Annotated in this window: 33 protein-coding genes and 1 pseudogene (1 of these 34 running past the window's edge); 18 read left to right on the plus strand and 16 right to left on the minus strand. The window is 49.9% G+C overall.

Features of this window, described 5'->3' with window-relative positions:
• Window positions 1-1,313 (minus strand): IS4 family transposase (locus tag RIC19_RS00005; RefSeq protein WP_350175534.1); only part of this gene is annotated, 1,313 nt, incomplete at its 3' end.
• A 95-nt stretch (window positions 1,314-1,408) separates the two neighbouring features.
• A pseudogene (locus RIC19_RS00010) lies at window positions 1,409-1,681 on the minus strand (hypothetical protein); the annotation flags it as partial.
• Window positions 1,682-2,176: 495 nt separating this feature from the next.
• Here RIC19_RS00010 and RIC19_RS00015 point away from each other — a divergent pair.
• Window positions 2,177-2,728 (plus strand): hypothetical protein, encoded by a 552-nt coding sequence (locus tag RIC19_RS00015; protein ID WP_350175536.1) that lies wholly within the window; start codon window positions 2,177-2,179, stop codon window positions 2,726-2,728.
• Window positions 2,729-2,972: 244 nt separating this feature from the next.
• On the opposite strand, the gene RIC19_RS00020 is transcribed toward RIC19_RS00015, so the two are convergent.
• Together RIC19_RS00020 and RIC19_RS00025 are read right to left on the minus strand one after the other, a co-directional pair.
• Window positions 2,973-3,734, minus strand: a complete 762-nt coding sequence (locus RIC19_RS00020; protein WP_350175538.1) for a LytR/AlgR family response regulator transcription factor — start codon at window positions 3,732-3,734, stop codon at window positions 2,973-2,975.
• Window positions 3,727-6,792 (minus strand): sensor histidine kinase, encoded by a 3,066-nt coding sequence (locus RIC19_RS00025; RefSeq protein ID WP_350175540.1) that lies wholly within the window; start codon window positions 6,790-6,792, stop codon window positions 3,727-3,729. The genes RIC19_RS00020 and RIC19_RS00025 overlap by 8 nt, the downstream gene beginning before the upstream one ends.
• Window positions 6,793-7,089: 297 nt before the next feature.
• On the opposite strand from RIC19_RS00025, the gene RIC19_RS00030 reads away from it, so the two are divergent.
• The 6 genes from RIC19_RS00030 to RIC19_RS00055 all read left to right on the plus strand — a co-directional run bounded on the left by RIC19_RS00030 (window position 7,090) and on the right by RIC19_RS00055 (window position 20,842).
• A complete protein-coding gene (locus RIC19_RS00030; protein ID WP_350175542.1) occupies window positions 7,090-7,641 on the plus strand; it encodes a hypothetical protein in 552 nt (183 codons plus the stop codon).
• A gap of 268 nt (window positions 7,642-7,909) precedes the next feature.
• Window positions 7,910-10,252, plus strand: coding sequence for a LamG-like jellyroll fold domain-containing protein (locus RIC19_RS00035; RefSeq protein WP_350175544.1), 2,343 nt, complete (start codon window positions 7,910-7,912; stop codon window positions 10,250-10,252).
• Window positions 10,253-10,273: 21 nt separating this feature from the next.
• Window positions 10,274-16,777 (plus strand): HYR domain-containing protein, encoded by a 6,504-nt coding sequence (locus RIC19_RS00040; RefSeq protein ID WP_350175546.1) that lies wholly within the window; start codon window positions 10,274-10,276, stop codon window positions 16,775-16,777.
• 117 nt (window positions 16,778-16,894) lie between these two features.
• On the plus strand, window positions 16,895-17,386 hold the full coding sequence (locus RIC19_RS00045; protein WP_350175548.1) for a hypothetical protein: 492 nt from the start codon (window positions 16,895-16,897) through the stop codon (window positions 17,384-17,386).
• A gap of 9 nt (window positions 17,387-17,395) precedes the next feature.
• The gene (locus RIC19_RS00050; protein ID WP_350175550.1) at window positions 17,396-17,992 is read left to right on the plus strand and encodes a hypothetical protein; all 597 of its coding nucleotides are present in this window, start codon (window positions 17,396-17,398) and stop codon (window positions 17,990-17,992) included.
• 168 nt (window positions 17,993-18,160) lie between these two features.
• Window positions 18,161-20,842 carry a T9SS type A sorting domain-containing protein gene (locus RIC19_RS00055; protein WP_350175552.1) on the plus strand — a complete coding sequence of 894 codons (2,682 nt, stop codon included), beginning with the start codon at window positions 18,161-18,163 and terminating at the stop codon, window positions 20,840-20,842.
• Between the two features lie 90 nt (window positions 20,843-20,932).
• On the opposite strand, the gene RIC19_RS00060 is transcribed toward RIC19_RS00055, so the two are convergent.
• Window positions 20,933-21,835: a histone deacetylase family protein gene (locus RIC19_RS00060; protein WP_350175554.1), complete on the minus strand. Its 903-nt coding sequence runs from the start codon at window positions 21,833-21,835 to the stop codon at window positions 20,933-20,935.
• A gap of 145 nt (window positions 21,836-21,980) precedes the next feature.
• Here RIC19_RS00060 and lysS point away from each other — a divergent pair, with 145 nt between their 5' ends.
• Window positions 21,981-23,525 carry a lysine--tRNA ligase gene (lysS, locus tag RIC19_RS00065; protein ID WP_350175556.1) on the plus strand — a complete coding sequence of 515 codons (1,545 nt, stop codon included), beginning with the start codon at window positions 21,981-21,983 and terminating at the stop codon, window positions 23,523-23,525.
• 54 nt (window positions 23,526-23,579) lie between these two features.
• On the opposite strand, the gene RIC19_RS00070 is transcribed toward lysS, so the two are convergent.
• Window positions 23,580-24,971 carry a hypothetical protein gene (locus tag RIC19_RS00070; protein WP_350175558.1) on the minus strand — a complete coding sequence of 464 codons (1,392 nt, stop codon included), beginning with the start codon at window positions 24,969-24,971 and terminating at the stop codon, window positions 23,580-23,582.
• 159 nt (window positions 24,972-25,130) lie between these two features.
• Here RIC19_RS00070 and RIC19_RS00075 point away from each other — a divergent pair, with 159 nt between their 5' ends.
• Complete coding sequence (locus tag RIC19_RS00075; protein ID WP_350175560.1) at window positions 25,131-28,013, plus strand: DUF7619 domain-containing protein; 2,883 nt, start codon at window positions 25,131-25,133, stop codon at window positions 28,011-28,013.
• Window positions 28,014-28,392: 379 nt separating this feature from the next.
• A complete protein-coding gene (locus RIC19_RS00080) occupies window positions 28,393-29,040 on the plus strand; it encodes a hypothetical protein (RefSeq protein ID WP_350175562.1) in 648 nt (215 codons plus the stop codon).
• Window positions 29,041-29,045: 5 nt separating this feature from the next.
• On the opposite strand, the gene RIC19_RS00085 is transcribed toward RIC19_RS00080, so the two are convergent.
• A complete protein-coding gene (locus RIC19_RS00085; RefSeq protein WP_350175564.1) occupies window positions 29,046-29,465 on the minus strand; it encodes a hypothetical protein in 420 nt (139 codons plus the stop codon).
• An 88-nt stretch (window positions 29,466-29,553) separates the two neighbouring features.
• Here RIC19_RS00085 and RIC19_RS00090 point away from each other — a divergent pair, with 88 nt between their 5' ends.
• Window positions 29,554-29,679: a hypothetical protein gene (locus RIC19_RS00090; protein WP_350175566.1), complete on the plus strand. Its 126-nt coding sequence runs from the start codon at window positions 29,554-29,556 to the stop codon at window positions 29,677-29,679.
• 440 nt (window positions 29,680-30,119) lie between these two features.
• Complete coding sequence (locus RIC19_RS00095) at window positions 30,120-34,247, plus strand: T9SS type A sorting domain-containing protein (protein WP_350175568.1); 4,128 nt, start codon at window positions 30,120-30,122, stop codon at window positions 34,245-34,247.
• A 208-nt stretch (window positions 34,248-34,455) separates the two neighbouring features.
• Here the strand turns inward: RIC19_RS00095 and RIC19_RS00100 are convergent, their stop codons facing one another.
• Complete coding sequence (locus RIC19_RS00100) at window positions 34,456-35,589, minus strand: hypothetical protein (RefSeq protein ID WP_350175570.1); 1,134 nt, start codon at window positions 35,587-35,589, stop codon at window positions 34,456-34,458.
• Between the two features lie 91 nt (window positions 35,590-35,680).
• Here RIC19_RS00100 and RIC19_RS00105 point away from each other — a divergent pair, with 91 nt between their 5' ends.
• Together RIC19_RS00105 and RIC19_RS00110 are read left to right on the plus strand one after the other, a co-directional pair.
• Window positions 35,681-36,286 carry an RNA polymerase sigma factor gene (locus RIC19_RS00105; RefSeq protein ID WP_350175572.1) on the plus strand — a complete coding sequence of 202 codons (606 nt, stop codon included), beginning with the start codon at window positions 35,681-35,683 and terminating at the stop codon, window positions 36,284-36,286.
• On the plus strand, window positions 36,273-37,280 hold the full coding sequence (locus tag RIC19_RS00110) for an anti-sigma factor family protein (RefSeq protein WP_350175574.1): 1,008 nt from the start codon (window positions 36,273-36,275) through the stop codon (window positions 37,278-37,280). The genes RIC19_RS00105 and RIC19_RS00110 overlap by 14 nt, the downstream gene beginning before the upstream one ends.
• A 3-nt stretch (window positions 37,281-37,283) precedes the next feature.
• On the opposite strand, the gene RIC19_RS00115 is transcribed toward RIC19_RS00110, so the two are convergent.
• From RIC19_RS00115 to RIC19_RS00130, 4 genes are all read right to left on the minus strand, one after another.
• Window positions 37,284-40,151 carry a CHAT domain-containing protein gene (locus RIC19_RS00115; RefSeq protein ID WP_350175576.1) on the minus strand — a complete coding sequence of 956 codons (2,868 nt, stop codon included), beginning with the start codon at window positions 40,149-40,151 and terminating at the stop codon, window positions 37,284-37,286.
• A 512-nt stretch (window positions 40,152-40,663) separates the two neighbouring features.
• A complete protein-coding gene (locus tag RIC19_RS00120; protein ID WP_350175578.1) occupies window positions 40,664-45,970 on the minus strand; it encodes a PKD domain-containing protein in 5,307 nt (1,768 codons plus the stop codon).
• Window positions 45,971-46,241: 271 nt separating this feature from the next.
• Complete coding sequence (locus RIC19_RS00125; RefSeq protein WP_350175580.1) at window positions 46,242-46,595, minus strand: hypothetical protein; 354 nt, start codon at window positions 46,593-46,595, stop codon at window positions 46,242-46,244.
• A gap of 88 nt (window positions 46,596-46,683) precedes the next feature.
• Window positions 46,684-47,496 carry a LamG domain-containing protein gene (locus RIC19_RS00130; protein ID WP_350175582.1) on the minus strand — a complete coding sequence of 271 codons (813 nt, stop codon included), beginning with the start codon at window positions 47,494-47,496 and terminating at the stop codon, window positions 46,684-46,686.
• Window positions 47,497-47,802: 306 nt separating this feature from the next.
• Here RIC19_RS00130 and RIC19_RS00135 point away from each other — a divergent pair, with 306 nt between their 5' ends.
• The gene (locus tag RIC19_RS00135; RefSeq protein ID WP_350175584.1) at window positions 47,803-48,330 is read left to right on the plus strand and encodes a biotin transporter BioY; all 528 of its coding nucleotides are present in this window, start codon (window positions 47,803-47,805) and stop codon (window positions 48,328-48,330) included.
• A gap of 53 nt (window positions 48,331-48,383) precedes the next feature.
• Window positions 48,384-49,676, plus strand: coding sequence for a carboxypeptidase-like regulatory domain-containing protein (locus RIC19_RS00140; protein WP_350175586.1), 1,293 nt, complete (start codon window positions 48,384-48,386; stop codon window positions 49,674-49,676).
• 3 nt (window positions 49,677-49,679) lie between these two features.
• Here RIC19_RS00140 and RIC19_RS00145 read toward each other — a convergent pair whose 3' ends face one another.
• Together RIC19_RS00145 and RIC19_RS00150 are read right to left on the minus strand one after the other, a co-directional pair.
• Window positions 49,680-50,402: an outer membrane beta-barrel protein gene (locus RIC19_RS00145; protein ID WP_350175588.1), complete on the minus strand. Its 723-nt coding sequence runs from the start codon at window positions 50,400-50,402 to the stop codon at window positions 49,680-49,682.
• Between the two features lie 151 nt (window positions 50,403-50,553).
• Window positions 50,554-52,263: a T9SS type A sorting domain-containing protein gene (locus tag RIC19_RS00150; RefSeq protein ID WP_350175590.1), complete on the minus strand. Its 1,710-nt coding sequence runs from the start codon at window positions 52,261-52,263 to the stop codon at window positions 50,554-50,556.
• 167 nt (window positions 52,264-52,430) lie between these two features.
• Here RIC19_RS00150 and RIC19_RS00155 point away from each other — a divergent pair, with 167 nt between their 5' ends.
• Both RIC19_RS00155 and RIC19_RS00160 read left to right on the plus strand, forming a co-directional pair.
• Complete coding sequence (locus tag RIC19_RS00155) at window positions 52,431-55,016, plus strand: alpha-amylase family glycosyl hydrolase (protein WP_350175592.1); 2,586 nt, start codon at window positions 52,431-52,433, stop codon at window positions 55,014-55,016.
• 91 nt (window positions 55,017-55,107) lie between these two features.
• A complete protein-coding gene (locus RIC19_RS00160; RefSeq protein ID WP_350175594.1) occupies window positions 55,108-56,127 on the plus strand; it encodes a WG repeat-containing protein in 1,020 nt (339 codons plus the stop codon).
• A 60-nt stretch (window positions 56,128-56,187) separates the two neighbouring features.
• Here RIC19_RS00160 and RIC19_RS00165 read toward each other — a convergent pair whose 3' ends face one another.
• Complete coding sequence (locus RIC19_RS00165) at window positions 56,188-56,838, minus strand: phosphatidylserine decarboxylase family protein (protein ID WP_350175596.1); 651 nt, start codon at window positions 56,836-56,838, stop codon at window positions 56,188-56,190.
• A 77-nt stretch (window positions 56,839-56,915) separates the two neighbouring features.
• Window positions 56,916-57,671: the 3' portion of a phosphatidate cytidylyltransferase gene (locus RIC19_RS00170; RefSeq protein WP_350175598.1), read on the minus strand. 81 nt of this gene lie beyond the right edge of the window; 756 of the gene's 837 nt are visible here — the last part of the coding sequence; its start codon lies beyond the right edge, outside the window; it ends in the stop codon at window positions 56,916-56,918.

The following is a 57,671-nucleotide window of genomic DNA, read 5'->3' on the forward strand; positions in this document are numbered from 1 at the left end:
TTTTTTAATTTGGAGATTAAATCGCCATGATTCTTCCTTCGCCTGACTTCATAGGCGCAGTTCCGCTCAATATGTGCGACCCATATATCTTCGGTTAATTGCTGCAGGTTTTGCAAAGGGTTTGCTGCCAAGTAGTTGACCCACTTCATGAAACTTAGGGCTTTACTTGCTTTTTGCTGTATTGCTTGGAATGCCGGGTAGACAAAAAGGACCAAGTAAGTAAGCATCAAAAAGATCATGGCCCTTGCCCGGGCAGGTTTGATATGCCCCAAACCTGCAAACATATGCTGTAGCTTCAGCCCTGACTTCCAAGCTTTGAAGATGATTTCGATACGCCACCGCAGCTGATAGATGACAAAGGCCTGCGCGATACTGATTTTCTCTGGCTCCGCGTTAGTGACCAAAAATTGCCACTGCAGCATATCTAGGTAGTGGCTATTATGATTGGCCGATTTGTGGCGGTCCTTCAGGGCCTTGCGGCGGCGTTTTTGGTACTGGCCCTGAGGCACCTGCCGCACAAGCAGGCGGACGGGCACTCGCTCTTTTTTGCCGACCTCGACAGCCAGCTCGAACTGGGCAGCCCCTGCCTTTTTCTTTGCCTTGCAGTATTCTAGCAGGCCGAAAGGCACTTCTTGGCCGGGCAGATAAACATGGGCTGATGGCTTGAGGCGCGAGAGGAAGTAGGCACCTTTGCTGCTGATCGCCTTTAAAGCCCGGAGGACAAAATACCCCAGGTCGCGGACCAGCAGGTCCCCCTGCTCCAGTTTGTCGACGATACGCAGAGCGTCCCCTTGGTCGTTTTTCCGGAAGTTGGCCAGCAGGATGTCTACAGGCTTATCATTGAGCAGGTCCATCGTCAGCTGTATTTTGCCCGTAGCCTTCTTTTCCCCGTTATTGGAGTGGGGCCCGGGAAAATCCAATTCGCAGCCCTTCGGCAAAGACAGGCTACTGCTGTCTTGCAGGAATATGTTGTTGAACTCTAAGCCCAGCCGGCTTATGCGGGACATTGCCGAGCTTGCCTTGGCAGCCATGGCCTTGGCGAGCAGTCCCCTGCAGAAATCGGCGTGGCGATCTGCCGAAAGGCGCTTATTGAGCCCTTCCTTGCTTACGCTCACGCCAGTAAGGCACATTAATGCGTTCGCCCATTTAGACAATGAAATTTGCTGTCTGCCGACACAGGCAAAAAATGATGCTACAAAGTATAGAGGTGTTATTTTTTGGGCCTTTGATTTGACAAAGCCCGTCTCTTTTGCAAGAGTGTCCAGGCAGATTCCCGATAAGTTTTTTATAACTTGCTTTAGATTTATATTCATAAGTCTTGACTGTCTAAGTGTAAGTTGTGGTAAACCCAAACTTAGGCAGTCTTTTTCATATATGAAAAATTTCGGTTGACGCCTATGCGCTTATTGCCGGGTACAATCGGGCCGAAGGGCAATTGGAATAAGGAGTGAATGGTCTGTCCGCCTGCATTAATGGCGGCTACTCCAGTAGGAGCGACAACGGCCAGGCGCTTCGGTGGTTTGGCTTTCAGCGCTCGCAGAAAGGTTGTTTTGCCAGTGCCTGCTTTTCCGGTAAGGAAAATACACTTATGGGTATGGCATATGAATTCATGAGCGAGCTCCAGCTCGGGGTTGTGTCCCGCCTTCGTAGAACTACGGCGGGCGGAGTGTGATTTTGTCATGGTTTTCAGGGGTTGGTGATACAGAGAATCTTTAATAGTGTGTTGGGCCTTCAGTAACCAGTCTGTCCCGCTCCCTGGAACGGGACGAAGAATAGCCAAAAAAATGCTAGGTTTCGACTAGAAGACCAAAGTTCCAACACGCCCTAAACACCAACAATAATAATGATTTTGTTTTTAATTTCAAATTTTTAAAACTAAAATTATTTTTTTTTGGGAGCGGCGGGGCTTCAGGTGTTGCTATCGGAATTACGTTTTTACCCGTTCGACGGCATTTGTCAACAATACATCGCACAAGCGTTCAGCCTTGATCTCAGCCTCAATATTTTTTCGGGTTTTTTTATTCAAAACCGACCCGTTACCTGATACTTTACAGGCCGGCAGGTAGGGCAGAGTAGTGGTTTATGGATCAGTATTTTGGCATTTTTCTGATGGCTGAGGGTAAGATTTGCCTGTGCAGTGCGATAGAAGGGAAATTACTAATTAAACCCTTTGACGATGAAAACTACTATGCAGGTTCGCGAGATGCAAGAAACCCCTAATCAAATGCTTCATTTCACGCGACGGCTATTTTTTATACTGAGTTTAGTCGCTTTTGGTTTTGCCCCCTGCTTCAGTCAGCAAAATTCGGATACCATTGCCATCCAGAAAACGTTTGGCGGGTATCAGTTTTACCAAGATGGCAAAGCCCTTACCCTGAGTAAGTTGTCGTATACGCTGAAATCCAATTCGCAAGCCTATCAGGAACTTCAAGCTGCCAAAACCTCCTATGCGGCAGCTGTGGTGGTTTCCTGCGCGGGCGGCTTTTTGGTCGGCTGGCCCATAGGTACTGCGTTCGGTGAAGGCGAGCCTAATTGGACGTTGGCCGGTATTGGTGCCGGTATGATTGCCATTTCCTTCCCCATCAATAAAGGGTTCAAAAAACGGGCAAAGCAAGCGGTCGATATTTATAACAACGGGCAATTGCCTGATAAATCTCCTGAAAAGAAACCCGGCAAACTCAACGTGTCGCTCAATGGCAATGGGGCTGGGCTGATTTTCCGGTTTTAGAGCTTGTTGGGAATTTGCTTTTGGAGCGAACGCAGCCAAATTTTGTTCTGATCGAGACGAGAGGAGGGAGCATTAAAGATTGAGGTTCAGAGAGGTTAAGGTCGAGCGCATACTGGGTTTGCCAGAGAGAGTAATAGCTTGCTATTCCTGCCATGAAGCCATCGTACAGGCGCTCAACCTTGACTCCAACCTCAACCTTGCCCGGGCTCACTAGATTACCTGTTATTTGATACTTGGCAAAGTCTTATTCCTCTTTTCCGCGCTCCACCACACTGGCCAGAAAAGCATCGCGCTTCCGCCGTGAGATGGGCACCTCCGAGCCATCTTCCATCACCACTGTACCCTCTTTGATATAGCGTGCGATCAAACCGACATTGATCAGGTGGGACTTATGCGTGAGGTAGAAGTCAAAGTCTTCCAGCATGTCCTTGAACACCCCGATATTGTAAGAACTGACGATGCAGCTGCCGTCTGTCAGATGGATGCGGGTATACTTTTGCCAACCCTCGCAGCGTACGATCTGGCCGACCTTAATGAAATCATAGGTATTGGCACCCGGTATGGCGATTTTAGTCTCCTGCTCGCCAATATGGTTGAGGTTGTGGCGGAGCACATGGTACATCCTGAGCTTTTCGCGGTTTTGGATGCGGTTTTCTGCTTTGTGGACAGCAGCGATCAGATCCTCTGTATTCACAGGTTTGAGCAGGTAGTCGACTGCGCTGACTTTAATCGCATTGAGCACATACTCGTTATATCCGGTGACAAAGACCACTTCAAAGTTTATATCCTCGAACTGGTCGAGGAACTCAAAGCCGCTGCCGCCGGGCATGGCAATGTCTAAAAAGACGATATCTGGTTGAAAACAGCTTGCCTGTTGGTAACCTTCCTGTATGTTGCCAGCTACTTCTATGGCGGAAATAGACGGGCAGTATTTTTCCAATTTGACCTTTAGTACCTGCCGTAGCTTGGGTTCGTCATCGATGATCAGCGCTTTCCGTTTATTCATGGTCCAGGGGTTTAGTTTGTATAGTCACAAGCGTGCCGGGATATTCGGTATTGTGCGGGAATGCCTCCTCTACTTCAATGCGGATGTCTGCAATACCGGAAGTGCGCAAGGTCTCCATTTTCTCCTGCACGATCTTCATGCCTCGGGAACGGTGCCCCTTACGGCGTTTGCTTTTGGCCTGCTCCCGACCGATGCCGTTGTCCTCAATCCTGCATATCAGGGTATCCCCCTGCGCATTGAATTGGATACGGATTAGACCCCGTTTGTCCCGCCGTTCGCTCAGCCCGTGGTTGATGGCGTTTTCCACAAAGGGCTGCAACAGCATAGAGGGGATCAGGTACTCGCTGGGGTCTAAACCTTCTTCCAGCTCTATCTCTACCTCGAACAAATCCTCAAAGCGCATTTTTTCCAAAGCGGTATAGTCGCGCAGCAGCGCTATTTCCTGCTCCAGCGGTATCATCTTCTCCCGGGCGCTGTCCAGGTACTTGCGCATCAGGCGGGCGAACATAGTGAGGTAGTTATCAGCCGAATCGACATCCTGGGTCTGTATAAAGTATTGAATAGCCCCCAGTGCATTGAAGATGAAGTGCGGATTCATTTGCGCTTTGAGCGCGTCCAGCTCCAGATTGGCGATGCGTTTTTCCAGAGTGCGCTTTGCTTCTTGCTTACGCCGCTCCCTGCGAATGCGCTGTAGGGCTAGCAGGCCCACGACTCCTGCAAAAGTCAGAAGGCATAGTATCCGAAACCACCATTCCTGCCAGAAGGCTTTGGCAATGTGAATGGTCACTGGCTCATGCAGGACTTCAGTACCGTATATGTCTTTGGCTTTGAGATAGAAGGTGTAGTCTCCGGGCGAAAGCTCCAGGTAGTTGACTTGCCGTTCCCTGCTTTCCTCCCATTCGGTCTCTAAAGGCTCCAGACGGGTACAGTAGCGGATATTGCCATCACTGGCGTAGGAGCGCAGGCTGTAATCAAAGGAAAGGTCGTTTTGCAGATGGCTCAGACCGTCCAGGTCACTAACGGGGACGGGCTGCCCCTTTACGCTAACAGCTGTAAGCTGCAGCAGGGCATCGGGAACTTCCGATGAGGTTTCAAAGAAGCGCTTAAGCTCATGAAGGCCCTGGGCGGAAGCAATATAGAGCATGGAATCCCCTTTAGCGAGCACATCTTCGATTTCATTGGTGGGCAGGCCGTGGCGGACAGTATACTGAGTGTAATCCTTCGGAGCCTCAAAAGGGACAGCCAGTACGCCATCGTTGCAGGCGACCAGCACGCCGCGCTCTCCATCGGCTTTGATTTGGCGGACCATCTTGACAGCGGCGATACGTGCCAAATTTTTTGAGCCGAGATCATAGTAAAATAGCCCCTCACTTTCTGTTCCGATCCATAGCTTCCCGGGCGTGCCGAAGAGGGCGGAGATGCCACGCAGACTTTCTCCTTCGGATAAAACCGGCTTCAAGACACCAGCAACCAGCCGCTCCAGCCCATTCACGCTGCTCACGTACAGCTGCCGGGCGTGCGGGTTGTAGTAAACCTTTTGTATGCTTATGCTTGATATATTAAGCATAGCCGCACGAATGTCACGCCCAGAGGGCATAAGCTGCATTTTGGTCAGATAGCCCGACCTCAAGCCGTAGAGCGCATTCTCCTCAGCGTGGAAAGCCAGGTCCTGGTCCCCCGCTTTCAAATAATAGGCATAATTACTGTCGTTTATCAACGTAAAGTAGTCTTCAGCGTCAATCGTCCGCAGCTTTCCGGCCTGTTCCTGTAATAAAAAATTGCGGGAAGAGGAGGATATATATACACCCTGAGGGGTAGGCACCACAGAACGAAACCGTCTGGATTTTTGGGCAGGCGTCAGAGATCGTACCGTATCTTTAGTAATCTGGTAAACGCCGGTATTTGCGGTTATGCCTATGATTTGGCCTTGCCGGGTGCGCAATAATGCTTCCAGGTGCTGGTCACCACCCTTTGGCAACTGCCGTTTGTGCACCCCCTTATTGGCTTGGGGGATCAGGAAAAGCCCTCCGTCCCGGCTCCCAATCCAGATATTGCCGCGGCTGTCGCTGTAGGTCCGGTGCAGGAAGTAGCGCTCTGAAAGCGTACGGTTCTGTACTTTTTCCAGTAAATGACCTTCAAAGTCAAAGCAGAGGGCACCGTCATCGGTTGAGATCCACAGCCGGTCTTGTAGCATCGAGACACTCAAATGCGCTTTGGGGTGGATGCCGTAATCCACTGGGTCAATATAGCGGTAGGTAAAGGCAAGGGGAGCTATCCAGAATACTCCGCTCTTATGTCCCCGGATTAGAAATTGTTCCTTGCCTGGTATTTGGCATACCTGGATAGCTCTATTATCCACTCTGGGTTCTAGCTTTAACGCTCCCCATAGCCCGGAAGGCCGCTTAACTATAAAGGTACTGGCATCTATGTTGTAATAATACGGATGCCCAGGTATCCTCCGGATACCACTACTCCGATACCATTGTCGCTGCCCCTTGTTGCCGAGTGTGTAGAAGTAGGTTGCAGTACCATAGACAAACTGCTCGGTCAGTTGTTCCGGTTGTTCTGTTTGCTCGAATAATCCAGCGTACTGTTTGACGAACGAAGGATCATATTCGTGATAGTTAGCCCTTATGAGTCGATCCCTATAAGCGTAGTAACCCGATTTGCAGCCATAGTAGGCAGCCCCGTTAAAAACTCCCATATACACACACCCTTCCTCGTGGACGGTAACAATACTGTCCTGATACACATAAGCCGGTCGATTGTAAATGGAAAACAACCATATTCTCCCATCCGGCCCTTTTTCCGCAAAGGGGATATCATTGCCCGGCAGCCCATCTTCCAAGGTGAAGTGCTCAAAGCCGTAGCCGTCAAATTTAGCCAGCCCGTTCTCCGTGTACGCCCAGATGTAGCCGTCATCATCCTCCACCACCCCGTAGACATAATTGGTCGGCAGGCCATCCTCGGTGGTATACTGAATGTAGCTGGCGTCCTGTGCCCGGCAGAGCAGGTGCAGGAGCAGGCAGAGTCCGATATGTAGCCAATGGGGTTTCACACCTACAATAATAAGGTTTTAATCGGCTTTTTGCAGGGTTTTCGGAGCATCGGTGGATTTGGGGGAAGGAACGGCGAGGGAGTTTACCATTGATCCAATGGTGTTGACCGATGGTCTTAGGGGTGTTGTGATGGTGTTCCTTCGCCCTTAAGTTTGTACTAATGCCTTGGTTCCGGTGCGACTTAAACCGATAATGCTACCTGGTCAGGTCTATACTTTAAAATTTTTACCCCTTCGAAGGTAAGATTCTCCCGTACCATGCGATAGAAGGGAAATTACTAATTAAACCCTTTGACGATGAAAAGTACTATGCAGGTTCGCGAGATGCAGGAAACCCCTAATCAAATGCTTCATTTCACGCGACGGCTATTTTTTATACTGAGTTTAGTCGCTTTTGGTTTTGCCCCCTGCTTCAGTCAGGAGCAGGTGGATACGATCAGCATGCAGAAGTTGTTTAGCGGGTACGCCTTTTCTCAAAATGGAGAAAGGCTTAACACAAATCAAGTATCCGATGTCTTAACCTCGAACCCGGAAGCCTATGAAAAATATGAGGACGCTTGTTCCCTGGGTTTAGCAGCCGGACTTCTCAGTTCTGCCGGCGGCTTCCTGATCGGCTGGCCGATTGGAACAGCTATTGGCGGAGGAGAACCCAACTGGAACCTGGCACTGATCGGGACGGGCTTGGTTGCTGTTTCCCTGCCACTGAGCAGGGGGTCAAATAAACGGGCTGTGCAGGCTATCGACATCTTTAACAACCAACCACTGCCAAACTCCCCTGCGGATACAAAGCTAAACAAGCTTAGTATGTCTGTACAAGGGAATGGAGCTGGTTTTATTCTTCGGTTTTAGAGCTTGTTGGGATTCTGCTTTTGAAGCGAACGTAGCCAAATTTTGTTCTGATCGAGACATGATACATTCAAGAATGGGATTAAAGGAGCCCATTCTTCAATCACATAGCCTGAGCTACGTGACTGAAGAGTAACGAAGAGCGGGACGAAATTTGGCAAGAGCAGCCCAAAGGGTGAAATCCCAACACGCTCTAAAGCAGGAGTATTTCTTCCGCAGAGCACCAGTAATCATTAGATAGAATATTTCAACCTCAAAAAACCAAAACCCTATGTTAATCAAGAAATGGAATCCCATTTTCATTGCCCTTGCTATGCTCTTTGTGCAGCAGGTGAGCGGGCAGAATTACGCCCTCAGCTTAGCGCAAAACCAGGAAGACTTCGTCTTTTTGGATGTCAGTACCACCCCTTTGACGGGTAACGCCACTACTTTCACCGTAGAGTGTTGGTTCAACAACCAGAATACAGTTATCAATCAGTTCCGGCGGCTATACAGCTTCGGCGGTACCAACTCTCGTATAGAAGTGGGGGTGCTGGGAGGGCAATTGGTTTACTTTTTCCTGGGCTCTGGCGGCAACACCGGCGTAAACATTGTAACAGCCGTTTCCCCTAACACCTGGTACCACTTGGCTGTGGTGAAAAACGGCGACCAATTTGATTTCTACCTCGATTGCGCACAGGTAGGCACTGCTTCCACTACAGGTATTACGTTTAGTAATGACTACCTCCGGTTAGGGCGCTGGCCAGGCGGGGCAGCGGCAAATGCAGACTGGCACGGCTTGGTTGATGACTTCCGGCTTTGGCAAACTGCACTCTCCGCTTCGGATATTTGTGCCCGGCAGAACTGCCCGCTTTCCTGCAATGAGGCGGGGCTGGTAGCTTATTGGGACTTTAATGACCCAGCGGTCGTACCAGGAGGCGGCAACTCAAGCATCACACAAATCTTGGACTGTTCCCCAAATGCCAATCATGGTACGCCATTCAACTTAATCCAAACCGGACCAGTCAGCAACTGGGTCAACTCCACCGCCCCCCTCGTCTACCCCGCCCTGCACGATTTAGGCTTGGAAATCCGGGACTACCCCTACCGCAGTAACCTGCTTACCAGCATCTGCAACGGCGATCCCGCCCACTTCTGCCTCGACGACAACGGCCAGACACCCGGCCCGTACAGCAACGTCAGTGTACAGTGGGAATTTTTAGACGTCGGAGGACCGGGCTGGCAGCCAGTTACGTCCCCTTCCTTTATCGACTTTTGCTTCCCCGTAGCGCCGGGCGAACTCACCCTGCCCTGCAGCAGCAGCCCTGATGGCTTCGTCGACCGAAAGTACCGGGCGGTAAGCACCGTGACTGGCCCTACCGGCGAGCAATGCGAATACCTCAGTGCGGAATATGACCTGCAGATTTGCTGCCCCATCAGCCCTGCTACCGTGAGCCTTTCTCCTTCCGGCCCCTACTGCGAGGGCGAAACAGAGACCTTTACCGCTACCCTCAACTCCCCGGACCCTTTCGTACAGACTCCGGGGCTTAATGTTACGATCGACTGGTACTACGTTGACCCCATCGCAGGCACACGCACGCTCATTGGCAGTGGGAGCCTTAGCGTTACGCATACGGTCACCTTTCCGCAGGTGGCGGGGGTGACAGATTTCTGCTTTGAAGTCGAGGTCACGAACTGTAACAACAAAATGGGAACCTTCTCCGCTTGCATCCCGGTAGATCCCGAGCCGGTCTGCGGCACGATAGCCGGCTGCCCACTGGGAGCGCCCATGAACCTGACCCTTGTTGACCCCAACCCGGCTCACCTCATCTATGAGATTTGCCCGGGTAATGATGCGATCATCTGTCAGGATGCCCAATTTGACGATTGTATCCCGCAGTGGCAGTACACCTTCACAGACCCAAACATAGCGACCCCTTCTGACTGGGTCAATATGGGGCTGAGCAATACCACCCAAAATACGAATATCCTACCCAGCCACCTCTGGCCCGCCGGGCAAACGTCCATCTACTACCGCATACAGTGCAATCCGCTATCTAATCCTTCCGGATGCGAGCCCTGCTTCAGCAACATCGTGGAGGTGACCCTGATACAGGCGCCGGCACCGCCCACTGTCACAGGCCCCACGCAGGTTTGTGTAGAGAATCTACCCGTTACTCTTTCGGTAAACAGCCCGGTAGCAGGCCTGACTTATACCTGGCTGTACGAGGGCTTGGTCATCGGCACCGGCAATTCCATATCCGCTTTAAATGGCGGCTGCTATTGGCTGGAAGCCAGCAATGGCTGCCAGACCGTGGATGGGCCACCCCTATGCCTGGATGCCTGTGAGACCATCGCCCGCCTGAGTTGCCCACTGCCGCCGAATGCTTGTGCGACACCGGGAGAACCAATCAGCCTTACCGCCTGCGATTCGGAGAATACCTGCTCGGGCACCGCCGGGCTGCTGTTTGAGTGGTTTGTGGATGGCGTATCGCAAGGTGCTGCCAGTAGCCTGTGTGACTTTACGCATATGCCCGCAACCACCGGCACCACCTACAAAGTCGTAGTAACGGACCCCGCTACCGGCTGTATGGATATGGTGGAACAGACGGTGATTCCTTGTGATGCTAATTAAACAACCCCACAACAAACAGTTATGAAAAATCATATCATTCTCTTACTATTCTTTTCTCTGGTAGGGCATTACAGTTTTGCACAGTGCGACCCCAACTGCGGCCCTACGAATCAGTTGACTTTCAGTACCGGCTGGGATCCGGCAACTAACAGTACGATCAACATTGGACAAACAGATCCTTACTGGCGGTTGATGAATCTGCCACCCATTTCGGGGGCTATACCTTCCGGCGCGGCCAACCCTACTCCTCCGGATGCTTATGCTATCACCCCTTTTCAGACCGGTTGGAACGTGCTGCCTGATTCCCGGGTACTGTCCATGACCGACCAAAGCAATTTTGGCCCGGACAATCTCAATGAGAACCAGCCCTGGCGTTTCCGGCGATACTTTTGTTTGTGTCAGGATGCGGAGGTGATCTTAGACGGACGTATCAAAGCCGATGATACCGGCAAACTGACCTTGTACAACAACAACGGGACGGCCACCGCTTTTTCTGCCACCCTGGCACCGGCACCTAACGTCAACAATTTTAATACGGGGGTATCCTTCAGCCAGGCCCTGTTCCTGCCAGCAGGTACTTACTACTTTGAGTTTGAGCTTTTGAATACCGATGGCGTAGCAACGGGTTTTGCTGTGGAGGGCAATATGGTAAGTGCCAGCGGCCCGGTCATCAACGACGAGCAAAGCTTCTGCTGTTCGGCCTCCGTCATTACAGGGCAGAAAATCCTGGATCAAAACAGCAATGGCGTTTATGATCCTGGGACAGACCAGACTGGTACGGGCTTTGTGTATGACCTGATCGACAATTCGACGGGGACCATCATCGCTACCACACAGAGTGACAATTTTGGGGAATTTGAATTCAATAACCTGCCTCCGGGTTCCTATACCGTACTGGAGCGCCCTCAGTGGGGTTGGTTACCTTTTACAACCTCTTTTCAAATCACCCTGGGGACCAACGACGCCCAGCACGTCACTTTCCTCAATCTGCCATATACCCCTACCGTCTGGCTGGACTGCACCTACGGTGGCGTACAGCCTCAACCCCAAAATACGGACAATGAACGGGGGCTGGCCATCACTACGGATGGTGGTTTTTTCGGTAGCAATATCACCCGGACCTTTACGGCTACCGATCTAATTGCCGGACCTAACCCAAACAACAAGCTGGTCTCGAAATCCTGGGACAACGCTACGGGAGCTTTGCAGCCCGGTGCTAAAATCAACTTCTTTATCGATGTAGACGCCGGCCAGCACTTTGTAGATAACATGCAGGTGCTCAACCGCTCTTCTTTTTGCGACCCGCAGTCCAGATATGCCGCTGTGGGTACGGTGCGCAATGCATCCAATACGGATGTCTTTTACACCGAGTTTGCCAACGACGGCACCATGCTCAACTACGCGGATGTGACGAGTACGCCCGGATTGGAACGTGAATCGGTGAGCGAATTTATCGAGTTGAGTAGTGGCGAACTCATGTGGGTGGGGACTAAAATCACCACCCCACCCTCCACCCGCCGGGTGATGGTCTCGAAGTTCGATGCCTGCGCACCCACTACTTTTGCCCACCGGGAGTACGAAATACAAACGGCAGCGGGCGTACAAAATGCCGAGGGTAGTTCCATCATAGAGTTAACCACACCGCTCAACGGGCAACCCAACGCAAAGTATGTCGTAACGGGTAATGATGGCAATGAGGTATTACTGCTGTTTTTAGACGCTGGCCTAAACCAGGTCGGAACCTCACTGACATATGATGTAGATAGTGACCCTTCGACCTTAGATGCTGGTATTCGGATTCGAAGAAATGGAGACTATTTATATATCGTAGGCCATCAGACCGTTACAGGACCTTTTGCTCCTGGTTTCCCTGGTAACATTTTTCTCCTCAAACTCGGCTTTTTAGGGCAACAAGGCATCCCCCAAGCGAGTACGACAACATATAATCTGCCGGGGGGAGGAGCCCAGGTCATTGACATGGAGATAAACGGGTTTGACGAGCTGATACTGACCGGGGTCTGTGAGCTTGTTTTGAGCAGCGGACCTCAGTTCCAGCAAACTTTCCTCATGGGGCTGGATGAGTTTGGTAACCAACTGTGGGGCAAAAAAATAGCGTTTAGCGAAGGCTCTGAGCCGACTGACCTAAAGCTATCCCAGTTGTTCGACGAAATCAATGTCACAGGCTCCTGCTGGGTTAACGAATTGACTGGCAATCCAGGGCTATTTTATATACGCCGCTTCGACGAAATGACCATACGGGCAAGCCGCTTTGGCGAGCTAACCTATAACACGGACTGTACAGACCCACTTCTGGCTACCGTCTCGACACCCCCGCCGTTTCCACAGGATTTCATTGCTACGCCCACTACGCCCGGCTACGTTTTCACAGCGGGAACAGAGGCAGATGCCGATTACTTTGTAGAACGGGAAAATTGTGCATTGGGAAGTGGAAGCGATGTGATTTGCGACAGCCTGATGCTGGCGGTACAGCAATTGCCGGATACCACGGGCGACTGTTGTTTTAGCATAGATTATCAGAATAACTCTCCGGCACCAGTATATAGCTTGTGTATTCGCATTGGAAGTGGAACGGGTACGTTTACCAACGTCAATACCGACCCCAGCCTAAATTACACCTTGGCTTCAAGTGGTCAGGAGATCATTGTACGGAGTAGCACCACAGCCGCTATGCCTGCCGGTGCTATCAATGACGCAATTGATTTCTGCTTGTCGGGAGCTACTTCTGCTACCCTTAATTACCTGTGGAAAGATGCCGCGGGGAATGTCATCTGCGAGCAGGCAGAGGTGGTGGAATGCTCCAACTGCACCGCCGACTTCACCTGGACCTCCGACTGCTGCGAGCTGCAACTCATGGGCAGCGCTACCGGCACCGGTCCTTATACTTTCGAGTGGGACTTCCTGTGCGATGGTACGGTTGATGCCACTGGTCAAAACGCCACGCTTTCCAACCTGCCCGTCGGCCCTAATACACTTTGCCTGAAAATCACGGACGCTACGGGCTGCATGGCAACGGTGCAGCAAACGGTAACTGTGGTCGGCGATAACACCCCGCCGGTCATCAACTGCCCGGGCAACATCACTTTACCGACCGATCCGGGTGAGTGTTTCGCCACTTACAATATTCCCATGCTTACAGCAACAGATGATTGCGATGACGATTTAATGGTCATTTGCTCTTTGTCTGGAGCGACCACCTCGCCCATTGGCCCCGAAAACGAATTGCCAAAAGGTGTCACAACGGTTACCTGCGCAACGGAAGATGACAAAGGCAACTTCTCCAGTTGCACCTATAATATTACCGTGGAAGACCAGGAACCGCCGGTGATCACCTGCCCAAGTGCGATCACTACCAGCGTTGCGGCTTGCGCCGGAGGTATCAGCGTGCAGTTCCCTGATCCTATGGTTGCTGACAACTGCCCTATGGTAAGCTGGGCGTACAGCCATCAGAGCGGAGACTTTTTTCCCTGTGGCACCACTATCGTCACTGCTACAGCGACTGATATGGCGGGCAACCAGAGTACCTGCAGCTTCCCCGTTACGGTGGACTGCCAATGCGCTGAAGTAGGTGGGGAAACCATAAGCTGTACAGATGTGGAGGACCAGTTTGCCTTCTCCGTGAGCGTGAACGACCTGACCGGCAGCGGCACGAATGGTTGCACCGTAAGCGTGAGCAGCCCCCAGAGTGGCATTACCATCAGCGGATTGTCGACGACGGGCTCCGGGCCGGGCTATACAATCTCGGGGATAATTGATGTGGCTGCCCCGCCTATGCCAAACAACATTACCATCGTAGTGAGTGTAAGCTGTGTGTGCCCGGACGGCACGGTACACGATTGCGATTTCCCCATCACGCTACAGACCCCCTGCTGCAAGGATATTTCCGTCGACCCACAGGAGGTTTGCGAAAACGGGCCATCCGTGCAGATTCCGTTGGTAGGCTGCGGCAATCTGTACGATGTGCAACAAGTACGATGGTACGTGGCCGATGCACCCTGTCCGCCCGCGAGCTGGGGGCCGCCTTTGCAGGTGACCAACGGCTGTGCACCACTGACGCTTTCCCCACAGTTCCACAACGGAGACATCTGTGTGTACGCCGAGGTGGATATGGGCCCGGATGCCGGACCTTGCACCATGCTGACTTCCAATATTGCGACCATCAACCTGTGTCCACCGATCAGCTGCGACTTGTCAGGTGGACAGGCCTACTGCTATACCGGAAGCCCAATTACACCGTCACCGCTGTCGCTTACGCTGAATCCGGCTATGCCGGACTGTGATTACACCATTGAGTGGTTTGACCCCAATGGCAACCTCATTCCTTCAGCTACGGGCATGACGAGCTATCAGCCGCCCGCCCTGGACTTTAACTTACCTAATACAGAATGCTCACAATCGTATACCTACACGGCAAAAGTGACCAGTGTATGCGGGGAGCAAAGCTGTAGCGCCACCTTCCGCCTGGATAATGACGATGCGCCGGTAGGTACCATCAACTTGCTGCCACCGGATGTCAATCCGCTTTGTTATGGTGAAGATGCGGTGCTGGAGTACATTCCAGAGTGTGCCGGCGATCCGGAACGCTGGGATTGGTTTATCCGTCCGGATGCGGTGCCTGGTTATACCGCGCTGCCCAACAATGGTGATCGTAACCCACTGTACTATACCAACCGCCTGTACGAAGATACCTGGGTGAAAGTCGAGAAAACCAACGGTATATGCCTGGCGGATGAGATCGAGTTCTTCCTCGACATTATCGACCCGCTCACGATCAACAGCTTTACTGCGGATTACAGTCCGATCTGCGCCCCGGCATCCGTAGACCTGGAGGTGGATTTCGATCCTTCACCTGCCCCAGCAGGCTGTACCTACACCATTCACTGGTACAAGGGTATCAACCGTATTCATACCTCCATCCATACCAGTGCTACGGCTATGTATACCTATACACCTCCGGCAGGTGTTGGTCTGGCCGGCAATTACTACTGCATCATCGAGAGCAGCTGCTGTCCGCAAAGGGAAAAGAGCGAGGTGATCGTGCTGGATCCGCCGATGGAAGTGTACGCTGTTGGTCCATGCTACCGGTGCAATTGTGAAACCGTTACACTGAATGGCATCGTATTGTACCCTATCCCCGGCTTTAACTGCACTTACCAGTGGTACGACAATGGCGTACTCATACCGGGCGAAACCGGAACTAGCCTGACCGTAGACCCGCAGTGGATAGGCCCCTTCACCTTTGAGGTCACTTGTACGGATGGCATGACTGCCTGCACCCAATCAGATGTGTATACGCTGATGCAGTGCGGCAGCTGCCCGACCATCTGCGAGGACAACATCGTCCAGAATGGCGACTTTGAAACCGGCATGGCAACTGCTGGTGACGAAGACATTACCAACGCTGCTTTTTGGGGTGGTATCTGGAGTAATGCCGGGACGAACTTCAGCAGCGCCGACCTCTACAGCAACACAACAGGTGTACCGGGCTCGCTTCAGCCACCGACGCCTGCCTCACAGGGGCAATTTGCCGGATTCTGGTCAAGGATACAGGGCGGAGACGAATTCCGGGAAGGCGTGCTTAATGAGCTGAACACCACCATTTCGCCTAACAGCGGCGTTTACGAGCTCACTTTTAAAGTTGCTTGCCTTTTTACTCCGTCATCCCCGGCCTCTATGAGTGTTTACCTGGCAAATGGCAGCATCAACGGCGGTGCAGCGATTACCAGCGGCACTTTGCCGACCAATGACAATCTGTTTGCGGATAGCTGGGAAGCCGTGGTCCATCCGATCACAACCAGCTGTAACAATGGTTTTCAGACCTATACTTACACGATCGATAGCAACGACCCCGACTTCCCAGGCAGCGGCGTGAATAGTATCTTCTTTACCCGTACGGACGGCGTACAGCCGGGTGCTTATGTGGCACTCGATGATGTATGCCTGCGTAGTGTATGCTGTGCCAGTCAACAAGCCTTTGACGATGCGTTGAATGCCTTTGAGCTGGTTCAGAATGGAAATGAAAGTACAGTTGCCGCGAACAACACCGCTTTGAATGGTTGCTTCCAAGTGACTATAGACTGGGGCGATGGATTGACCGATGTACTGTGGCCAGACCTCGGATTAAGTGCTAATCATACTTATTCGGTTTCTGGAGATTACAACGTGCAAATTTCGCTTGAAGAGTACAATAGCGAAGGGAACATTTGCTACGATGGCGTCTTTAACGGCGGCACCCTCACAAGTTCTGACCTAATCGATACGGACGAAGGACTGATACTGTTCCCCAATCCGACAAGCGAGGAGGTGCAGTTGCTTTGGAAGCATGAGGCTACTTTTGATCAGCTAATCATACGCGATGTCAATGGAGCCAGATTGCAGACGCAGCTTGTCCCCAGTACCGGCATCCAGATGTCTGTGGATTTAAGCACCTTGCCAAACGGTGTCTACATCATACAGCTATTCACCGCTGATGGCAGACAAGTTTCCCGAAAAGTCGTGAAACAGTAGATGCTAAGCTTCGGGCAGCTCACTGTGGCTGCCCGAAGCCCATTTTATCGAGCTGTGAAGCCAAACAGTATCGTACAAAGCTGTAAAATATTATAAAACAAATTAATAAAGATAATCATGAGACTACTGACATTGAATGTATTGACAGTCCTTGCATTAGGCTTGATCCTTCTTTCCTGTAGTAATGATGAAGAGAACCAGCCTTTTACCGATTTTGAATTCTTAAACTGTGACGATGGAGGCTGTAATGATAAAGGCTGTGCATCGGCTGTGCGCCTTGAGTCACGTATCGTTTGCGCTATTGAAGGCACCGAAGACGTAGACTGGTATGCTGTAGAAGTCAGCCAGGATGAAGTAGATACCAACGGTGGTATTCGTTCTTTTAATTTCATCAACCTATCTGATGATTTGACTTTTCAGGTAGATCTTTTTTCAGAGGGAGCCACAGCAGGCGATGTGAATGTGACTGGAAATGCGTTGATTTATGAGCCTGGTGATGACTCATTAGGTGGAATTCAGTTTTTTGAACCGGGCACTTACTATTTCAAGGTAGAAAGGGCCAACGGAGAAAGCGGAGATGGAGCTTACGAAATCAGAATGTATCTCTGATATCTTATCATGAGCCAATCAACCGCCACCCCCCACCACACCTACCACATCCGCACCCACGAGCGCAGCGCCCCCAACCGCTGCCTCTGGGTAGTGGATGAATCCGGAGAAAAACGCTGGGAAATCGCCGGTGTATACGAAGAGTCGCAAAGCCATAAGATTTGGAAACGGACGCCCTGCCTGCTTCGACTGTTTCTCATTATTCCTGGTTTATTCCTGAGTGATGAGCTGCCTTTATTTGGACCAGACAAGCACATCCTAAAACACTGGGTACTGAGAAACGAAAACGGGGAGGACCTCCTCATCTACCGGAAAAAACTAAGAGGCGTAAAAATGTACCGGCAGAATAAAAAGGTAGGTACCATGTTCTTTAACAGGCCAACTTATGTCGTTAAGTACAACATCAACTACGAAGGTAAATACCTGGGCAGAGTGTATCCGGACAGTATCTGGCACCAACGCTTTGAAGTAAAAAAAGAAGATACGGTGTTGCTCAAGGCTAAGAAGCATAGTCGGAATAACAACAAAAAAGACATGACACTACAAGTCCACCCCTCCGTTGACCGGGAGGACTTGCCAGGCATGCTGGGCATTTTCCTGCTGTAAGAGAATGAAGCAGGGTAGGAGAGGCTTCTCGGGCGAAATAATCAGGCCCGCCCCACGGCTTGCAACTTATTTCTCTGAAGATTTTCGACTGCAAAGCGTAAGATTTTCCTGATTCCCGTGATATAGGGATGAATGACTTCTTTGACAACGCACAAAAATCTATGAGTTATGAAACTCCAATCCTTTATTTTACTGCTGGCCTTTACCATCTTTACGAGCCTGAATGCCCAGACCACCTGGGAACGCACTTTTGCCAAAACGGGCTATGATTTCAAGGACTATTCCATCACCACCGCAGGAGATGGGTCTGAGGACCTGCTGCTGGCGGGTACCCTTCATAATAAAATCACAGACGAGTACCAGGCGCACATCATCCGAATTGATGATGCGGATGCATCCATTATCTTCGAGCAAACCTACCAAATGGGGAGTGGTACCTGGGCGATGAGTATAGCCCCATTTCTTGCTGGCGGGACAGCCGGGTACGCTGTCACTGGGTACGCAGAGATTGGTGGCGTGCGGCGTACGGTCATTTTTACTATTGACGGAACGGGCAGCCTGCAATTGAGCCGGGTACTGGAACAGGGAAACGCCCCTAACACCAACGGCATGGGGCTGCACATCAAAGCGACGCCCAATGCCACCGGGCAGGGCTTCGTTTTGGTGGGGATGATCCATGACGACCTGGGCTTGTCTAGTCTTCAGAATACGGAAAAGCAAGGGTTTTGTGTCAAGCTTGACCAAAGCCTGAGCGTCACCTGGGAGCAGTATTTCGAGGTGCCGCTTGGGAATATGTACCTCCGGGATTATGACGTCGCTTCCCATGTGACGCTGACGGATCAGGGATATTTTATCACCGGTGGCAAGAATATCCTGACAGGGTTCGGGTTGCAGCGGCAGGGCATCCTGGCGCTTATGCTGGATGCAAACGGCACGGAGCTTTGGGACGCCAGCTACTACACCGGCAATTCTATAGACAATGGTGCAAGTGCTTACTACGATCAGGCAGCGCAGCAGGTTTATGTGCTGACCAATATCTCGGTGACTCACCATCTGGGGATTAGTGTGTTCGATGCAGCGACCGGAGCCCTGGACAATACCGCTTCTTTTGAGTCCTTTTCCACTAATTTCGACCTGGACAAATACGGGCACACTATGATCAAAACGCCCTTTACGGACAAGCTGCTTATACAGGGGCGGGGGCTCGACGGGCAGTGGGCCGACGATGAGGGGCGGGGGCAGCCGGCTTTTTTGGTAGACTATGACTTGTCCACACAGACATTTGGAGTCCATTATGCCGAGACTAATGTTTCACAGGCCCTGAATGGCGTAAGCACAGCAGCGCCTTTCTTCTCCGGGGCACTGCGTACCTTTTATTACCCGCAGTCGCTGGTGAATATCAATGCACAGCATAGCGCAATGGTGTCCTACACCGGTGCGCAAGGGCAGGATGTCGGCCTGATCGTCCGGCAATTTGCCCACTCAAGTCCTGACGAATACCTTTTTTGTGGTGCAAGAGATACAATGGTGCTCGATACGGTGAGGGAAGCCAGTGGGGTTACAGGGGATCCCTTTGTATACAACAGCCCGGCTTCCGCCGAAATGATGCCGCCTATGACAGTCGTATCCGAAGGTACCGGCCTGGATACGCTTTGCTTCAGTGGTGAACAGGAGTTCTCTTGCGAAGGCAATCTGGTGCAAAATGGGGATTTCGAGACCGGCACACCGACTACCGGTGATGAGGATATTACGAATGCGGCCAACTGGGGCGGCATTTGGAGCAATGCCGGTGCCGGTGCCAGTTCGGCAGATTTCTACAGTGACCTGACCGGGGTGCCTGGAAGTCTTACTGCGCCTCTCCCGCTGTCTCAGGGGCAATTCGCCGGTTTTTGGTCGAGGATACAAGGAGGGGATATCTATCGGGAAGGAGTGCTCAATGAACTGAGCACTACAATACTGCCCAACACAGGTGTCTACGAACTGGAGTTCAAAGTAGCCTGTCTATTCTCGCCCAACACCCCTGCCTCACTGAGTATCTTCCTGGCCAATGGCAGCATCAACGGAGGGGCCGCAGTTACCAGTGGCACGGTCCCGCTCAATGCGGCTTTATTCGCCGATAGCTGGGAGGTGGTTGTGGAACCCATACTCTCCGGTTGCGACAACAATTTTACGACCTATACCTATATTATTGATTCCAGCGACCCGGCATTTCCGGCTTCCGGTGCCAACGCCCTGTTTTTTACCCGTACCGATGGCGTACAGCCCGGGGCCTATCTGGCGCTCGACGATGTATGTCTGCACAGCCTTTGCTGCCGGGACGAGGTGGCTTTCGAAAACGCTGTGCAAAATGGCTTTGCCTATACTACAAACGGGCATGTTGCCACTCTCGACAATCCGCTGCTGACCCACTGTGCCGAGGTCCTCATCGATTGGGGCGATGGGCAGACAGAGCAGGTAAATGCGAGTGACCTGGGCGTTACCCATACCTACGCTGCGAGCGGAGCTTATATCGTACACATTACGGTACTGGAGTACGGTGCTGATGGGGCAATTTGCTTTGAAGACGATATTTGCATGGGCCTGACAGATGCTCCTGACCTGGCCCCGCAGGATAGTGGCTTGAAGCTCTTTCCCAACCCCGCTGTCAATCAAATACACTTGCAGTGGAATGCAGCAGGCCATTTTGTACAGGGGCAGCTGTTCAACACCAACGGCCAGGCTGTGCGTACCTTCAATGTACAGGGACAGCAGGCTACGGTGGGCTTAAATGGTTTGCCTTCAGGCCTGTATCTGGTTCAGCTTCGGACCGGTGAAGGTCGTCAGGTCGTCAGGAAGCTGATTAAAGAGTAGTCCCTGTATTTTCCAAACTTGACAAAGCATTAATATCCTAATCAGGTAGCAGTAACATTATGGGGCTGTTACCTGATTTTATATTTGCCCTTAAAAAAACACCTCCTCCGCCACCCGAAACGTATTCGCATGCGCCTCTACAATATGCGCCAGCCGCTCCGAATAGCCGCCGCCCATGCTGATGGCAACCGGCAAATTATTAGCCTTGCAGGTTTTGAGGACGAATTCATCGCGCTCCCGGCAGCCCTGCAGGCTTAGGCTGAGGCGGCCGAGCTTGTCGGAGTAGATGACATCTACACCGGACAGATAAAATACCTGATCGGGCTGCACTTCGTCGATAAGGCGGGGCAGGGTTTCGCGTAGGGCTTTGAGGTAGGGGCCGTCCTCGGTTTTGTCGGGCAGACCGATGTCGAGGTTGGATGGGACTTTGCGGTGGGGGTAGTTTTTCTCGCCGTGCATGCTAAAAGTGAAGACCCGGTCGTCATGCTGAAAGATTTGCGCGGTGCCGTTGCCCTGATGCACGTCAAGATCGACCACCAGTATCTTTTTGGCAATGCCATGGTGAAGCAGGTAATTGGAAGCAATAGCGATGTCATTGAACACACAAAACCCCTCGCCTTTATGGGTAAAGGAATGGTGCGTTCCGCCGGCCACATTCATCGCTACGCCGTACTTGCGGGCGTAAAGGGCACACTGTACCGTGCCATTCGCAATATGCCGCCCCCGGTGGATGAGGTTTTCGGACATCGGGAAGCCAATAGCGCGGATTTCCTTTTTACTCAGCGTTTGAGTTTTGAGTTTTTCCCAGTACGCCGCATCGTGCGTCCACAGGATTTCCTCCTCTGTCAGTGGGTCAGGGTGGAAAAACTGATCCTCCGAGACCGTCCCTTCGTACAGCAGTTGCTCCGGGATGAGCTCGTACTTGATCATCGGGAACCGGTGTTTCTCCGGCAGCTCGTATTTGTAGATGGGGGAAAAAGCGATTTTGAGCATAATTCTAATTAGCAATCAGAAGAATGAACTCATAAGAGTGGCAGAAGGTTTACAACCATATATTTCTGCAATTTTTTAATTAACACTACTTTTGCAGCTTTATTTAGCAGGATGTGCTAATCAATAAAAATCAACGCAAAACCACATGCAACTCAGCGAACAGGAAATCTTGCGCCGGGAGAATATGGAGAAACTCCGTGAGCTCGGCATCGACCCTTTCCCTCCCGAAGCCTTTGACGTGACCGCTTACGCCAAAGAAATCCAGGAAGAATTCAATGATGAGGGGGATAAACCGAATTTCCAGGACGTCAGCCTGGCTGGCCGCCTTATGGGCAGCCGTGTCATGGGCAAAGCTTCTTTCGCTGAACTGCAGGACAGCACCGGCCGTATTCAGGTCTATATTGCCCGGGATGAAATTTGCCCGGGTGAAGACAAGGATATGTACAATAAGGTCTTCAAAAAGCTGCTGGATATAGGCGACTACATCGGCGTGAAGGGCCATGTGTTCCGTACCCGAATGGGCGAAATTACCGTGCACGTCACGGAGCTGAAAGTACTGGGTAAAACCCTTTCTCCACTTCCTGTGGTTAAGCGGGACGAGGAAGGCAACGTCTACGATGCCTTCACCGACCCTGAGCAGCGCTACCGCCAACGCTACCTTGACCTGACGGTCAACCCACATGTGAAGGAAATTTTTCTCAAGCGAAGCCGGCTCGTTTCAGCCATGCGCCGTTTCTTCGACGACCGTGGCTGGCTGGAAGTGGAAACGCCTATTCTGCAGCCTATCCACGGTGGGGCAGCAGCCCGGCCCTTCAAAACACACCACAATACGCTCGACATGCCGCTCTACATGCGAATTGCGAACGAGCTCTACCTCAAGCGCCTCATCGTAGGCGGGTTTGAAGGCGTGTACGAGATCGGCAAAATGTTCCGAAATGAGGGAATGGACCGCACCCACAACCCGGAGTTTACCTCCATGGAGATCTACATTGCCTACAAGGACTACAACTGGATGATGGAGATGGTCGAGAAGCTCCTGGAGTACATCGCCATCGAGGTTACCGGGCACACCAAAGTGGAATATGAGGGCAACCTGATTGATTACGCTGGCCCGTACCGCCGTTTGAGTATGTACGAGTCCATCGAGGAATACACAGGTGTTGATATTTCCGAAATGGACGAGGCGGAACTGCGCGCCACCTGCAAAAAACTGCACGTTGAGGTAGATGAGAGCATGGGCCGTGGCAAGCTAATCGATGAGATTTTCGGAGAAAAAGTAGAGGCCAATCTGATTCAGCCCACCTACATCACGGATTACCCGATAGAGATGACGCCACTGGCGAAAAAGCACCGCAGCAAGCCCGGCCTGGTGGAGCGCTTCGAGCTTTTTGTCAATGGCAAGGAAATTGCCAACGCTTACACTGAGCTGAACGACCCGATTGATCAGCGGGGGCGCTTCGAAGAGCAGCTTAAGCTGGCCGAGCGGGGCGACGAAGAAGCTATGGCGCTGGATGATGCCTTCCTGCGGTCGCTGGAATATGGCATGCCGCCTACCTCAGGCCTGGGCATTGGTATCGACCGCCTGACGATGCTCATGACCAATCAGCATTCCATACAGGAGGTATTGTTCTTCCCGCAGATGCGCCCGCAGAAAAAGCAGGAAGAGGCACCGGAGAATGCTGCAGAGTAAACAGCTTTTACTGAAAAGTATAGAAAGGGCAATGCCATACCGGTATTGCCTTTTCTATTCCAGCTTGCTAAGTAGCCAGGCACGTTCTGCCGTGGCAGGTGCCGCCTGTATGTCCGCTTTGAGTTGAGCCCTGCCGTCTTTATCGCCTTCCGGCAAATGGAGGAGCCGCCGGGTGAACTGCAATAAAGCCTGATAGTGAGACCGGTGGTAGCCCATACCTTTTTGGCGGCGAATGTAGACCTCGAAGCTGTCCAGAAGCGCAAAAAGCGCATCGTATTCTTCCAGTTCATAGTAAGTGCGGAGCAGCATCGTACGGGCATTGAGGTTGTACAGCACATCGGAGAACGTAACCCGCCGGAGCAACTCCATAGCTTCGGCGTAAGCCCCCTGACGGAAATGTAGAGTTGCCAGGTTATAGCGGTATAGGTTTTCCCGTTCCATTGCCGGTAGCGCGCTGCGGTAGTCTTCCAGGAACTGCCGGCCCCAACTCCATTCCTGCAGTCCGATGGCGAGCATAAGGATGTTGTTGTAGGTGTATTGGGAAAGCACCCCTTCCTCGATCAGCAGGGCCCTGTCGAGTGCTAGCTGATATAACTCCAAGGCGCGCCGGATGTAGGCCCGGTCTCCCCGGTTGAGCTTCTGAATGCAGTAGTTAATGGCCAAAAGGTAGAGGTCGCGGGCTTCTGAAGGAGGGAACTGTTGCCAGTGCAATTCGATTAGCCGGAGCAATTCCGTGAAATGACCGGGCTCCTTCAGGTCAGACAACGAAAGAAAGGCCTGATGATAGACCGCCACAGCGGGCTGATGAGCCTGCTCGGTTCGGTCCAGATAACGGAGCACTTCCTGCATCAGGTCTAGTTCATAGGCTTCCTGAGAAATATTCTTTGCGGTCAGCATTGCACAACCGTGCCGCAGAATATCTGCCAGGTAGTACGTGGTGAGGGCCTCTGTGATTTCCTGCAAATTCATCCGTCCGCTGCGGCGCTGCCGGTGTTCGTACTCGTATTTTTCCAGTTGGTACTGGTATTGCTGAAAGTGATATCCTGCATTACGCACCTGGGCTTTGTCCAATTGCTTTTTCCACTTTTTACTGGCAGGTTCGAACAAGCGGGGGAGCTTACGTTTGCGCAGAGCACGGGTGAGATAGGGCTGAGATGATTCCAATTCAAATTCACGCTGCACCAAAAACTGCTTCAACAACTTAAAGAGAAAGTGCATGACCGCATTCATCCGGCCGTCATCGTAGGTAGTACCCGGGAACAAGTGGGCAAAAGCCGCCTCTTTGGTGAGCAGAGCGCCTTCCGCTTCGTTGGCGTGCAGGTATTCAAATAAGCGGACCACATCCTCCCGGCTGTTGAAGTAAGGCGAGTGCAAAAACCGGCGCAATCTGCGGATATCGTCGCCCCGGATCGATTGAAAGAGGTAATATAGCTTGCTGTTTTGCATAAAAACCAGGATGGTTTAAAAGTTAAAGCTAAATTTTTTATGCCTAAAACTATTGGTACTGCTATGTTTTGTCAAACGGAGCCTGAATTTTTTAGATTATTTGTCTTTGCAGAACGTAGTTAAACGCCTCATCTTGGGCTTGTAAATCAATGGAAGCTTATGAAAACATGGAAATCTACACTGCTGATTATACTTTTTGGAGGATTTGGGGTTTCTTCATCCTTTGGGCAAGGGTGGGAAAAAGAATATGGTGATTTTTCCCTGGAGGCCATCGCTTTGTCCAATGGGAATATCGCTTTTTGGCATTTTGATTTCCTTATGGTCGCTAGTGGTGCTGGCCTGGTGCAGTCTGCTGCGTACATGCGGTCAGAAGGATTGGTTTTAAACGATATAGCGAACTCCGCCGAGGCCGCGATCGAATTACCTGATGGCACGATCACTCAGCTTAGGGCAATCCGGTCCGTTGTTGACGCGGGAGAAGGTGCGGCGGCCTTACCTAAAGTTTTCCTCCGCAATATCAATCAGGACGGGACGCTGAATTGGGTGAAATTCCAGACCCTGCCAGATTATGCACCCGATATTTTCTACCAGTTTGGGGAAATACTGCTGGATGACGATGGCAATTACTACGTGCCCGCTACTTACCAGATTGATGGGGCCCAACCCCGCCCTCTATTGATCAAGTTGGATGCTGGCGGGGAACTGGTTTGGGTGAAAAGTTATCACCAGGAAATTGCGAACCCCGACATTACCAGCTTTTTTGGAAAGCGCGGATTTTACTGGATGGAAGACGGAAGCCTAGGGTACCTGCTGCAGATAGGACTCTCAGCCCGGTTGCTCCGCCTGGATAAAGCTGGCAATGTGCTGGATATTGTGACCTTGGACTTTCCAAATTTTGGACCGCTTTTAATACATTCTGAAGTGGTAGGGTCTGACATTATCGCGCTACGCCGGGAGCATCTTAACGACCCCTTTCCTAACGGTAGCTGGCAGAAGCACACCCTTTCCCGGTACGATCCGTCAGGAGCGCTAATCTGGGATCGCCCTTTATCACCGGAATTTGACCTGTATGGTCGATCTCTGCTCACCTTAAGCAATGGGGAGTTACTGGTGCTGTCGCATCATATAGATGGTGGTGTCCATTTATCATGGATAAACCCGGCGACTGGGGAAGACAAGAAGTTAGAGCGATTCGAGGCTCTGCCGCGCAGATCTGCCCGCACCGTTTCCGAAATGCCGGGCGGAGGTTTGATTTTGGCTGGGTACGTGGATCTTCCGGGCGGCACCAATATTGATCGTGGCTATCTGTTGCGGTTGGATCAGCGCGGGCGGGTCTTTGAAAGCCAGATACAGGGCACCGTCTTTGAAGACCTGGACCAGGATTGCGGCCCATTGGTGGAAGTGCCTTTACAAAATTGGATTGTTGGTTTTGAGGGCGGTTCCAACCGCTATGCCCTGACAGATTCACTCGGGCAATTTGTCCGGCGATTGAATGCCGGCACTTACAATCCGGTGGTTTACCCCATGGGGCCGTACTGGAGCGTATGCCCGCCATCGCCCGGCTTGGGCGTCAATGCAGAAGATACGCTGGAGGTGCAGTTTCCGGTGCAGGCCCGGGTGGAATGCCCGGATATGCACGTAGACATTTCTGCCCCTTTCCTGCGGCGTTGTTTTGAAAGCCGGTATACGGTACGGTATTGCAACCGGGGTACTTTACCGGCACAGCAGGCTTACATCGAAGTCGAACTGGATGATCAACTGGCATACCTTGGGGCCAGCAAACCGGGTATGCCGCTTGAGGATCAGGTCTACCGGTTTGACATCGGCCGGGTGGATGTTGGCGAGTGCGGCAGGTTCACAATTGATGTGGAAGTAAATTGTGACGAGACAGTACTCGGGCAAAGCCACTGTACCACCGCCCGGGTTTTTCCCGATTCCATCTGCCTGCCTTCGGAAGGCTGGTCGGGCGCCAGCATGGAAGCCACAGGCGCTTGCCTTGGTGATTCGGTACAGTTTACGCTGAAAAACGTTGGCACAGCGCCTTCCACACCCAATCTGGAGTACCTCGTGATTGAAGATCAGGTGATCCTGCTGCAGGGCAACTATGATGAACTGGAGCCTGGGGAAGCAACCCTCATTACCCTGGCCGCCAACGGAGGGACTTACCGGATCGAAGCCGAACAGGAACCCAACCATCCCGGCAATGACCATCCTACGGCCACCGTGGAATTTTGTGGTCCCTTCCCCGACCCTGAAAGCTTAGGGTTCGTCACGCAGTACTGGGAAAATGATGGCGATGCCTCGGTTTCCATTGATTGTCAGCAAAACATTGGCGCTTATGACCCTAACGATAAGCGCGGCTTCCCTACTGGCTACGGGCAGGAGCACTTCATAGAGCAGGGGCAGGAGTTGGAATACCATATTCGCTTTCAAAATACCGGTACGGACACGGCCTTCACCGTGGTCATTGCGGATCAAATTTCGGAAGCGCTGGACCTGACTAGTTTCCGTCCGGGTGCAAGCAGCCATATCTACACCTATTCGATAGAGGAGGGCAGGAATCTGAGGTTCCGCTTTGAAAATATCTTGTTGCCCGATAGCACCACCAACCTGGCAGAGTCGGTTGGTTTTGTAAAATTCAAGATCAGTCAAAAGCCCGGGCTGCCATTGGGTACCGAAATCCGGAATCAGGCAGCGATCTATTTTGATTTCAACGAGGCTATTCTGACGAATACTACTTTACATACCCTTGGCAGGGACTTTATTACCTTAGCAGAGCCACCAACACCGCCAGATCCCGGGGAAGCAGACTTAACCGTTGGCCCAAACCCATCATCTGGCCCCGTGGTTTTCCGCTGGTCGGAAGCTATAACCGGGCAACTCCGCATTTTTGATGCCCTGGGCCGGCAGTGTTTTAGTTCGGAAATAGCGGGGGAAACCTTTGAACTTTCTGGAGAGAAATTTTCAGATGGGCTCTACATTTACGAGTTCGCTCCGGAGCAGGGAGCGGCCATAACCGGTACATTCATTATTCAACAATAAGCTATGAAAACTATCCAATTTATCTACCCTGGGCTAGCCCAAGAGCATCCTGCGAGCTGTTTCAGGATGATCAGGCAGAATGGTACGTTTTGAATACCCAGAAACGGGTAGTCCGGTTGGGCTGTGAATAATATACTCCCCTCGGGCACAATAAGTGATTTTTGACTTTTTCTTTTTGCGCCCTGCGGCGTTAAAAATGCTCGCCGTAGCTAGGCTATGCCTGCGCGTTTTGCCTTGCAGGCCACAAAAATAAAGTCGTCAAAATTTCACCTCTCGTGACCGAGGGGAGTATAGTAATGGGTTGAGCATTCGTCGAAAGCAGTTGGTACAGGGAATGGATTTTCGTAAGTTTGGTACCGAATCAAAAACCTCAATCACTATGCAAACCCGAAAACTGATTTTCCCACTTCTCTTCCTGGCGGCCGGCCTTCTGACTTCCTGCGGTGGCAGCGAAGATGCTTCCGCAAATACAGCGTCCACGGAGGCCTCCACCTCTTCCGAAGGCACATCTTCTGACGACCCGGCAGCTACCATGGAAAAAGCCATGAGCGATGCCATGAAGCAATTAGGCGGCGACGGAGAAACCAAAGAAGTGGTGGACTTCCGGAAACTTAAAGCCCTTTTGCCCGAGCGTATTGCGGGCATGGACCGGACCTCGCACACCGGGGAGAAGGTAGGTGCTATGGGCTTCAAAATGTCAACAGCACAGGCAGAATACGGAGATGGGGATCAATCTCTGGAGGTTTCTGTAGTTGATTTTGCAGGCGTTTCCATGATTTTAGCCAGTACTGCGGCCTGGGCGTCAGTAGAAATTGACAAAGAGACCGACAGCGGTTATGAGCGGACCACAACGATTGACGGCTACAAAGCCTTTGAAGAATACGACAGCAAGCGAAAGGAAGGGCAGATCAGTATCATTGCCGAAGATCGCTATATCATTACCATTGAAGGCCGGAATGTTGAAGAAGGTGCTCTGCGCGAAGCCCTTGATGCCGTAAGCATCGATAAGCTGAAAGGCCTGGAATAGAAGTGTTATTCGGACTTCGCGGCCTCCACCCGCTCCAAAATGCGGTGGAATTTTAGCAAGTGCTGCGGGTCGGCCTCATTGTAAATACAAAGTATCAACGTACTCCTCTTCCGGCGGTCCTGCGGGAAGAGGATTTTTATGGGGTTATGCACGTAGCCATTGTCTTCAAACATTAGGATTTGCTTGTTGCGCGTGGGCAGGCGGAACAGCCTGAGCTCCTCGGCATCTTTAGGCAGTGGCACGTCTTCGTACCCTTCTTCTGCCAGAAATTGCCGCACCATTTCATAGGTGCTTTCGAGGCGGGAGCCCCCGAAAACCGTCCGGTACTCGTATCCATCACTTTCACCGCCCAGGTAATCGCTGCCTGACGGCGGAAAATCATCGCGCAAAGGCATGGTCGTGGCTTCTGATTGAAATATAGTCATAACAAAAGTACCGCTCGTAGTTGAAAGTTTCCTCAAAAAAACGAAATTTCTAACAAATTGTGTGGAGTTTGTCGTGAAAACAATTTTTATGAATGCTAGTACCCTCTTCCCCCACCTCCTAAACCTCCTCCTCAGCACCCTCTTCATCGCCATCTTGGCGAGAGTCGCTATACCTGTACCGGAAGCCCTGGGCGGCATCCCCATCACCGGGTAAACTCTGGCGGTGCTGTTGCTGCGCTTTCCCGGGGTGGTATTTGATAGCTCTGCAAACAGGCGCGGGAGATTTTTTTACGTGTTGTACCAGGGCGGCTGTAGTCATTGGCGGAACCCCCACAGCTCTGCTTCGTCGAATATACGGAGTAGAGGGGCAGATTTTGTTGGTTGTACGTTTGCCATTGTTGTGGTTCAACCAGCTGGTTTTATTGAGTGTTTTGGCAGGATTTAGAGCTAAAATGTAATTTTTTTTTTGTGGTAATGCCCCAAAATTGTCTTTGCAGAAGTGCTCAAGCTTGCCGCATCTTTGGGGCGAAAAGCATATAAGCGCGTAGGCGATACCAAAGCCTTACAGCTAATCTATCATTTATCAACGCTTCTGCGCGACCTTGCTCCTACTTTGCAGTGTGCTTTTTTATTTCCTAAACCTAATTTTTTACTATGTTACGTTTCTACACCTTTTTATTGCTTGGCTTGTGCTGCCTTTTGGGCGGGCATAGCTTACATGCCCAGCTCAACCCGAGCGATATTATGTTTGTCGGTTTTCGCTTTGACGGAACAAGCGGCGATCTTGGCTGTGAAGACGGCTTCGCCTTTGCAGCCCTGGTGGATATTCCGGCCAATACCACCGTCTACTTTACGGAAGACGAGTACAACGGTACTGCATTTGGAACAGACGGAGGCACGATTAGCTGGACCAATACAGCGCTCACCCCAGCAGGCACCGTGGTCGCGCTAACGACTCATGTGCAGACGAACGCCGACTTTTGCAACGGAACCAATCCCGGGCCTACTGCCAATTTTGGCACCATTCAGTTTGAAACGAATATGGGCACACAACCCTGGAATATCGGCATCTCCAACCAGGAGATCTATGCCTACCTCGGCGCCCCGCTGATGCCCACGACCTGGCTTTGTGCCATGTATACCGATAATCTGGATAACTCCAATACCCCACCAGCGGAATTGAGCGGTTTAATCCTCGATTTTTCCAATGTCGATCAAGATGCCGATATGGGAATGTACACCGGCACTCTCGATTGCGCCGACCGCAATGCTTGCCTGGCCAACATTTTGAATCTCGCGAACTGGACGACCGAGAATGAACCAGGCGTCAGTGACTGCTGTGATGACAATGGTGTCGACTACCCTGGCGACTTGCCAGATGGCTTCTTTCAGTGTGAGCAGCCCGTGATCAATGGGGTGAATTTGATAGGTTGTGTTGGCAATAACAATTTGCAACTTGAGGTGGATGGCGAACTCAATGGCGCAGCGCAGTGGGACTGGCTTCAGTTAAACGAAATTTGTGAAGGTGGTTTCGCCTTTGCTACAGGCATGCAAGTTACAAGTGATTACTTAAGTGCTCCAAATGGAACGATGGCAATAGTTCGTGCTTCAGGTGGTTGTCTGAATGAACCTGTTTGCTTCACTTTTGTACCCAGCGATTTGGTGGCTAATGCCATAGGTGGTCTTGCCTTCACCGCCCCTGGCGGATTGATCTACTCCAGCGACCTGCCAATAGCCCTTACCGGGGGCATGCCTGCCGGTGGCACCTACAGTGGTACCGGTGTAGTGGATAATGGAGATGGCACCTATTCCTTTGACCCTTCCGTCGGTGCGGGCACTTACACCATCACGTACTCCTATACCGATCCTGATGGTACCAATTGTACGGCTTCAGTTGCCGATGATATTGTAGTGGAAAGCTGTGAGCAGCCCGTGATCAATGGGGTGAATCTGATTAGTTGTGATGGAGGGAATTTTTACACCCTCGAGGTCGATGGCGAACTTAATGGAGCAGCACGGTGGGAATGGACTGGCCCACCCTCGTTCCAAGACTTTCCTTGCGATCAACAAAATATTTTGGAGGTTAATGCTCAGTTTCAAATATTTAATAATGCACCATCATTGACTTTGTATGTACGTGCAGCTGGCGGTTGCCTTGAAGAGCCTATTTGTTTTGGATACACCATTAATGACCTTCTCAGTCAAGGTCTTTCCATTTCCTTCACGGCTCCAGGTCCATTTAATACGACGGATGGCATACAAGCTCTTACTACTGGTATGCCCGCAGGCGGCATCTACAGCGGCACGGGTGTGGTAGGCAATGGAGACGGCACCTATTCCTTTGACCCTTCCGTCGGTGCGGGCACTTACACCATCACGTACACCTATACCGATCCTGATGGTACCAATTGTACGGCTTCAGTTGCCGATGATATCGTAGTGGAAAGCTGTATAGCCCCTGTGATCAATGGGGTGAATATTGTAGATTGTGGAACTGATTTTTCAGGAGTTACCCTTGAAGTTGATGGAGAACTGAATGGTGCCGCTCAATGGGAGTGGACAGGAGCTAGTTTTGGAAATATACCTTGTGAAGAATTAGATGTTTTCGTTACTGGCACAACACTTTCAGGAGCTGGATTTACTGCCCCAGACTCTACTTATTATATTCGTGCAGCAGGTGGTTGTCTAGATGCACCTGTGTGCCTTGCCTATACACCTAATGAAATATTAGGAGCACCCAATATTGGCGGCACGGTAGCCTTAGCAGATGGCACAACAGATATTTCCTTTTGTATCGAAATAGATGGAACCAATGAATTGAGCTTCGCTGCTACTGGAAATGCCGGAGACAATTTCACCTTCTTAATCACTGATCAGTCCAATAATATAGAGGCCTTTGATAATACAGGTATTTTTGATTTTGCGACCCTTGATGATGGTACCTACCGCATTTGGGGACTTAGCTACTCCGGTAATCTACTGCTGGGTGTGGGCGATAATCCAGTTTCTGATCCTGTTTCTGATAAATGTTCTGACCTTTCTGATAATTTTATAAGCGTTAGATCAAAGATTGCTAATGCAGGCTCCATAGGAGTAATAGGAGCCGGAGCAGAAAATGATGTCTGTGTAGGAGATGGTATAAATGATAATTATTCATTTTTATTTCAGGGATCAGAAGGAAGTAGCCCATTTTTCTCTTCTTATGCCCTTACGGATGATAATGATGCATTGCTTCAATTTCCAATATCAAGTCCGTTCAATTTTGAGACTTTACCAGCAGGTAACTATAGAGTGAGGACAGTACTTTATACTGGTAGTCTCACGCTAAACCTTGGAGATAACCTGACTACCACGCCTATTTCTAATGACTGCTACGATTTTTCTGGCAACTTTATCGCATTTAATTTGTCAGCAGTACCTACTGTCACCTTCACTGCTCCGGGGCCTTTTGCGCCAAATGCCGGTATTCAGGCACTTACAGGAGGGATGCCCGAAGGCGGTACTTACAGTGGTCCGGGGGTAATCAATAATGGAGATGGCACCTATTCTTTTGATCCTTCCATCGGACTAGGATCATATACGATCACATTTACCTTTGAGGTAGCTGCATGCAACACTGCGGCAAGTACTACTGATATTATTGTAGTGCAAGAAGTTTTCTTACCTGGCGATATGTGCATGGACGCCATTGATATCAACACTCAGTTCGGCCAAACCCCAGGTGAAGTACAATCTTCCGGCCCTTACGACAATACCAACGCCACCACCGACGACTCCGACCCCGACTTCGGCTGGGAGTGCTTCGGCGAGCCGGACGGCGGCGGCAGCGCTCCTTCCCTGGAAAGAACGCTTTGGTACACCTTCGAGGGGGATGGCAACAACTACTTCATCGAAGCCCTGGCCTGTGGCGACGACCCGATTGACTTTGGCGATACGCAGTTCGTCATTTACGAAGGTCCCAGTTGCGACAGTCTGGAAGCGGTACTTTGCAGCGAAGATGGGCCCAATGTGATGCCAGGCGGCCCCTTCCCGGCGGGCGACACCCTACAGACCGAGGCAGGTGTGACCTACTACATCATGGTAGACGGCTTTGGCCCGGACTTCGCCGCCGATGGCGAGTTCTGCCTTGAAGTCACCAATCTCACCGTGCCAGTAGTGCCCGCCATGGTGACTTTCCAAGTTGACGCTTCCCGCTTGGTGGAAGCCGGCACGCTTGCGCCAGAGGGGATTTTTATATCCGGTGAGTTTAACGGCTTCCCAGACCCAGGCACCCCAATGGTGGAAGGCGCAGACAACGTTTGGAGCATCACGCTGGAGTTCCCTGAGAGTGATACGTTCGAGTACAAGTTTCAAAACGGACCCGGCGGCTGGGAAGATATTGACGAGAGCATCGGCGACCCCTGTACCTTAGGTGACTTCGGCAACCGCTTCGTAGTGGTAGAGGAAACGGATGTTACGACCGATCTGGTCTGCTTCAACTACTGCGTCACTTGTGATATGGTGGTGGGTATAGACGAGCAGACGCTGCAGGCTAGCATCGAGGTATTCCCTAATCCGGTGCGGGACATCCTGAATGTGCAGGTCGATCTGCCATCAGCTGCGGAGTCCCTCCACCTCCGCTTGATGAATACGCTCGGCCAGGTCGTGCTGTCCAACAACTACGGCCAACTGCAAAGCGGCAATATCGAGCTGGATATGAGCCAACTGCCAGCGGGCACGTACTTGCTGCAGGTAAGAGATGGCCGGGCGCAGTTTGCGCGTTCGGTGGTGGTGCAGCGGTAGTATGTCTTAGAGCATGTTTGGAGTGGACTCGTTATGAAAATCAAGGAGTTGTTAGTTCTGGCTAGACTTTTTTTTGCGCGTTTGGCAGAGCCTGCCCCGCAGAATGCGGGGTCAAATAAGCCAAAAAAGGTGACGCCAGAGCCTGTTCCGCATTTCTGCGGGGTTCATAAGTCCTTGGTTTGCAATAGGAGCAAGCTCCAAACATACTCTAAAGGTCATTGGGGGCCTTTTCAACCCTAACGTAGTCAAAATAGGCAGGAATATCTTCTGCTGTACTTGGACAGGTATTGGCTCTTACACCGTTCCCCAGGCAAGCCAACCCAATGTACTTTGGATCAAAGTGTAACTGATCCTTTGCAAAAGAAGTAAAACCTCCAATACTGTCATTGATCATATAGGCTGTCTGATAATGGTCGGGCGTGATTTTCATCTTCAGCCAAATTTCTTTTTCCGCTATTGGCTGCTCTTCTTTGTCGTAGATCTGTGTATGAAGTTGCTTGGTAAAGTGTACGGTTCTTCCCTCCACCTGATTGAGAACTTGTACGCCACGCTTATGCTCTACCCGATGGGCTTGAGTACGGTGTTCAAAAAAGGTATCGGGGTTCATTGTAGCAAATGAAAACCGGAGGTTGTTGGTCCGGGTTAAGTTGGAATCCAAGAGGAATACAGCGGCTTGCTGGTAACGATTGGAAGGGTTGAAATCCACAATTTTTACCGTAATCTCGCAGTGCGTACAATCCAGTTTTTTATAAACAAGGTTATGGACTGTGGAGTCAATCAGGTTGCTGGAGTATTCTCCGTATTGAGTGAATAGGGTGAGCACCCCACTTCTGATTTGATTCCAGTGAGTGCTGTCAAAACAAATGAACTTCCAGCCACGGTCGTGAAGCCCTGCCGGTGAGTTGTTGTGAAAACCTTCGGTCCAATGAAAACTTTTGGTTTTTTGGGGAGCCAGTGAAAAAAGCAATACAAATAGTAAGGAGCATATTGGCAATGCTATGAAAACCAATTTATGCCTTTTGGGGCTGTCGTCCGGTGAAGGCACCTGCTGCTTAGTTTCGGCTAAAGTTGGCTGTTGTTGGCAATATTCAAGATAATCCTGAAAGGTAAATGGCTGATCCTGACAGCCATCTAATAGGAAGGTAGCGTAAATGTCTAACATCTTAGGGCTTGGCCGGTTTCGGTCTTCCATGAGATTGCGGATAGTGTCCCTGCTGAGGTGAAACCCTGTTTTTTCTTTTATGGCATCGCGAATATCACTATAATAGTGGCTATGTTTCTCGATGTTTTTGTTTCGGAAGACCTTTTCCCAAAGGTCTTTTTTTAGCTTTTCGATAGGCATTGGTTACAATTGGAGTTTTGTTTTCTGGCATGTAGTACCATGGATAGCCTGTTGAGTGACCCCTTTTCGATGTATTTTTTAATTTTAGGGTATGAAAAAGTCTGCGAATGCCATTAATTGGACTTGGTATACTGCGCTCAAGCATTCAGACCCGCGTGCCGCGAATTATTTAGTGGATCATATAAGGCCTGTAGTGATTGGTAAATTAAAACGCTCCGGTGCGGGAGAGGCGGATGCAGAGGATGTTTTTATGGAAGCGGCAGAGGATATTTTTCGAAGGGTTCGGAAAACAGAGCAGGCTTTTTTTGAAGATGAAAAATTCCCGGCGTACTTTCTTCAGGCTTGTGTTTGGACGTGGTTCAAGAAGTCTGGCAATAAAAAAGCCTGGTTAGAGGTCACCAATCACCTGTCAGAGGTACTATTTAGCGAGCAGGATATTGAAGAGGAGTTGATAGCAGCAGAGCGGTCGAAGTTGTTTTGGGCGACGTTCGACAAGCTTGGGGCAGCTTGCCAAAAAGTACTTCGGCTTTTCATTGTTGAGGAGAGGCCTCATCAGGACATTGCAGACGAAATGGGGTATCAATATCAGTATGCCAAGAAGAAAAAATACAAGTGTTACCAAAAGCTGGTTGAGATGATTAAGCTTGATCCGTTATATAAGGAGTTAACAGACAATAGCGAAAATGGCAATACCTGAAGAAAACAGCCGCCGAATCCAGGATTATTTGGACGGTGAAATGTCTGATGCTGACCGGCACCGGTTTGAACAGGATTGTGCAAAAGACAAGTCGCTTGCAGCTGATTTGGCTTTGTATCAGTCCGTACAGCAAGCATTGAGAGACGAGGAGGCATTAGTAGCCTTCCGCCGCAAGGTTACGGATCGGATTGCACAGCATCAATCCTTGAAAGTGGATAGTGCTAAAGCTGGCAGGGCAGGTGGCCGAAACTTGCTTTTATTCCTGATTGCATTAGCCATTATGGGGGGCGCACTTTTTTTATTCAGAAGATCGGGGAGCTCTTCCATACCTCAAGCCATAGATCAACCGGATACACCTTCGCCATCTTCGCTGGCTAACTCGGTGGACAGCACCTCTACCTCAATTGTAAAGGCAGATGACATCGCAGCGCCTCCATCTGATCCACGCGAAGCCTCAGCACCTTTACAGAAGGAAACTTCACCTTCTGCTCAGGAAAAACCACGAGGAAGGAAAGCGGAAGCATCCGCCTATCGTCAATTGGCTTTGTCGGAATTTACCACTACGACATTTGTATTTCGGGGCATAACCACTGATAATGGATCTGGTGACTCATCAGAATACGCGTTGCTCTTATTTGCGCAGGCTGGCGCAACTACGGATGTCACAGCGCAGCAAAGCTACCTTGAGCGGGTTGTTGAAGCGCTGAAAGGTAGCCGAGTAGCAGAAGACCCAAGGCTACTGCTGACCCGCGCACAAGCTTACTTTCAACTGGGGCAGTACGCGAAGGCTGCATCTGACTTCAAAGCCCTGCGAAACAGCTTCATCTACGGTGGGGATGCCGATTGGGGGCTTGCACTTTGCTACCTGGCACAAATGCCAGCCAAAGCTGATGCTTTCCAAGATGCTATGTCAGTCCTACTCATGGATGAATCCCATAGCTTTCATGCTAAAGCCGTACAGCTCAGCAAACAGGTGGAAGCGATAGAGGAATAGATGTCAGTCAATTGGACTCATGTCTCCAATGGCGATGATGCCGCCCCAGAAGAAGGGGTGGGATTGGAAGCCGGGTGTTTCTGCCAGATAATTTAGCTTAGCGTTTCTAAGTGCTTCGCTTTTATTTACTCCCTGCTTCAGTTCCTTGTGGAAGTTTAACATTAGTCTGCTGGTTAGTTGATCCTCCATTGGCCAAATACTGGTTACCGCACTCTTCGTTCCTGCGTGGGTGAATGCGCGGGTGATTGAGATAATTCCTTCTCCTTTTAGAAACTGGCCATTTGCTGTTTCACAAGCGCTGAGAACCACCATTTCTGTATTCATACGCAGGGCTAATAGATCCTCCACATATAGCCTGTTGGTTTTACTTTTCGGTGAAGCTGTAAATGTAAGGTAGGACTTTTCCCCCCACAGTGTATCCGATTGTCCATGGGTGGCTATGTGAAGTAATTTGTAGGAAGGCATTAGGGAGCAGAATGCTTCTTTTGTTGCTTCCTTGCCTGTGATTACATCTCCTTTCCATAAACTGGCTATTGCATATGCCTCTTCTTCGTTATCAAGTAAAAAAGAAGATTCAGAAGTTAGTCCATCGCTAGTGCTATACTTCGAATAAGGTAAATTACTTAAGGGTACGGAAGGGGCTACAGCAAGCATACTTTTGGGGGATAAGGGGCCGTTTGCACGTAGCATCTGAGTTTCAAGTACTCGTAGACTAAAAGCATATCCAATTTTTTTGTCTTTTATCCAGTAGGGGTAACTGCCAAAGTTTTTGATATTTTTTGGAGCTTCTGACAGCAGTAGGCCAAAAGGAATAAACTGTAGCTTTTCATCGGGTATGATGAGAGGCTCCTCGGTTATCCTGTCCTCAATTGGACGAATAAGCTGATTGTAGAGGACATGGGCACTATGAATATACTGTCTGGTAAGCGTTTCAATATCTGGTTCGCTGCTCTGTCCTTGAGCGGAAAGGAAGTAGGCATAGATTCCGTCTTGCATATTTGCTATGACTTTATCTATATCGCTTGTTAAAGGTATGGAAATAAGGTCAACCTCATCTTTACGGATAAGAAAGATGAATATTGAGGAATCCCCGATATAGTATTCTAGAATGGTCTGCGAAGACTGCTCTCTGATAAAGAGTAGCTTCTGGAACCGTTCCACCGCCATGTCCCGCCCCAGCTGAAACCGGTCTTCGTAATATTTGGCAAATTGGCTGGCATAGGTAGCCTTGAGGCTTCGAAGAGCTTCTTGTTGTGCGTATTGCTGATCGAGAAGGCCTGCCTTTATTTGCGGGTCGGTTGAAGCCTGAATTTCGCGATCGAGCATATTTAGCTGTCGTTTGATTTTCCATTCCAGCACCCTAAGACTATCGGGCACGCGATAGACTTCTTTTTGAGAAAGGTCTCTTAACTCGCTAAAGAGATTAACAGATTTGTTCCACTCACTAATGGACAATGCTATGTTATAAGCATCTAAATCACCGGTCTGCCGATAGAGAGACGCAGTTGTATTTACGCAAATATTTAGTGTTGGTTTTAGCTTCAGCCGCATAGCTCTTGCTGCTTTGGCGTTGTAGGTGTTACGATGAAGGTATTCAATTGAAGCGGCTAAAGCCCCGCAAGGTTTACAGGAATGTTGCAGTAGATCCTGCGATAACTCTCGCTCCGAGAGCAACCGGACTTCGGTTTCCAATGCTTGAATGAGCAAAGGGAAGTAAGAAACATCAGCTAAGCTTAATTTGTCATCTGGATCGAAAAGTATAGCCTGATAGGTGGTGTCGATGTACTTTAGTGCCAGAGGGAGTTCCCCTTTTGCTGCATAGTATTCTGCCAGCCCCAGGTAGGCAAACCCTGTCATAAAGTGCTGCAGGCCCAGGCTAAAGAGCCGGCCGTTCCGTGCTTTTGTCAAATATGGCTCTGCCAGATCGTACTGGCCAAGCTGCGTGTAATTCCTGCCCAGCTCAAGATAATAAGTACAGGTAAAAGGGTGCAAGACACCCAGTTCTTCTTCTGATATCTTGGCCCCCTTTTTTAACAGAGGTATCGCTTCTGCGTGCCGTTGCTGATCGAAAAGCAAAGATGCCATATTGTTAAGAACATTAGCTGTAGCGCTGCTCTTTGGCCCCGATATTTTCAAGCTCAGTTCCAGGGCAGCCGAATAGTACTTTCCTGCCTGCAGGGTGTCGCCCTCTTTTTGGTAGAGGTAGCCAATATTATTCATTGCATTGAGCACCCTTTTTGATTCGGGACCTTCCCATTTAATATACTCTTGCAAAGCCTTTTCTACGTATACTCTTGCAGAGCCTTGATCCCCCATAGCTGAATAGGTCACGGCTATGGTATTATACACCTCACTTATGTCAATGCTAAAGCCAATAGCTTCCCTTACCTCCAAAGCCTTAAAAGAATACTCAAGTGCCTGCTCATTGAATCGGAAGCGGCCGTACATCTTTCCTGCCTCCTGATAAGCCAGAGCTAGTGGTTCGGAAACCGGCGCTCTTTCAAAATAACGAACTGAGTTTTTAATCGCCTGGAGCGCATACTGAAGGTGGCTTTTCTCCTGCAAACGAGAAGTAAAGTCAAATACAGTATTCCAGGCCTGCGACAAACAAACAGTATCAGAAGATTGGATAGCTTGATCAAGGTATATATCAAGAATGTTTAGCGCAGCTTGGAAATGTATGTCGGTGCTATCCGTACGTTGTGCCTCCCAATGGTACTGCCCTTGCTCAAAATGCAGAGTTAGGGCTGCGGTGTCTGGTGATAGGCAGGGGGGAGATTGCCGCGCCATAGAGCCTGAGTTTTGCCCGTTGCCATAAAGTAGGAGTAAGATTAAGATGGCTATGATGGGGAGTAGGGTGGCGTTTGGCATGGTGGTTGGTTTTGTTGCTGGATGGGTAAGCAGAAATATAGGAAACTCCATATTCTGTTTCTGTCTAGTCAGCTAACCCAAAAATTGGAAGTTCTAACTTGACTTTCATTAGACTTGCTGTAAAACTTCATTGTTAAAATTAAAGCTATGCTCGGAACGGAGAGGTTTGGGCGTAAGGCACAAACCCGACGCACGAGTATATGTCGACACGAAGTCATGTTCGGTCCCAAACTACTTCGTCGTCGGTATATACACCCTAGCCATCCCGATTTATAAATCGGGATGGCTAGGTTCCCTGCATCTGTCATTTTAGGTATAAATCAACACTTGTGAGCCCAAAGTAGCTACCACATATTCCTCAAACCTTGATTCTTAAAGACTCAAATAACATTGAATCTATTAATGATACCAAACGGTAATTTTCACCTCTCGTATTTCTACAGATCAAGGCTTTGTTTGTTCCATGAGGCTGAGATCATAAGCTCAAAGATATTGACCTTCGATGCTGAAAATCATTTAATAATGACTAAACGCTTTAGCACAACACTCTGCTCTGTATAAACACCGACCAAATACATACCGCTACTCAAACCCTGGATATCAAACAATTGCCCTACTTCGCAATCCTCCCATACCTTCACCTCAGAACCATTTATTGAATGCAGAACAACTCTCGACGGGAGCTTCCCAACCTTATTAATTACTTGGAAGAAGTCATTACTGGGATTGGGGGCGATGTCCCAATAATCGCTCTCCTTTTCTACATTGGAAGTACGAACTGGTTGAACAACGTTAATTATTATATCTGGTATAACCAAATCCATTTCACCTTGAACTCCTTCAACATAAGCCGGGACTGGTTCATTGTCTAAATAGACATAAAGATTTTCACCAGGAGGTGATTTTGCAACAAGCTTCAGGCTGAGTAGGATAGAATCAGTTTCAATTGTAACGGGTTGGGCATTAAACCATACCATTGAAAAACGGTGAGGTGTAATACTATAGTTGTTAGGCGATAAATCAAGTAGTTCATTATCATCACCAACCCCAACTAGCTCTAATTGGCTTGAATCCCAAGCTAGTGAATACTGAAGAGCAAAAAGTTGTTCAAAACCGCTAGCCTTCAGCTCTACATTTACAGTGTCCCCTTGTACAACTGAAGCAGTATCTGACCAAATGCGGAGAGGTGCATCTAAGCTCCGGTTCTCAGTTGTAATAATACTTGCAGGATCAGCGCTATTGTTGACATCTCCTATCTTAATTCCAACAAAGTCTGCATCTGTAATATCATCCGATAAGTTCGTAAGTACCCGTTGCTCCGGGAATTGGGTTTCAAAAGGGTTGTTTGGGTTATTGAAGGTGTGATCTGATTGCACAAAACGCCAGGAGTCCACGTCCTCGAAATGATCCGTAAGAAAGAGGATCAACCGCTGGATATCTGCCAAATCTCCACTATTAATCATATTCGGCAAACTTGCATTGGCAGCAATTATCTGGTACGGAGTTTCCAACTGGTCTAAGAGGAGAATATGGCGTTGAATTCTGAACAAGTCTCCTGCATTTACGCCGTTTCGGTAATTGATGTCTTTTTGTGGAGCAATCACGTATTCCTTTCCTGCTTCCAGTTCTGGGAAACAATACTCCCCAAGCGCATCGGTTAAAGTGAAAAACTCAACACCCTCGTCATCAGTAGCCACCACCTCTACATTTTCAACAGGCAATCCGTCTTCCCGCTCTACGACACCACATGCTGAAAAGGTGCTGCACAAACAGACTTCTTCACCCTCTAAATAAAGGTTGATTTGGGTAGACATATCACCGAATACAGCCTCTGCGTAAACCGGAGCAACTTCTCCGTTCAGTAATAGATTCGAGCAGCCTTCAATATCACTCTCCAGTCTGACCGTAATATATATCACCTCTGTACTATCTGCCAGTGAAACCGCATTTCCAGAGTACCAAATCACGATTCCCTCTCCACCATTATTTAATACATTTGATATTGGGTTGCCCCCTATAGCATTACTGAAATTGATTTCCTCAATAGTAGCAATAGCAGGGTTTTCAAACTGTAAACTGAATTGAAAATTAGTCACTTGCTCAAAATTTTCAACTATAATTGGCACTTCCACCGTTTCACCTGCTGCACCACAAAGATCAGGAACGACTTTGAAAGAAACCCAGTCATCAGGGTGTTGATATAATATATCTTCGCAATAGATATCTTCTCCGCACCCTCCTGTTGCTGTTAGGCAAACTGTGTAATTGCCAGTCGATGCGTAGCTGAAAGTGGGGTTTTCCAATGGTGAGTTATTGCCGTTGCCAAAATCCCAAAAATAGCTTACAACATCACCTGTTGATCCATTATTGAATATAATGGTATCATTTTGTATTTCGTACTGAAAACCAGCTGAAGGAGGTTCACAGCATTGTTCGATATCTATTGACAGGCTAGTAGTTTCTACTCCATCTCTAAAAACGAGGACTTGATAAGTCTCCGGAGGCAGGGTGCCTATTGGCAATGATTCTGACCAGGGGGTGATCACTTCCGGACAAAACTGCCCTGAAGCGAATTGTGTCTGAATGTCAACTTCAATTATGTTCCCATTAAAAGCTATACTTGAACTAAGTATTGATTGACAAGAATTTGGAAATTCTCCATTTACGGTTAGTGTAATGTCATCGCAGCTATTCGGATTGGATGGTGAAACAAACACGCTATCAAAGCTACAGTCCGGCAGACCGTCATCACATCCCCACACTGTCTCAATATTAGTCAGGCTTTCTAATAAAGTACCATCTCCAGATTCGCAAGTTTGAGTATCATCTTGTATGGTATTACAGCTTTCTATTATCCCCCCTGAGCAATCGTATATTTTATGGAATTGAAAAGGTGCATCATTAAAGCATATTCCATCAATCAATACTACTGTTTCCCCGTTTAATTCTGCTGATGATAACTTATAACTACAGCCCGAAAGACCACCATCGCAGTCAAAATTGCTGCTTAGTTCTGTTAATTCGGAGACGATCCATTCATCACATATAGCGAAACAATCAGGTGCTTCAGGGTTGCAAATATATATAATTCGACAGCAGATACGCCATGTGTTGCCGTCCCAAAACCGGACGCTGATATTGCGGTATCGGCATTCCCCAGGCTGTGGGAGAATAGTGTGCTGAGCGCCTGCGCCTATAGCCTGCCCGGTTTCGTCATCGTACCATGTAGCCTGTGTAGCGCCTTGGGAATCGAGGCTGAAGGTGTATCCGGACTCCTGGGTATAGCCTACGTCAATGAGCCCGCATTCATAGGGGTCGCATACATATACTGCGTAACAGCAGATGCGCCATGCGATGCCGTCCCAGAACCGCACGCTGATATAGCGGTATCCGCATTCTCCGGGCTGTGGGAGAATGGTGTGCTGAGCGCCTGCGCCTATAGCCTGCCCGGTTTCGTCATCGTACCACGTAGCCTGTGTAGCGCCTTGGAAATCGAGGCTGAAGATGTATCCGGACTCCTGGGTATAGCCTACGTCAATGAGCCCGCATTCATAGGGGTCGCAAAGTGTAACGTCCCGGCAGCAAGTGCGCCAACAATCAGAAACAGGGTCATAATATCGTGCACATACAGTTAAAGGGTTACAGTTGGGCTGGGTGGGTAGGAAGTAGTTTGCCGAAGAACTTTCATCAAAATTATCTTCAGAGGATACTGTATACCAGGTAAGTTGTTGTCCAGTATCCTCAAGCGTAAATTCATATCCGGTAGTAGTAAATGTATAAGCAATATTATGCTCACAGGAAGCTGGTGCAGAAATGCAAAAATCTTCGCAGCAATATTGTAAACAACCATCACTATCAAAATAAGGATAGCAAATTGTATAATTGCCATCAGTAGGGAATGAAAACTCTTGTGTGCTGTTGATTGCGCCAGATACAGGGGTTCCATTCCTTATCCATTCATTTCCGCTTGCGAAGTTAGGATCGGTACAAATAAATTCGTAGCTACTGCCATCATATTTATATGTAAGGTTACTGCAATCACTGGAGAATATTGGGTTTATGCAAGGAGAGCAATCTTCTTCATCTAAACTTATAAGGTCTACACAATATCCTGTATTATCGTCGAAACTGTCATCGGATTCTTCTATGGTTTGAAAAGGATCCACAGTAAGGCCTACACTGTAGTCTCCACTACTGATATTATTACTACAAAGGTCAACCTCTATTGAAGTGGTGAAGCTTTCTCCGGGGCTTAAACCCGGGATTGATACAAAACCGAGGTAGTTCTGAGCGTATGACAGGTTATCATCATCTGGAGCAGTAGATAAAAAAATTCCTAATGAAGTATTAGTACTTGAAGTTGAACCGTCATTTTCAATGGTCACTACTTCCATTTTGAGTAGGCCATCCTCTAGAGAATAATTACAATTTCCTGAATGCGTAAGATCGGGCAGTGTACATTCTGGTTCAGGAGAAAAACGGGACAGCGCCATTAAAGCTTGAAAAATAGGAGGTGAAAAACTCCCAGCTAGCAATGATTCATTCCCATGGCCTGCCGCAATATCTACGTAGCGGTAAGCATTCAGCGTCCCCACATTAGATTTGGTCACCAATGTTGAAGAGGTATTTGAAGTCTCATTAGAAATGTACGTTGACAAACCTCCAAACTCTTCACGATTTACTCCCACTAGTAGTTCACCCGCTGTACAGCCTTCGATGATGCCGAAGGGGGTCTCATAAACTTCAGTTGCAATATTTCCATCAACGCCATCATCGTAAGGAGCTCTTTTAAACCATTCGACAAAATCATTTCCTCTTTTCAGTATCCAGTATGGATTAAAATCACCATTGGGCTGGATGCATATATTATTGTATCCAATATCGCCGGGGAAGCCAGCACACTCTGTTTTACAAAGCATAGCAAAGCCACCGTCTTTAGTCGCGACTCCGTCAATAAAACTGTCCGCTGTTGCGCCACCATATCTAAATCCAAAGTCAAGTACAAGGCTATTACCTATCGCATTATATTTCCGTACAACAACATCACCTCTAGGGTTAACCACCGGCTGAATGCTTCTATTCTGACCGGGTTCCTGAAAGTTCGGATCTATGCAATAATACTCTGGGTCACCATTCGGTCGTTCCTCAAAATATCGAACTCCAAAAAAATAAAATCCTGAACCTCCTATTTGAGCATCAATTTTCCCTATTTTTCCATCAAGGAAGTACCCTTCAATCGGATCGCTAACAGAGGGGTATGTAGATAAATCATTTGATCTATAAACTTTAAAGTAGCCATCGGTACTTGTATCGTTGCCAGGATCATTCGTAAGGTAACCGCCAACAATAATATTCCCGCCGGAGGTTTTTTCGACCGTGAGTGCTACGCCATTTTCGCCATGTATAAGTTCATGATTATTGATGACAATATTACCGGCAGTATTTACTTTCATTATCCAGTATTCGGATATCAAGGAACCATTTCGCCCACCGTAACTACCTACTACAAAAAAATGTCCGTTGACTTCTACCGCAGAATAGAATGCATCATCAAAAAAATTGCTTCCCTCAACGATTCTCCATTCTTCGTTTCCGCTTGCATCAGACTTTATTATTATAGCATCTCCTGAATCTGTAACAGGTTGAGTTTCTCCAACTAGCAAATACCCCCCATCGGAAGTGGGTAATACAAAGTTTGTATATTCAAATGGCTGAGGGGAGGAAGAGTTATTAAACACATAATCTTCTATATGCTCTACCGTTTGAGTAAATAAAATAGCTGGAAAAAAATACACAAATAGTGAAATATACTTGTTCATAAATATTATTTTTAATAAAAGTCTATGATGAGTATCAAGAAACGTTTCCATGCAGTTGCTTAGCGACGCGCAACAAATAACTGTGGGCTTTCCAGGAGTACTTTTTCCTTTATCCGGCGTTGAAGAACCGCTACCCTTAGCCCCACTAAGGGCAGGAATCCCGCAATTTTGCGGGACAGGCTCTTCGCCCCCGCAATGCTGCGGGGCAGGCTTTGACTAAAGAAAAAATCACTACCCTAGCCAAACACGACACTTATTAATCGCGCGTCGCTTAGACTGTAAGCGCAATGTAAAACTCTTCTTTTTTCGTTTCAAACTGCCCCTGTGGCTTGTATACCGATAGCAAAGAGAATTGCCCTTCAATAAAAAAGTCAGAATAAGGCGCTCCATATCGAATCCAAAAGCTGCCCCCTGTCGCATTTACGCTCCGCTCTTCATGCGGCGTGAGCAGGAAAATGGATTCATCAACAAGCATCTCATAAATGTTACTGATGGAGTATTGATTGGCAACAAGGCCTCCGCCGTACCAAGATTCCCCGTCGTATTCGTAGAACCGTTGAGCATGGCTCGGTAAGTGCATGAGCAGCAAGGAAGCATAAAGAAGCAATGTGAATGTTGTTTTCATGATTTGTTCTTTTCAAAAGGGCGACAGGCAAAATCGCTTTACAGGTGCATAACAGGAGTGCCCTAAGCGAGCAGACGCATTAACCATTTTAGTTATTCGCCAAAAACTCAATCTCCTCCTCTGTCAGCGCACGATTGTAAATGCGTACATCATCAAGGGACCCCTTGAAGTAACTACGTCCTCCGGCAGTAGTAGCTTCAGGGTTTCTGGTTCCAAAGCGGAGCGGAGAGGCATTTTGGGTTGAACAGCCGCCTGAAGTATCGTTAGCGTCATCATCTTTAGTGGCTACGAGAACTCCATTAAGATAGTAGTACATAAGCGTTGACTTTTTTTGAAAAACGATATGAGACCACTGATCAGCTCTTTGCTCTTCGGTTCCGATTGAGTTCCCTCTGTCACATTCATTGCCGGTAAATCTCCCACCCACAAAGCGCAAATCCTGCTCTCCCTCTGAAAAATTTATTCTTACGCTAAACGGATAGCCATATTGACTGCAATTCCCATCTTTACACCACTTAGCAAGAATATCGTTTGATCCACTACCATTATCAGGCTGCTCATCTGGATTCACAAAAGCGGAAATAGAGAAGTCCTGAGTATTGCTAAAGTTAAAGGCTGACCTGGAAGGAAACTCCACATAAGTCGAGCCTGAAAAATAGACGGCTCTGCTGATTTCCCCATTCCTATCTTCGGTAAAAGTTACGCCCCCTTCCAGAGCGCCTGCCTGACCGGAAACCATGTCTTCAGCATTACCATCAAAGGGAGTGTGAAGGACAAGCCCTTCCTGCAACTGTATAGAGAGATCAGGGGGCGCTTCGCCTTCTTCATCCTTACAAGCGCTAAGAGTCAGTAGTGTGACCATCATCAGTACCACACCCATAATTAGAGTCGAATGCTTCATGTTTTTCATTTTTATTGATTGGAAAGTGGTGATTGCTAAACTAATTTTACGTTGCCAGCTGCAGTAACTTCAATCGACAGTGACGTAAAAAGCAACCCTGAAAAATCAGTCTACAAACATACTTGCCAATCTTTGTGACTATAATTGTGTTTCTGAACTCAAGATAGATGGTTAGCTACATGTTAGGAAGATGAAAACTTATGAAAGCGTATGAAAAGCATTCAAAAAATTGGTTTATAGCAGACTAAGTATATTGATTTTCTGTTTTGTATTTTTGATACTGCTACGATTTAAAACCAAACCACCATGACCACCCACCTGATCAACCTGGCACTAAGCTTGCTTTTCCTCGCACTTATGGCTCAGCTGAGCATTCAGACACCGGAAGCCCTGGGCGGCATCCCCATCACCGGACAAAGCCTGGCCGTGCTTTTGGTCGGGTTTTTACTGCCCTTCCCGTGGGGTGGGGGAGCAGTGCTGCTCTACCTGCTGCTCGGTGGGCTGGGGCTGCCGGTCTTTGCTGAAGGGGGCAGCGGATGGTCGTCCTTTTCGGGGGGTAGCGGGGGCTTTCTTATCGGATTTTTTATAGCAGCACTAGGCATGGGATGGCTGCGCCGTCGGGGATGGGGGCTGCATTTGGGCTACAGCCTCCTGGCCAATGGGCTGGGCACAGCCGTTATAGTGGGAAGTGGGCTGCTGTGGCTGACTTACCTGTACGGATGGGGCAAGGCACTGGAATACGGCTTCTATCCATTCTGGCCGGGTGCTATCGTGAAAATACTGCTGGGGGGCTTCATCGCCTGGAGTATGCTCCGGAAGCGCAGAGCGGTTTAGATCAGACATGAACCACATCGCCGCTCATTTGTCAATAATAAAAGGAATGGGCTATGAAATGGAAACTCCTGACTGTTGCATCGTGCTGCCTGATGTCGCTTTGCCTTTCCGCGCAGACTTTCTCTCTCAAAGGTATTGTTCAGGATTCGCAAACAGGCCAGGGCATCCCTTTCGCCAACCTGCTTCTCCTAACGGAAAAGACGGGCACTGCCGCTGATGCAGACGGGCAGTTTGAGCTTTCCGTCCGGGAATGGCCCGCCCAAATCCGTGTTTCTGCAATCGGTTACCTCACAGATACGGTAGTAGTGGAACAGGCAGATGCGCTTCAGATTACCCTTCAACCCGTACCCGCTAATTTGCCCCTGGTAGAGGTCCTTGCTCAGAAAAAACTCCGGCAGCTCAGTCCGGAAGACCGCCTGCCTTTTGCCTTTGCCATTTGGGATGATTACCTCTTTACCCTTAGCCGGAAACGCACCGGGAGCAACGCCTGGATTGAAGTCCGCTCCCCGGACGGAATATTGCTTTTTGAGCAGCAGATCGATCTGCGCCGGGTCACTGATATTGAGGTCAACTGCCGCAACCGCCTCTACCTGCTGGCCAATTACCGCTACATCAACCTGGGCTATACCCGTGCGCAAATCGTACCCTTGGAAACCATGAAGTATACCGATTATATTGGTGCTTACCGCGACTGCCGGTGCAGTACTGAAGAAGCAATGTACTATGAAAATGTGGCTTATCAGGGCCTGCTCAAGCGGTACCTGAGGGCCAGCCTGACCAATGGCGCGCTCGATAACTTCCGGCAGGTCCTTTACGCGGAGCAGCTAGACAACTATATGGCAGACCTCGGCCTGATTATGGATGGCCAGTCGATTTCCAACACAGGTGATGTATCCAGAGCGGAAAACGATTACATCCGTACCCGCCAAACAGACGCGGACTTCCTGCAGCGGGTATTTTACAAGAACCCTCAGGACAACTTCCTCTTTCTGACCGGCGGGGAGTTGATCCTGTTCAACCACGATGAACAGCGAATTGAATATTTCGATGCCGAAGGCCGGCAAAAACAGGTAATACCTGCGCATTATGTACAACACAAAGATTGGAACGGCCGGGTCATTCAGGATTTAAAAACGGAAGCATTCTATGCGCTGCTGCGCGACGAGACCGGCTATCTGCTTGCGCCAATTGACCTGAACACAGGGCAAATAGCGGAGCCAGTGCCCCTTAATATCCTGTTTTACGATGAAATAGCCATTTACAACAGCATGGCGTTCGTACTGGGTACGCCTACTGCCCACGCTGCTTCTGACGTTAAGCGCCTCTACACCAAGGCGCTCTGGTGAGGGTTAATAAAACCGTACCCCAAATTCCAGCCCCAATTGCACATACCCGAACTCAAAGGCATTGGGCCCTGTGAGCGACTCTGATTCACCAGTGAGTTGCTGGAATTGAATGCGGGGGCCTGCGAAGAAGGTCGTTCCACCCAGGTTCATTTCCACGCCTGCACTGCCCAGAATACTCAGCTGCAACCGGTCGAAGTCAACGTTGGAAATAGGCTCGGTGCGGCGGTCTACCCCCGCGTTATCAGGCAGTTCATGCCGGATTTTTCCGACCGATTGTATGTGGAAACGGGGAGCGATACCACCGGATAGGTAAAACCGCGTTTGCTCCCCGGGCGAAAGATAAGTCAACCGTATAGGCACTTCGACAAATCGGTTGATCGTTTGACTCGTAACGGTCCCTATATTCGGGGTAGGAATGTCAGGGTCAAAGCCGCCCTGACCGTTGTGCTGTGTCCCCCAACGCAGATCATCTCCATCGAACTTAAAGCGGCTGCCGATTTCCGTGTAGGCCAGCCCGGACTGCAGCCGGAAATTCTGACCCAACTGATAGCCAATCTGCATGCCAGCGTGTTTGGAAAACCGCGGCCCGAAATCTTCAATAACCGGATCCTGCTCCCAGGATGCATGTGGGAATAGCTCCAGGCCGAAGGAGAAACGGCTTTGGGCAGTTCCGGAAAAGCTAAAAAACAGGATACAAACAACAGGAAGGAAGGTTATAGGTCTCATATCTAGGGTGTTTGATTCACTTTTAGAACTGGGATACAGGTTTAACGCTGCATTCAAATAAATATTTTCTGGGTATGGACAGGTGCAATATCTACCTGCCGGCCAGTACCTTAACTTTTGGGGTGGAGGTGGAGCTCTAAAAAGGCGTGCCTCACCGGGCGATGATAAACCGCTTTGCTGCACTTTCCCCTTCCAAAGTCTGGAAGGACAGGATATACACGCCCGCCGGATACTGACTGATGTTTACCTGGAGCGGGTTGTTGCCTTGTACAGGCAGCACAAATTGTTCCATGATTTGCCCCGTGGGATGAACAATACGGCAGTTGGCGGACCTGGAACCACCCCAGTCAATGAATAGCTGATCCTGAGCGGGGTTAGGAAAGACCTTAAATTCAATTGCTTTTTGGACGTCTGGCGTGCTGACTACAAAATCAGCGCAAGTGCCATCATTCCCTGAATTGGCATCGGTCTTGTCGTCGGGGTGTGAGGTCCAGAAGCAAACGGGCTCCAGGTCTCCCGCGTCGCCCTCGGTGTGGATCCAGAAATTGCTTAGTGTCACCTGTAAAGTATTGCCGGGGAGAAGGTCCTGCCCTTCGACATCATAGGCAAAGCGTGCGGGACGATTACCAGACCGGATTTTGAACCGGCTGACAGCTTCGTCACCGAAATTTTGTACCTGGACTACAACCGAGTCAAAGTAAGTCCGGCTAAACCCTGGAAAAGCCGGATCGCCCTGCGTGTAACGCACCGCTCCTAATTGGTACCCAACAACGCCCAGGTCCCGGTCGAGCCCAAAGTCTTCGCCTTCAAAGGTGTAGGAAGTGGAGAAAAAGGCTTCTGTACCTCCGGTGGGCATATCGGAGCCAAATGTTTCCAGCCCGGCAAGCCCCAGGTATTCCGAACCCACATCGACGCGCCAAAATTCACTATCCTCATTCAAAGGGAAGCTGCCCTGCAATTGAAGGCTGTCATTGAAAATATAGGCTTGCTGGCTTTGCGTAAGCACGGCTACCTTGCCGTGTCCGGTTGAGAAATCCAAAATAGAGTCGGCTGTGAAATCAGCGGCCTGCAGGATTTCAAAATCAGGTGAAAGGGCAAAAAGTGAATCGTGCCGGTAGCCGATGATGCCGTTGTATGGATTGGGCTCGATGCGGCTGAAGTGCCATTCCGGAAAGTGAGCCGTTGGAGCTCCCTGTGCGGAAATCGTGTACAAGCCAGTAGGACCGGTATAGATCAAGCGCCCATCCGAAGTGATCGTTTGATCCTGCACCTGGAATTCAAAGAAGGATTCCCATAATGGTTGACAGGACTGCATAGAATACTTACCGCCATGAGGGTTGTCGAGGTTAAAGTGAGCAGCCCCCGGGCTAAAAAATGCTACTTCACCGGTCGGAAAAGCATTCCCTGTGGGACCACTGTTGAAATCATGAGAAAAGTGGTGACCGCAGGCAAGCCCTTCCTGTTCCCAGCTGGTATTATATCGTCTAAAAAGACTCTCAATGATTCCAAAGCCCCACTCATCTACCCACCCTTCGATTTGGGGGATGACAATTGTGGAGTCCGGGAGTTCGATAATATCTGAAATATCAAGCGTGACACCGTACTCGTGGGTCTCTTGTACGGCTATAAAAAAGACCTCAGGCTCTTCTTCACTGCTGACTACCAATTTATGCTCTCTAGACCCGCCTGGTTGAGGGTCCGGGCTAAATTTGAAAGTGAAATTAAGCAAGTGCTCCCCCCGCTGAGACACTACAAAAGTCTTAATGCTATCCGGGAATGACTCGTCGAGCGCCCATTCGACCTGAGCGGTAGTGGTAATCGTAGCAGACAAAATAGCAGCGCAAAAGAGAGACCATTTCATAGACGTTGGGGTTTTTCCTTCAATATAGTGCAATGACACTGTAAACGCCAACAAAAAATAAAGCAGCGTCGGGCAACCAACAAATCAATCACGGATGAAGCCCGATAGCTGGAGGTTGTTCCTTACCTTTACCAGTATTAGTCGCATTGTTTTAACCATCCATTGATATGAATTCATTCCGCTTTTTTACCTGCCTTTTATCGCTGCTTAGCCTTTCCTTTGCCAGCTCTGCCCAACCTGTCCCCCTAACCTTTCGGGTAGACATGAGCCAGGAAACCCTGTCGCCCAACGGTGTGCACGTTGCCGGCAACTTTCAGGCTGTAGCCGGGTACGGCGGGGATTGGATGCCCGGTGCTTCCCCTTTGGCGGACCCGGACGGAGACCAGGTGTATGAACTGACCGTAGAGGTGCCCCCCGGCACTTACCTGTACAAATTTGTCAATGGCAGCAGCTGGAATGAAAAACCGGAGCTGCCTTCTGCAGATTGCGCGATTGGCGATGGTGGCGGCAACTTCAACCGTCAGGTGATAGTAGGAGAGGCCGGGCTAAGTCTTCCGGCATTAACTTTCGACTCTTGTAATGCCACGCTGCGCCTCGCCGTCAATATGGAAATGGAAACGGTCGCTCCCGAGGGCGTCTTCGTGATGGGCGACTTCCAGGAAGCAGCCGGGCTGCCGGAGAACTGGGACCCCACTGCCATCCCCTTACAGGATGAGGATGGGGACGGTGTATTCGAAACCCGCCTAAGCGTACCTCCCGGTGACTATCAGTATGTATTCCTCAATGGCAGCACGTTGGAGGCACCGCCTTTGGACTGTTCGGTGGAAGGGCCGGATGGGCAGCGGGTCCGTATGGTACAGGCGGAGGCAGGTGACGCCGGACCTTTGGTGTATTGCTTCAACAGCTGCACCCTCTGCGACCCGGCTTTCTCCCTCGACTTCGAAACGCACTGGTGGAACGATGCGGTATTCTACGAAATCTTCGTCCGCAGCTTTTACGACAGCGATGGCGATGGTATCGGCGACTTTCAGGGCATCATCGAAAAACTCGACTACCTCAACGATGGCGACCCGGATACCGATACCGACCTGGGCATTACCGGCATTTGGCTGATGCCCATGATGGAATCGCCTTCCTACCATGGCTACGATGTAACGGATTATTATGCCACAGAACCGGACTACGGCACCATGGAGGATTTCGAAGCCCTGCTGGAAGCCGCCCACGACCGGGGCATCAAAATCATCATAGACTTTGTCATGAACCATACCTCCGATCAGCACCCCTGGTTTCAGCAATCGGCCAACAGCCTGGGCGGCTACCGGGACTGGTACGTGTGGTCGGATTCAAATCCGGGCTTCATTGGCCCGTGGGGACAGACGGTCTGGCACCCACGCAACGACGATTACTACTATGGCCTGTTTTGGGGCGGCATGCCGGACCTCAACTACAGCCATCCCCCGGTGAAAGAAGAAATCTTTGACATCGCTGAGTTTTGGCTCAACAAAGGCGTGGATGGTTTCCGCCTTGATGCGATCAAGTACCTGGATGAAGATGGCTCCATAATGGAAAATACCCCGGAAACCTTTGAGTTACTCGAGGACTTCCGGATGTTGTATAAGAATACTGATGCCAATGCTGTTACAGTAGGCGAGGTGTGGTCCAATACCGCTTCCATTTTGCCCTATGTAACGGAAGACCGCCTGGACCTCTGCTTTGACTTTGACCTCGCCTACGGCATCATCGGGGGCATCAATGGCAACAGCGCTACGCCAATCCGGCAGCAGCTCGCCGTCATTCAGGAAGGCTATCCTAAATTGCAATACGCGACCTTCCTGACCAACCACGACATCGACCGTATCTATCATCAGTTTCAGGCGTTGGATTACAAGATGCACCAGGCGGCATTCATCTACCTGACTTTACCCGGAGTCCCTTTCATCTATTATGGTGAAGAAGTCGGCATGCTGGGTGTCGGTGCGCACGAGAATATCCGTCGCCCCATGCAATGGACCGGCGGGACCAATGCCGGCTTTACCACCGGTACGCCCTGGATTGGCCTGGGCGGAAATTACCCGGCTAATAACGTGGCGGATATGCAGGACGATGAGTCTTCTTTGCTCAATATCTACCGCCGGTTGGTACACCTGCGTAACGAGGAGGAAGCCTTACGAAAGGGCTATCTGCTTGATGTGCAGTCCGACTCGGAAGAAATCCTGAGCTATGCCCGTATCCTGGAAGAAGAAGCGCTGGTGATGGTGGCCAATATGGGTTTTAACAGTTTTTTCAATACCACTTTCAACCTTCCAGTCTCTTCCCTGCCTGCCGGCGAATACAGCATTACCGAAATCCAGTCGGATACGTACATGGGGACCCTTACGGTAAATGCCTCCGGAGGTATTGAAAACTGGGTGATTGGTAATGCCATCCTTGATGCCTGGGAAAACTGGATTTTCCGGTTGTCCCTGGAGACACCGGCCAGTAATGAGGCTGCTGCACCCGTTCAACTTGAGGCCCGGGTATTCCCCAATCCGGCACAGGAGGCCGCTACTATAGAATTGGATGGGAAGTATGATGGCCAGATAGTGCAACTGACACTTCTCCGGTCAGACGGGCAGGTACTGAAAAGCACCTCTTTTGCAGGACGTACACATACGCTCGACCTTAGTGCCTGCCCAACGGGGCTTTACTTTGTCCGCCTGGAGCACGAAGGCAGCGTCCGGGTTCTGAAATTAACCGTCAGCCGCTCCTAATGCGCCGCCGGTGAGCAGATTTGCGCGATGGCAATGCGGCAAAGCCAATTGGATAGAGTATATTCGCCCGAATTTTTTTTCAAAACTGCCTATGGACAGTCCGCTTTACATCATCCGTGATCGCGGCCGGTACGGCTTCATTGACCGTATCGGTGATGTAGTCGTTGAGCCGCAGTATCTTGAGGCAGAAGATTTTTACAACGGCTTTGCCCGGGTCCGGTTCAATGACAAACTGGTGCACATGGATGAGATGGGGCGTTTGCTGCTCAAGCACTGGTTCCGCTTCATTGGCTTTTTTGAGGAAGGGCTGGCCCGGGTGCAGCTCGTGCGCCGCTGGGGCTACATCAACCGGAGAGGGGATTTAGAAATACCGCTTAATTTTGATGGAGCAGGCGATTTCGCCGAAGGCCTGGCACCGGTAGCCCGGGGCATTTATTTTGGGTTTATCGGGCCCGACGGGCAGTGGGCTATTCAGCCCGAATTTGATGCCGCTTCTTCTTTTAGCGAAGGCCTGGCTGCTGTGCAGATTGGGGAGAAATGGGGGTATATTGATAAAACCGGTATGCTGGCCATTACGCCTCAGTACGATCGGGCGGGGGCTTTCCGAAGTGGCGTCGCCCCGGTTTGGCAGGAAGAGCAATGGGGGTTGATCGATCAGGGCGGGCAATTGCTCCTTGAGCCACAGTTTGAAACCCCGGAAGGGGGAATGGCAGGAGAGTTCTTCAATGGCATGGCCACTGTTGTGCAGGATGGTTACTATGGTTTCATTGATACAGAGGGCGCGCTGCTCGTGCCACCGAGGTATACCTTTGCCGGTGATTTCGGGGACGACCGCGCTCCGGTAGAGCTGCATGGCCGCTACGGCTACATTGATTCTGTGGGTAACCTGGTGATCAAGGCGGGCTTCCAGGATGCCGGCGTCTTCTCCAGCGGTCTGGCACAAGTCAAAAATAAAGGGCACTGGGGCTACATCGGTCCGGATGGTGTTTGGCGTATTCCACCTCGTTATCAGGCTGCACTGCCATTCAGGGCCGGGCTGGCACAAGTGGTTTACCAAAACCGCTGGCAGTATATTAATGAGCAGGGCGAGGTCATCTGGACGGAGCGCTAGTGCGAAATAAAGCAGCGTATTTCACGCTTCGCAGCCTTGTTTTTGCTGAGCTTTTACGCTCTAAATTTTCGCAATCACGGTTTTATTCCCTTTTACCTTGTCGCCTATATTCACCTGTACTGCTGCATCTAATGGCAGGAAGAGGTCTACCCGGGAGCCAAACTTGATAAAGCCCATCTCGCTGCCCTGTGTCACCTGCTGCCCCACATTGAGGTAGTTGCGGATCCGCTTGGCGACGGCACCTGCGATTTGGCGGAGCAAGACTTCGGATTCACCATTCTTAATGACCACTGTCGTCCGCTCGTTTTCTGTGGAAGACTTGGGGTGCCAGGCGACCAGGTATTTGCCTGGGTGGTGCTTGATGTAGCGCACTTCGCCCCCCAGTGGGTTGCGGTTGACATGAACGTTTAGTGGCGACATGAAAATGGAAACCTGCAGGCGTTTGCCGTTGAAGTATTCGGTTTCCTCCGCTTCTTCAATCACGACCACCTGCCCATCAGCGGGGGCATAGACAAGGGTGTCGTCCGTGTGCGGAATGGTCCGTGTGGGGTTACGGAAAAACTGAAGGACCAGTAAAAAGAGGATTACAGATACCAAGGTACTCAGCCATAAGAAACCAGGCCAGGTAAAGTATATTCCTACATTAAGGGCAGCTAAGATGATGCCCAAAACGATAAGCATGCGGTGGCCCTCGCGGTGTATGATTGCCATAAGATGTTTTCTGTTAAATCTGCCGTAAATTTAGGAGGAAGATCCCATATCCTAAGTACATCCGGAAGAATAATGTTTTATCTGATCCACAAGAGATAAGCTGTAGCGTAAGGCAGCAGGAAAATAAAGGCGTCAAAGCGGTCCAGCAAGCCACCGTGCCCGGGGAGTAGCCCTCCGGAGTCTTTAATCTGTACGCTTCGCTTCAGCATAGATTCTACTAAGTCGCCCAGAGAGCCGAAGACGACCACTATAGCGGCCAAAACCAGCCAGTCCTGAAGTGCCAGCTCCTGGAACGTATAGTGCAACAGCATACCGAAGATTAGCGTCAGTGCCATCCCCCCGGCAGATCCCTCCCAGGTCTTCTTCGGAGAAATCCGCGGGAAAAGAGGGGTTTTACCGAGCTTTGATCCTACCAGATAAGCTCCGGAGTCATTGACCCAGTTCATCACTAACAATGAAAAAATGATATTCGGATAGTACACCTGCTCATCAAATGCCACAAACAAAAGTAAGGCAAAGGGCACACCTATATATACCATGCCCAGCATCACGAACGCTACGTTCACGAAAGGCCGTTCCGATTTGGTGTACAACTCATAAATGAATACCGAAAAGGTAAGCGGAAAAAACAACAAGGCCGAAATGGCGATGAAAGACTCCCGGTTGCGAACCAAATCGAGCTGCACGATGGTGCTCATGAAGAAGGGCACTATACCCAGCCCCAGAGCCAGCATTCTTCTGATCATATCCCGGCGGTGCTGTTTGGTGAGCACCAACCCGAAAAACTCCCAGAGCGCCCCGCCGGTGATGATGGCAATCAGGATCACAAAGCT

The organism is Phaeodactylibacter sp. (assembly GCF_040219495.1).
Lineage (GTDB): Bacteria > Bacteroidota > Bacteroidia > Chitinophagales > Saprospiraceae > Phaeodactylibacter.

Coding starts and splice junctions, on each gene's coding strand:
- RIC19_RS00015 (WP_350175536.1), top strand. CDS start 2,177: ATGAAAACTACTATGCAGGTTCGCGAGATGCAAGAAACCCCTAATCAA.
- RIC19_RS00020 (WP_350175538.1), bottom strand. CDS start 3,734: ATGAATAAACGGAAAGCGCTGATCATCGATGACGAACCCAAGCTACGG.
- RIC19_RS00030 (WP_350175542.1), top strand. CDS start 7,090: ATGAAAAGTACTATGCAGGTTCGCGAGATGCAGGAAACCCCTAATCAA.
- RIC19_RS00035 (WP_350175544.1), top strand. CDS start 7,910: ATGTTAATCAAGAAATGGAATCCCATTTTCATTGCCCTTGCTATGCTC.
- RIC19_RS00040 (WP_350175546.1), top strand. CDS start 10,274: ATGAAAAATCATATCATTCTCTTACTATTCTTTTCTCTGGTAGGGCAT.
- RIC19_RS00045 (WP_350175548.1), top strand. CDS start 16,895: ATGAGACTACTGACATTGAATGTATTGACAGTCCTTGCATTAGGCTTG.
- RIC19_RS00050 (WP_350175550.1), top strand. CDS start 17,396: ATGAGCCAATCAACCGCCACCCCCCACCACACCTACCACATCCGCACC.
- RIC19_RS00055 (WP_350175552.1), top strand. CDS start 18,161: ATGAAACTCCAATCCTTTATTTTACTGCTGGCCTTTACCATCTTTACG.
- RIC19_RS00060 (WP_350175554.1), bottom strand. CDS start 21,835: ATGCTCAAAATCGCTTTTTCCCCCATCTACAAATACGAGCTGCCGGAG.
- lysS (WP_350175556.1), top strand. CDS start 21,981: ATGCAACTCAGCGAACAGGAAATCTTGCGCCGGGAGAATATGGAGAAA.
- RIC19_RS00070 (WP_350175558.1), bottom strand. CDS start 24,971: ATGCAAAACAGCAAGCTATATTACCTCTTTCAATCGATCCGGGGCGAC.
- RIC19_RS00075 (WP_350175560.1), top strand. CDS start 25,131: ATGAAAACATGGAAATCTACACTGCTGATTATACTTTTTGGAGGATTT.
- RIC19_RS00080 (WP_350175562.1), top strand. CDS start 28,393: ATGCAAACCCGAAAACTGATTTTCCCACTTCTCTTCCTGGCGGCCGGC.
- RIC19_RS00085 (WP_350175564.1), bottom strand. CDS start 29,465: ATGACTATATTTCAATCAGAAGCCACGACCATGCCTTTGCGCGATGAT.
- RIC19_RS00090 (WP_350175566.1), top strand. CDS start 29,554: ATGAATGCTAGTACCCTCTTCCCCCACCTCCTAAACCTCCTCCTCAGC.
- RIC19_RS00095 (WP_350175568.1), top strand. CDS start 30,120: ATGTTACGTTTCTACACCTTTTTATTGCTTGGCTTGTGCTGCCTTTTG.
- RIC19_RS00100 (WP_350175570.1), bottom strand. CDS start 35,589: ATGCCTATCGAAAAGCTAAAAAAAGACCTTTGGGAAAAGGTCTTCCGA.
- RIC19_RS00105 (WP_350175572.1), top strand. CDS start 35,681: ATGAAAAAGTCTGCGAATGCCATTAATTGGACTTGGTATACTGCGCTC.
- RIC19_RS00110 (WP_350175574.1), top strand. CDS start 36,273: ATGGCAATACCTGAAGAAAACAGCCGCCGAATCCAGGATTATTTGGAC.
- RIC19_RS00115 (WP_350175576.1), bottom strand. CDS start 40,151: ATGCCAAACGCCACCCTACTCCCCATCATAGCCATCTTAATCTTACTC.
- RIC19_RS00120 (WP_350175578.1), bottom strand. CDS start 45,970: ATGAACAAGTATATTTCACTATTTGTGTATTTTTTTCCAGCTATTTTA.
- RIC19_RS00125 (WP_350175580.1), bottom strand. CDS start 46,595: ATGAAAACAACATTCACATTGCTTCTTTATGCTTCCTTGCTGCTCATG.
- RIC19_RS00130 (WP_350175582.1), bottom strand. CDS start 47,496: ATGAAGCATTCGACTCTAATTATGGGTGTGGTACTGATGATGGTCACA.
- RIC19_RS00135 (WP_350175584.1), top strand. CDS start 47,803: ATGACCACCCACCTGATCAACCTGGCACTAAGCTTGCTTTTCCTCGCA.
- RIC19_RS00140 (WP_350175586.1), top strand. CDS start 48,384: ATGAAATGGAAACTCCTGACTGTTGCATCGTGCTGCCTGATGTCGCTT.
- RIC19_RS00145 (WP_350175588.1), bottom strand. CDS start 50,402: ATGAGACCTATAACCTTCCTTCCTGTTGTTTGTATCCTGTTTTTTAGC.
- RIC19_RS00150 (WP_350175590.1), bottom strand. CDS start 52,263: ATGAAATGGTCTCTCTTTTGCGCTGCTATTTTGTCTGCTACGATTACC.
- RIC19_RS00155 (WP_350175592.1), top strand. CDS start 52,431: ATGAATTCATTCCGCTTTTTTACCTGCCTTTTATCGCTGCTTAGCCTT.
- RIC19_RS00160 (WP_350175594.1), top strand. CDS start 55,108: ATGGACAGTCCGCTTTACATCATCCGTGATCGCGGCCGGTACGGCTTC.
- RIC19_RS00165 (WP_350175596.1), bottom strand. CDS start 56,838: ATGGCAATCATACACCGCGAGGGCCACCGCATGCTTATCGTTTTGGGC.